29 protein-coding genes and 1 pseudogene (2 of these 30 running past the window's edge) are annotated in these 57,671 nt (G+C 72.3%); 12 read left to right on the top strand and 18 right to left on the bottom strand.

The features are described from left to right. From WMF12_RS16585 to rpsB, 3 genes are all read right to left on the bottom strand, one after another. On the bottom strand, positions 1–936 hold the 5' portion of the coding sequence (locus tag WMF12_RS16585) for a polysaccharide deacetylase family protein (protein WP_437872502.1). The gene continues 9 nt to the left of window position 1, outside the view; the window shows 936 of its 945 coding nt (coding positions 1–936); the start codon lies at positions 934–936; the stop codon falls past the left edge of the window. A 9-nt stretch (positions 937–945) separates the two neighbouring features. Further along, entirely contained in the window at positions 946–1,896 is a 951-nt protein-coding gene (gene tsf / locus WMF12_RS16580; protein WP_437872501.1) for a translation elongation factor Ts, read from the bottom strand. A 271-nt stretch (positions 1,897–2,167) separates the two neighbouring features. Next, positions 2,168–3,004, bottom strand: a complete 837-nt coding sequence (gene rpsB / locus WMF12_RS16575; RefSeq protein WP_437719550.1) for a 30S ribosomal protein S2 — start codon at positions 3,002–3,004, stop codon at positions 2,168–2,170. A 514-nt stretch (positions 3,005–3,518) separates the two neighbouring features. On the opposite strand from rpsB, the gene WMF12_RS16570 reads away from it, so the two are divergent. Both WMF12_RS16570 and WMF12_RS16565 read left to right on the top strand, forming a co-directional pair. Further along, the gene (locus tag WMF12_RS16570) at positions 3,519–5,621 is read left to right on the top strand and encodes an IPT/TIG domain-containing protein (RefSeq protein WP_437872500.1); all 2,103 of its coding nucleotides are present in this window, start codon (positions 3,519–3,521) and stop codon (positions 5,619–5,621) included. Beyond that, positions 5,621–7,675, top strand: a complete 2,055-nt coding sequence (locus WMF12_RS16565) for an IgGFc-binding protein (protein WP_437872499.1) — start codon at positions 5,621–5,623, stop codon at positions 7,673–7,675. The genes WMF12_RS16570 and WMF12_RS16565 overlap by 1 nt, the downstream gene beginning before the upstream one ends. A 10-nt stretch (positions 7,676–7,685) precedes the next feature. On the opposite strand, the gene mutS is transcribed toward WMF12_RS16565, so the two are convergent. From mutS to WMF12_RS16550, 3 genes are all read right to left on the bottom strand, one after another. Continuing rightward, positions 7,686–10,457, bottom strand: coding sequence for a DNA mismatch repair protein MutS (gene mutS, locus WMF12_RS16560; RefSeq protein WP_437872498.1), 2,772 nt, complete (start codon positions 10,455–10,457; stop codon positions 7,686–7,688). A gap of 117 nt (positions 10,458–10,574) precedes the next feature. Beyond that, entirely contained in the window at positions 10,575–13,490 is a 2,916-nt protein-coding gene (locus WMF12_RS16555) for a hypothetical protein (protein WP_437872497.1), read from the bottom strand. Next, entirely contained in the window at positions 13,487–15,211 is a 1,725-nt protein-coding gene (locus WMF12_RS16550) for a hypothetical protein (RefSeq protein ID WP_437872496.1), read from the bottom strand. The genes WMF12_RS16555 and WMF12_RS16550 overlap by 4 nt, the downstream gene beginning before the upstream one ends. 463 nt (positions 15,212–15,674) lie before the next feature. Between WMF12_RS16550 and WMF12_RS16545 the strand changes: the two genes are divergently transcribed. From WMF12_RS16545 to WMF12_RS16525, 5 genes are all read left to right on the top strand, one after another. Next, positions 15,675–17,003 (top strand): PP2C family protein-serine/threonine phosphatase, encoded by a 1,329-nt coding sequence (locus WMF12_RS16545; RefSeq protein ID WP_437872495.1) that lies wholly within the window; start codon positions 15,675–15,677, stop codon positions 17,001–17,003. A gap of 402 nt (positions 17,004–17,405) precedes the next feature. After that, positions 17,406–18,413, top strand: coding sequence for a hypothetical protein (locus tag WMF12_RS16540; RefSeq protein ID WP_437872494.1), 1,008 nt, complete (start codon positions 17,406–17,408; stop codon positions 18,411–18,413). Positions 18,414–18,712: 299 nt separating this feature from the next. Next, positions 18,713–22,774 carry a serine/threonine-protein kinase gene (locus tag WMF12_RS16535; RefSeq protein ID WP_437872493.1) on the top strand — a complete coding sequence of 1,354 codons (4,062 nt, stop codon included), beginning with the start codon at positions 18,713–18,715 and terminating at the stop codon, positions 22,772–22,774. Positions 22,775–22,807: 33 nt separating this feature from the next. Next, positions 22,808–23,545 carry an OmpH family outer membrane protein gene (locus WMF12_RS16530; RefSeq protein ID WP_437718081.1) on the top strand — a complete coding sequence of 246 codons (738 nt, stop codon included), beginning with the start codon at positions 22,808–22,810 and terminating at the stop codon, positions 23,543–23,545. A 121-nt stretch (positions 23,546–23,666) separates the two neighbouring features. Then, positions 23,667–24,848 (top strand): hypothetical protein, encoded by a 1,182-nt coding sequence (locus tag WMF12_RS16525; protein WP_437872490.1) that lies wholly within the window; start codon positions 23,667–23,669, stop codon positions 24,846–24,848. A gap of 30 nt (positions 24,849–24,878) precedes the next feature. On the opposite strand, the gene WMF12_RS16520 is transcribed toward WMF12_RS16525, so the two are convergent. Together WMF12_RS16520 and WMF12_RS16515 are read right to left on the bottom strand one after the other, a co-directional pair. Next, positions 24,879–25,973, bottom strand: a complete 1,095-nt coding sequence (locus tag WMF12_RS16520) for a PEGA domain-containing protein (RefSeq protein ID WP_437872489.1) — start codon at positions 25,971–25,973, stop codon at positions 24,879–24,881. A gap of 42 nt (positions 25,974–26,015) precedes the next feature. Then, positions 26,016–28,118 (bottom strand): HEAT repeat domain-containing protein, encoded by a 2,103-nt coding sequence (locus WMF12_RS16515; RefSeq protein WP_437872488.1) that lies wholly within the window; start codon positions 28,116–28,118, stop codon positions 26,016–26,018. A 64-nt stretch (positions 28,119–28,182) separates the two neighbouring features. Here WMF12_RS16515 and WMF12_RS16510 point away from each other — a divergent pair, with 64 nt between their 5' ends. The 3 genes from WMF12_RS16510 (at position 28,183) to WMF12_RS16500 (ending at position 32,487) form a co-directional block, all read left to right on the top strand. Beyond that, positions 28,183–28,635: a hypothetical protein gene (locus tag WMF12_RS16510; RefSeq protein WP_437872487.1), complete on the top strand. Its 453-nt coding sequence runs from the start codon at positions 28,183–28,185 to the stop codon at positions 28,633–28,635. Positions 28,636–28,701: 66 nt separating this feature from the next. Beyond that, the gene (locus WMF12_RS16505) at positions 28,702–30,324 is read left to right on the top strand and encodes a hypothetical protein (protein WP_437872486.1); all 1,623 of its coding nucleotides are present in this window, start codon (positions 28,702–28,704) and stop codon (positions 30,322–30,324) included. A gap of 432 nt (positions 30,325–30,756) precedes the next feature. Continuing rightward, positions 30,757–32,487 carry a glycoside hydrolase family 43 protein gene (locus tag WMF12_RS16500; RefSeq protein ID WP_437872485.1) on the top strand — a complete coding sequence of 577 codons (1,731 nt, stop codon included), beginning with the start codon at positions 30,757–30,759 and terminating at the stop codon, positions 32,485–32,487. 47 nt (positions 32,488–32,534) lie between these two features. Here WMF12_RS16500 and WMF12_RS16495 read toward each other — a convergent pair whose 3' ends face one another. The 8 genes from WMF12_RS16495 to WMF12_RS16460 all read right to left on the bottom strand — a co-directional run bounded on the left by WMF12_RS16495 (position 32,535) and on the right by WMF12_RS16460 (position 50,473). Continuing rightward, entirely contained in the window at positions 32,535–35,513 is a 2,979-nt protein-coding gene (locus WMF12_RS16495) for a hypothetical protein (RefSeq protein WP_437872484.1), read from the bottom strand. Between the two features lie 2 nt (positions 35,514–35,515). Next, a complete protein-coding gene (locus WMF12_RS16490) occupies positions 35,516–39,760 on the bottom strand; it encodes an RHS repeat-associated core domain-containing protein (RefSeq protein WP_437872483.1) in 4,245 nt (1,414 codons plus the stop codon). Positions 39,761–39,872: 112 nt separating this feature from the next. Continuing rightward, positions 39,873–40,445 carry a hypothetical protein gene (locus tag WMF12_RS16485; RefSeq protein ID WP_437872482.1) on the bottom strand — a complete coding sequence of 191 codons (573 nt, stop codon included), beginning with the start codon at positions 40,443–40,445 and terminating at the stop codon, positions 39,873–39,875. Continuing rightward, positions 40,445–43,210, bottom strand: coding sequence for a type VI secretion system Vgr family protein (locus WMF12_RS16480; protein ID WP_437872481.1), 2,766 nt, complete (start codon positions 43,208–43,210; stop codon positions 40,445–40,447). The genes WMF12_RS16485 and WMF12_RS16480 overlap by 1 nt, the downstream gene beginning before the upstream one ends. Positions 43,211–43,223: 13 nt before the next feature. Continuing rightward, positions 43,224–45,497, bottom strand: a complete 2,274-nt coding sequence (locus tag WMF12_RS16475) for a type VI secretion system Vgr family protein (protein WP_437872480.1) — start codon at positions 45,495–45,497, stop codon at positions 43,224–43,226. Positions 45,498–45,525: 28 nt separating this feature from the next. Next, positions 45,526–47,751 carry a type VI secretion system Vgr family protein gene (locus WMF12_RS16470; protein ID WP_437746597.1) on the bottom strand — a complete coding sequence of 742 codons (2,226 nt, stop codon included), beginning with the start codon at positions 47,749–47,751 and terminating at the stop codon, positions 45,526–45,528. Between the two features lie 389 nt (positions 47,752–48,140). Beyond that, a complete protein-coding gene (locus WMF12_RS16465) occupies positions 48,141–48,944 on the bottom strand; it encodes a hypothetical protein (protein ID WP_437872479.1) in 804 nt (267 codons plus the stop codon). A gap of 530 nt (positions 48,945–49,474) precedes the next feature. Next, positions 49,475–50,473 (bottom strand): SGNH/GDSL hydrolase family protein, encoded by a 999-nt coding sequence (locus tag WMF12_RS16460; RefSeq protein ID WP_437872478.1) that lies wholly within the window; start codon positions 50,471–50,473, stop codon positions 49,475–49,477. 267 nt (positions 50,474–50,740) lie between these two features. Between WMF12_RS16460 and WMF12_RS16455 the strand changes: the two are divergent. Next, a pseudogene (locus WMF12_RS16455) lies at positions 50,741–51,169 on the top strand (DDE-type integrase/transposase/recombinase); the annotation flags it as partial. Beyond that, the gene (locus WMF12_RS16450) at positions 51,166–51,558 is read left to right on the top strand and encodes an AAA family ATPase (RefSeq protein ID WP_437872477.1); all 393 of its coding nucleotides are present in this window, start codon (positions 51,166–51,168) and stop codon (positions 51,556–51,558) included. The pseudogene WMF12_RS16455 and the gene WMF12_RS16450, both read left to right, overlap by 4 nt. Before the next feature lie 48 nt (positions 51,559–51,606). On the opposite strand, the gene WMF12_RS16445 is transcribed toward WMF12_RS16450, so the two are convergent. Together WMF12_RS16445 and WMF12_RS16440 are read right to left on the bottom strand one after the other, a co-directional pair. Beyond that, on the bottom strand, positions 51,607–56,400 hold the full coding sequence (locus tag WMF12_RS16445) for an alpha-2-macroglobulin family protein (protein WP_437872476.1): 4,794 nt from the start codon (positions 56,398–56,400) through the stop codon (positions 51,607–51,609). Positions 56,401–57,492: 1,092 nt separating this feature from the next. After that, on the bottom strand, positions 57,493–57,671 hold the final stretch of the coding sequence (locus WMF12_RS16440) for a beta-ketoacyl synthase N-terminal-like domain-containing protein (protein ID WP_437872475.1). It continues 883 nt past the right edge of the window; only the last 179 of its 1,062 coding nucleotides appear in the window; the start codon falls outside the window, past its right edge — the gene reads right to left on this strand; it ends in the stop codon at positions 57,493–57,495.

Below are 57,671 nucleotides of genomic sequence, written 5' to 3'. Positions count from 1 at the left end.
GAGCCCGCGCTCCCTGCTCGCCTCGTCCAGCCGCACGAAGCTCGCTCCCCTCCGCGCAAGCTCCTCCACGAACGCCCCCAGCGCCTCGAGCCGCCTGCCCAGCGCGACCCGGAGCTCCGGCTGGTACGGCGCCAGTGCCTCGAGGCCGTCGCTCCGGTCGAGGAAGTCCATCCCGTGCAGCTCCAGGTTCACGAGCACCTCCCCGGCGCACGCGCGCGCCAGGAGCCGCGCGCCCGCCGCACCCGCGAGCGCCACGCTCGTCCCGATGACCGGCAGCCGCAACCCCGGCGTCACCTGGATCGGCAGCTCGACGAAGCGCCGGCCGCCACGGCGGTACCACGGCCGCCCCGGCCGGTACGGCCGGCGGGGCGCCGCGAGCACACGCGGGGTGTCCAGGATCGCCGACGACCCCCTGCCCTTCACCCGCTGCACGCCCATCGCGAGCGCCTTCGCGGCGTAGTACGGCGGGCATGGGAACACCGAGGAGTCGAACGCGACCCCCACGGCGTCGAGCGCGTCGAACAGCGCGTCGCTCACGGTGTACCCCGGCGCGCGGAAGCCCGTCGGACGCCGGCCGACCGCCTCCGCGATGGCCTCGGCGCCCAGCAGCACCTCCCGCGCGATCGCGGCGCGCGGGAGCCGCGAGAGGTCGTAGCGGTGCCCGTACGAGTGGTTCTCGACCGCGTGGCCAGCGTCGCTCAGCGCGCGCAAGGCCGCGGCGCTCTCGGGGCGCGCGAGGTCGCAGCCTATCGCGAACAGCGTGACGGGGATGCCGTGGGAAGCAGCGAAATCAGCGATGCGCGGGAGCGCCGTGTCGTAAACAGCGCTCAGCGCGGCCGCCGCCCCGGAGCGATCCGGGACGGCGAGCCCGTGGATGGCGAAGTAGTTCGGGACCTCGTCGAGGTCGATCGAGACGGCGGCGAGGCGCCCCCGCATCGGACCGCGTCAGCTCGCGGCCATCTTCGCCACCTCGGCGGCGAAGTCGTCCTCTTTCTTGGCGATGCCCTCGCCGCGCTCATACCGCACGAAGCGCGTGAGCTTGAGCTCGCCGCCGGCCGCCTTCGACGCCGCCTGGAGGAGCTTCTCGATCGTCTGGCCGGCCTCGCCGCGCGACGCGGCCTCCACCGACTCCTGCTCGAGCAGCGCGACCTCCGAGTACCACTTGTTGAACTTGCCCTCGATGATCTTCGGCCACGCCGCCTCCGGCTTCGGCTTCGGATCCTCGCGCAGCTGCCCCTCGAAGATCTCCTGCTGCTTGGCCTTCAGCTCCGCCGTGACCTCGTCGCGACGGAGGACGAGCGGGCTCATCGCGGCGGCCTGCATCGCCGTCTCCTCGACGAACTTCTGCACCGCAGGGTGCTCCGCCACGGCCTGGCTCGACGCCTCGACCGCCACGAGCACGCCGATCTTGCCGCCGAGGTGCACGTACTCGTGCGCGACGCCGTGCTTGCCCGCCGGGATCGACACGCGATCCCAGCGGCGCACCGCGATCTTCTCGCCGATGCGCGCGGTCAGCTCGGTGGCGGTGTCGGCGATCGACTTGCCGCCGATGGAGAGCTGACCCGCGTCCGCGCCGTCGGGCGCCTTCTCGAGGGCCGCGAGCACGTCGCCGACGAACTGCCGGAACGCGTCGTTGCGGGCGGCGAAGTCGGTCTGGATGTTGACCTCGACCATCGTCGCGCTCCGCCGGTCGGCCGCGACCACCGCGCGGACCTCGCCCTCGGTGGCGGACGCGCCGGCCCGCTTGGCGCTCTTCGCGAGACCCTTCTTCAGGATGATCTCGACCGCCTTCTCCATGTCGCCCTCGGCCTCCGTGAGGGCGCTCTTGCAGTCGCTCATCCCCGCCTGGGTACGCTCACGAAGCTCCTTGATCGCCTGCGCATTGATGCCGGCCATGGCTCTTTCTCCTTCAACCTGGAACCTAGATAGGAAGGGGCCGCGCCGAGCGGCCCCCGTTCACCACACGTCCGACTGCTGTTGCACGAACGGCCCGAGCGAGGGCGGGTCGAACCGCAGAGGCACAGAAGGCGCAGAGGCGTGAAATTTTCATTTCTGTCCCTGCGCCCTCTCTGCTCTCGCGCGGCTGCCACACCGCCCAGGCGAGCGGCGACGTCGTCGTCACCGCGCCGCCCGAGCGCTGGGCCGCTCCGTTGCGGCTCGCGCCGCGCTACGACGCCTGCTGCTGGCGCGGACCGCCGCCGCGGCCGCCGCGGCCGCCCTGGTAGACGTTGATCTCGTCGCGCTGGCCGCGACCGCCGCCCGCCGCCTGCTGCCCGCCCTCACCGTGATCCTTGCGGCGCTGCGCGCCCTCGACGCACGCGTCCGCGACGCGGGCGGTGATCAGCCGGATCGAGCGGATGGCGTCGTCGTTGCCAGGGATGACGAAGTCGACGAGATCCGGGTCGCAGTTCGTGTCCGTGATGGCCACGACCGGGACGTTCAGCTTGCGCGCCTCGCTGATCGCGATCGACTCCTGGTGCGGATCGATCACGAAGATCGCGGCCGGGAGGCCGCCCATCCCCTTGAGGCCGCCCAGGTACTTCTCGAGCCGCTCGCGCTCCTTCTCGAGGCGGACGACCTCCTTCTTGAGCAGCTGCTCGTAGGTGCCGTCCTCCTTCATGCGCTCGAGGGTGCGCAGGCGATCGAGGCCCTGCTTGATCGTCCGGAAGTTCGTCAGGGTGCCGCCGAGCCAGCGGTTCGTGACGAAGTACATGCCCGACCGGCGGGCCTCCTCCTGCACGATGTCCTGCGCCTGGCGCTTCGTGCCGACGAACAGCACGTGGCCCCCGCGGCCGACGGCGTCGGTCAGGAAGTCGTACGCGCGCTTGAAGAGCCGCGTCGTCTGATCGAGATCGATGATGTGGATGCCGTTGCGCGCGCCGTAGATGAACGGCCGCATCTTCGGGTTCCAGCGCTTCGTCTGGTGGCCGAAGTGCACGCCCGCGTCGAGCAGCGAGCGGAGCGGAAGCGGGAAATCCCCCGGCTGGGGGGCGGCGGCCTGCATGGTGTCGGCCGCGGGGACGGATGCGGAGAAGCTGGTATCGGTCACGGCAGTGCCCTTTCGGTTGGTCCGCCGCTCCCCCTCCCGCGACCAACCCCATGCGCGGACAGGAGCGTCCGTGCTGCTGGGGCACCGGGCCGCGGAATGCCGTGGGTGCCAGGAGAGCGTGTGGATTCGGTTCTGCGGCAGCGAAGGCGAGGATTCGGCCTCCGCTGTCCCCCTCGTCACGAGACCGCAAGAAGGGGGGCGGTTTGCTACCCCGAGGCGCCTCGCTTGTCAAGCGATGAAGCCGCCACCTCGGCGTGCACAATTTCCGTGTGTTTGCGCGTGTCTTCGCGCGGTTGTCCGCGCAGCCATCCGCGCAGTTACGCGCGCAGTTACCCGCGCAATTGCCCGCGCAGTTGCCTTCGTTGCGTCAGCTGCGCCGATGGGACCACGCGGCGCGGAGCACGGGAACGCCGGGCCACGCCCCCTGGCGCGCCGTGGCCCGGCACCCGCGATGGCGTACACTCGCCTCGTGCGAACCGCATCACGAGGCTTTCTTACCGCACGCTTCGCTTCGGTCTGCGCAGGGCTCGCGATCGTCTCCGCCTGCATCGCCTCGGCGCCGGAGGGCATCCGCCGGCAGACCGACGGCGATGGCGGCGATTTCGGCGTGGACCCGCAGACAACGTCGACGTCATCGTCCGCCGGCGCAGGGCTGCCCGGCGGCGATCCGCACGCGCTGCTCGGCGCGGACCCGACGCACGGGCCGTTCAACGGAGGCCAGCGCGTCCTGCTCCACGGCAACGGCTTCAGCTCCCAGGTCCGCGTCTGGTTCGGCGACGTCGAGGTCGATCCGTCCGCGATCGTGCCCATCGATCCCAGCCGGGTCCAGGTGGCGGCGCCGCCGGGCGCGGCGGGCCCGGTGGAGCTCGCCGTGCAGAACGGCGATGACACGTCGACCCGGCGAACGCTGCCGGGCGGCTACGTGTACGACGCGCTCTATGCGTCCCCGTCGAGCGGGCCGATCTCCGGCGGGACGACCATCGAGCTCGTCGGCCAGGGCACGCGCTGGAACGAGACGACGGTCGCGAAGATCGATCAGAAGCCGTGCACGTCGCTCGCCGTCCAGGAGCCGACGCGGCTCCTGTGCACGGTGCCCCAGGGCACGCCGGGCGCGAAGACGATCTCGGTGACGACCGGCGGCGAGAGGATCCTCGTGCTGGACGGCTACACCTACGAGGACAGCGAGAACGGCTACAAGGGCGGGCTCAGCGGCGCGCCGCTCGCCGGACGGCTGAAGGTGCTCGTCTACAACAACTTCACGGGTGATCCGATCCCGGGAGCGAGCGTCGTCGTCGGCACCGACACGACCTCCCCGATCGAGGTCGACGCGTCCGGCGTCGCGGTGATCGAGGACGCGTCGCTCGATTCGCCGCGCACCGTCACCGTGGCCGCGACGTGCCATAGCCCGATCTCGTTCGTCGACGTGCCGGTCGACACGGTGACCGTCTACCTGGATCCGGTGCTCACCCCCGCGTGCGGCGCGTCCGGCGATCCACCCCCGCCGGTCGGCGGCAAGGTCGGCAGCGCGGGCGCGATCGAGGGCGAGCTCGTCTGGGACACGTCGCTGGATCCCGGGAGCGTCGCGTGGGGCAACATCCCGAGCCCGCGCCGCGAAACCGAGCGAAAGGCGGCGTACCTGTTCACGACGGGCGCCGATCCTCTCGCGACCTTCAGGCTGCCGTCCGAGTTCCAGGCGCTCACGCCGGAGACGTCGGGCGAGCTCGGGCACGGGTTCACGATGTACGTCGCGCCCGGCAACCGCACGATCTACGCGCTGGCGGGCCTCGAGGATCGCTCGACGACCCCGCCGCGGTTCACCGCATACGCCATGGGCGTGGTCCGCGGGATCCCCGTGCTCCCGAACGAGTGGACGAGGGAGGTGTTCGTGCGGATCAATCAGCCGCTCGACCACGCCCTCTCGATGGACGTCAGGGCGCCGGCGAAGGGGCCGAAGGGGCCGGATCGGATCCAGGCGAACGTGTCGCTGATGATCGGCAACGACGGGTTCGCGACGCTCCCGATCGGCGCACAGAGCCCGCTGATCCCGTTCGACGGGGGGCTGACGTTCGTGGGCGTGCCGCCGCTCGCCCGCGACCTGCTCGGCGCGAGCTACCACTCGTCCGCGCGCGCGGTGACCGGCCAGGCCGGGCTCGCGCCGCTGTCCGTCGTCGGGCGGGTCCTCTCGACCAGCACGAGCGAGCCCGTGCGCATCGGCGACTTCGTGGGGGTGCCGACGCTCGAGGCGCCCGCGCAGAACAGCGCCTGGGATGGGTCCCACCTCGCGACCTCGTTCGGCGAGGGCGCGCCCGCCGATCTCAGCGTCTACGACATCGCGAGCGGAAACGGCCTCATCCGGTGGACGGTGGCCGTGCCGGCAGGGTCGCACGCCGTCGAGGTGCCGGACCTCCGGCAGCTCGGGCTCGAGCACGGCGCGCTGCCGCCGGGGCCGCTCACGATCGGGGTGTACGGGGCGCGGATCGACGGCTTCGATTACGGCAAGCTCGTCTACCGGCAGCTCAAGCCGGCAGGGATGGCGGCCTACTCCCTCGACAGCTTCAACGCGCACCTGTGATGAGCGCCCCGCCCCACCCGACGCGAGCGCGCAGGCCGACGCGCGCACGGAAGCCAGGACGCCGCGCCCGATCGCGGCACGCTGCAGCCGCCGCCCTCGTCGCCGTCGCCGCGGGGCTCGGGCTCGCGCCGAGCTGCTTCGACAGCGGCACGCGGTGGGGTGAGCGGCCGGAGGAGCCGCCGCTCTGCACGGCCGGCGACGTGCGCTGCGGGGCGGAGCTCGCGCGCTGCGAGGAGACCGGCGCAGGGCTGGCCTGGGTGACGCTCGACGACTGCGCCGCTCAAGGGCGCGTGTGCGCGTCGCCCGAGCTCGGCTGCCGGCCATGCGTGCCCGCTGCGCGCTCGTGCCGCGAGCAGGACGTCGTCGTCTGCGACGCGGACGGCAGCTTCGGCCGCGTGATCGACACGTGCGACACGGAGGCCGGCGAGGCGTGCCGGAGCGGGAGCTGCCAGCAGCTCTGCGCCGTCGCGGAGCTCGAGCGGAGCAACGTGGGGTGCGAGTACTGGGCGGTCGATCTGGACAACGCGCGGATCGACGCGACCGGAAACGCGGCGGCGCAGCAGTTCGCGGTGGTGGTCTCGAACCCGCAGCCGGACGTGCCGAACGAGATCCACATCTTCCAGGACGACGGCGCGCCGGGCGACGAGCCCGCCCCGGTGGAGATCGCGAGCGCGCTCATCGCGCCGCTCTATCTCCAGGTGTTCAAGCTCGGGCCGCGCGAGGTCGATGGCAGCCCGGAGGGCGAGTACAACACGGGCACGCACACGGCGCTCACGCGGCACGCGTACAAGATCAAGTCGAAGTTCCCCATCGTCGCCTACCAGTTCAACCCGCTGGAGAACGCCAACGTGTTCTCCAACGACGCCTCGCTGCTGAAGCCGCGCGAGGCGCTGACGTACAGCCCGGGCGCGATGGCGACGGCGTACGTCGTCACGGGGTGGCCGCAGACCATCGCGGTCACGGACGATCCGGACACGAACTTCGATCCGCAGAACCCGATCGACCTTCGGGCGTTCCTGACCATCGTCGGGACGCGCGAAGGGACGACCGTGCAGGTGACGACGACGGCGAGGGTCGTCGGGGGCGGGCCCGTCCCGGAGACGCCGGAGGGCGGGTCGATCGAGGTCAAGCTCGGCGCGTTCGACGTGCTCAACCTGGAGAGCGGCGGGTTCAACGCGGACTTCACCGGATCGATCGTGAAGGCCGATCAGCCGATCGCGGTCTTCACCGGAAGCGAGGCCTCGGACGCGCCGCACTTCGACGTGCTCGCGGATCGCCGCTGCTGCGCCGACCACCTGGAGGATCAGCTCGATCCGACCCGGACCGCCGGCAAGCGGTTCGCGGTGCCGCACACGCCGAGCCGGTCGCTGACCGTCAAGGAGGCCGGCGCGCGGATCGAGGCCGTGCCCGAGCCGGAGTACGTCAGGATCGTGGCGGCCAGCGGCAAGGGCGCCGTGATCGAGACGACCCTGCCGCCGCCGGACGATCGGATCACGCTGTCGGCGCTGGGCGACTTCCGCGAGGTGACGGCGTGGGGCGACTTCATGATCGAGAGCTCCGAGCCGGTCATCGTGTCGCAGATCATGGCCAGCCAGAACGCGACGGGGGTCAAGCAGGGGCTGCCAGGCGGAGACCCGAGCCTCATCATCCTGCCGCCCATCGAGCAGTTCCGGCCGGACTACGTGTTCCTGACGCCGGACAAGTACGCGTTCGACTTCATCTCGGTGGTCGCGCCGCGGTCGGCCGTCGTGCGGCTCGACGACGCGACGCTCGGGCCGGACGAGTGCGAGATCGCGCCTGCGGACGGGCTCACGGAGGAGCAGCGCGGGGGCGGCGCGCCGTCGTTCGTCGTCTACCGCTGCCAGCTGAGCTTCGCGGCGATCGATCCGGCGCGGCAGGCGCCGGACAACGTGCTGCCCGGGATGCAGCGCGACGGCGTGCACTGGCTCACGGCCTCCGCGCCCGTGGGGCTGCTCGTGACGGGGTTCGACTCGTTCGTGAGCTACGGGTACGCGGGGGGCACCGAGCTCCGCGAGATCGCGCCGCCGGACTGAGCCGCCGCGGTCAGCCGCCGCCGAGGAGCCCCTTCAGCTTGGCCACGAGCCGCAGCGCGTCGAGCGGCGCGAGCCGATCGACGTCCACGGCGCGCAGGGTCTCGATGACGGCCGACTGCTCCGGCGGCACCGCGGCCTGCGCGGGGGCGAACAGGTCGAGCTGCGCGGCGCCGCCGCGCGTGCGGCCGCGGAGGGAGGCGTGCTTGCCGCCCGGCAGCGCGGCGCCCGACTCCAGCGTCGCGAGGATCGCGCGGGCGCGCGCGAGCACCCCCTCGGGGACCCCCGCGAGCCGCGCGACCGCCACGCCGTAGCTGCGGCTCGCGGGGCCCGCCTCGAGCTTGTGGAGGAAGATCACGTCGTCGCCGTGCTCGCGCGCGGCGACCGAGTAGTTCGCGATGCCCGGCGCGCGCGCCGAGAGCTCCGTCAGCTCGTGGTAGTGCGTCGCGAACAGGGCGCGGCAGCCGATCGCGTCGAACAGGTGCTCCGCCACGGCCCACGCGATCGCGAGGCCGTCGTACGTGCTCGTGCCGCGGCCGATCTCGTCGAGGATCACCAGCGATCTCCGCGTCGCGTCGCGGAGGATCTCGGCGGTCTCCCGCATCTCCACCATGAACGTGCTCTCGCCGCGCGCGACGTTGTCGCTCGCGCCCACCCGCGAGAGGATCCGATCGACGAGGCCGATCTCCGCCTCGCGCGCCGGGACGTAGCTGCCCATCTGCGCGAGGACCACGATCAGCGCCACCTGGCGCATGAGCGTCGATTTGCCCGCCATGTTGGGGCCCGTGATCAGCCAGAGCCGCTCGCCCGAGAGATCGAGGCGGGTGTCGTTCGGCACGAAGTGCCCCGCGGCCGCGTAGCGCTCGACCACCGGGTGGCGGCCGTCGCGGATCGCGAGCGCCTCGCCCGCCGTGACGTGCGGCCTCACGTAGTCGTTGCGGTGGGCGACGTCGGCGAGGGCGGCGGCGACGTCCCACGCCGCGAGCTTGCGCGCGAGCGCGCGGAGGCGGCCCTCGCTCTTCGCGACGAGGGCCCGCAGCCGGTCGAAGAGCGCGGTCTCCCGCTCCAGCGCGCGCGCCCCGGCGTGCTCGATCTTGTCGGCGAGCTCGTCGAGCTCGTCGCTCGTGTAGCGCTCGCCGGTCGCGACGGTCTGCTTGCGGCGGAAGGTGTCCGGGACCTTGGCGATGTGCGCGCGCGTCACCTCGATGTACCAGCCGAAGACGCGCGTGTACTTGACCCGGAGCGAGGGCGCGCCCGTCTGCGTGCGCAGCTTCGCCTCGAGCGCGAGGATGAGCTCCGTCGCGTTCTTCTCCACGCCGCGCGCGTCGTCGAGCTCCTTGTCGTACCCCTCGCGGAAGATGCCGCCCTCGCGCGTGTTCGGGGGCGGCCGCTCGATCAACGCGGCGGTGAGCTCGGCGCACACGTCGGCGACGACATCCAGCGCCGCCGCCTCGGCGAGGAGCGGCTCGGAGCTCGATCCGGCCGCAGCGCCCTCCTCGCCCCGCGCAGCGGCGCCGTCCTTGCCCCGCGCAGCGGCGCCGTCGTCGCTCCGCGCCGCCGCCTTGCCGAGGTCGGGGATCGACCGGACCGCGGCGATCGCCGCCGGGGCCGCCGTGAGGCCGTCGCGCAGGAGGCCGAGGTCGCGCGGCGTGGCCTCGCCGAGGAGCGCGCGGACGCTGAGGCGCTCGAGGTCGCCGACGCCGCCGAGCGCTTGCCGCAGCTCGCCGCGGGCGCGCGGGTGCGAGACGAAGAGCTCCACCTCGTCGAGGCGCCGGCGGATGCCGGCCAGGTCGGCGAGCGGCGAGAGCAGGCGGCGGCGCAAGAGCCGGGCGCCGCCCGGGGTGACCGTGCAGTCGATGACGTCGAGCAGGGTGCCGCGGCGGCCGCCGTCCGCGGCGCGCACGAGCTCCAGGTGCGCCTGGGCCGTCTCGTCGATGCGCAGCGTGCCCGAGGTGTCGTGCGGGGCGATGCGGCGCACCGGGATGCGCGCGCCGGGGCTGCAGCGGCGCGCGAAGCGCAGCGCCCGGGCCGCGGCGCGCACCGCCGGGAGCGGGTGCTCGGCCAGGGCCGCCGCCGAGATCGGCTCGATCGCAGCGTCGTCGAGGATCGACGCGACCTGCGCGCTGTCGAGCTCTTCGTCGTCGCGCAGCGCCGCGCGGCAGGCGAGCGAGGCCGCGGCCGCGCGGACGTCCGGGAGGTCCCGGGCGATGAGCGCCTCGCGCGGATCCGCCCGGGCGAGCTCCGCGAGCAGCGTCGCGGCGTCCGGGACCGAGGTGGCCGAGAGCTCGCCGGTGGAGAGATCCAGCAGCGAGAGGCCGTAGGGCCCCCCCGCTCCGAGGGCGTCGCCGCGGGGCACGCCGCCGCCGTCGACCGCCGCCAGGTAGTGGTTGGCGCGCGCGTCGAGCTGCTCGGTCTCGGTGACGAGCCCCGGCGTGACGACGCGCACGACCTGCCGCGGCACGAGCCCCTTGATCTTCGACGGATCCCCACACTGCTCGCAGATCGCCACCTTGTGGCCGAGCGCGAGCAGCCGCGCGATGTACCCGTGCGCCGCGTGGTGCGGGACGCCGGCCATCGGGGATTCGTCGGGCTCGCCCTTGTTGCGGCTCGTGAGCGTCAGGTTCAGCGCGCGCGACACGAGGACCGCGTCGTCGTTGAACATCTCGTAGAAGTCGCCCATCCGGAAGAAGAGGATGGCGTCGGGGTGGAGCGCCTTCGCATCCTCGTATTGGCGCATCACCGGGGTCAGCTTCTTCCTGGCCGCAGGCTGCTCGGACGGCTGCATCGCCGGCGTCTTAGTCTCGACCGCCGGTGAGGTCTACGCGGGATTCGCGCGTTTGTTCCGCTGTTTTCGTGGAAATATCGGCGCCGAAACCGCAATGCCGCGGGGCCGGCAGGTGGCTCAGCGGTACCGGCGCGCCACGGCGACGTCGCGTGAGCTCAGCAGGAACAGGCCCTGGACCGAGCCGTCGGTGACGGCGAGCTGGCCCGTGGCCGGAACGAGCTGGATGGACTGCGGCTGGAGCTCCGGTGTGTCGCTGATGTCCGCGAGGTCCAGGGCGAGCGGCGTGAACGCCCCCTGGGTGGTGAAGCGGAACTGCATGTCCTGCTCGGGCACGCCGCCCGTGACCGCGAACCGGAACATCGGGTTGATGAACGCCCCCACATCACCGTCGGTGACGCGCCCGTCGCGCGGCGTATGGACGACGCGCCCGTTGAACCGCGAGAGGCGCGTGTCGCACGAGTTGCGGCAATAGCCGCCCGCAGGATCGGCGATCACGTGGTGCAGGAAGCCGGCGCCGTTGCTCCGGACGACCCACTGGCCTCCGGCGCGGATGCCGAGCTGCACCGAGCCGGCGAAGCAGCACGCCGCGAACTCGACCTCATTCCTGGGCTCGAGCTCGAGGTGGTCCTCGTAGGCCTCGACGATGCGGAGCGCCGGGCGCGACGTGATGACGCTGCCGTACTTCGCGTTGCAGGTGTCGAACGAGCAGACGGCCGAGTCGACGCTCTTCCAGTAGGTGGCATCTTCGTCCGGAAGCTCGGACGTGATCTGCGCGAAGTCGGCGAGCTGCCCGGCGCGGGTCCCGTCCTCGTCCTCCGGGACGCCCGCGGCCTTCAGCTGCGCCTTCACGCTGGTCAGGCTCTGCACGCCGCGGCGGCAAAAGCGGGCGTCGGTGCCCCTCAGGTGGAGGTTCTCGTCGAAGGCCACGGAGGCCCGGGTGATCGACGTGAGCACCCCCTCGTACGTCACGTTCCACGTCTCGTTGGCGATGTGCACCCGCGGGTCCTCGAGGTTCATCGTCAGCGCGTGCTGCGGCCCGCCGGACCTCAGCACGAGCCCCTGCTCGTCGAGCTCGCTTTCAGCGCTGTCGCTCGACGCGATCGCCTCGCGCTGCACCCCCACCGCGAGCGCGAGGTCAGGCGCGGCCCCCTCGGACGGGAACGTGGCGCGCATCTTCGGGCTCTCCCCGGAGAGCGGCACGACCGCGCCGCTGCGGTCGTAGAGGATCGGCAGGCCCTGCACGCCGGGCTCGAGCTGGCCGGAGCCGTCGCTCGCCACGATGTAGGTCTCCGAGCGGACAGCGTGCGGGAGGACGACGTTGCAGGACGCCTCGCCGCTCGTCTCGAGCAGCGGGCTGCTCGGCGAAGCGTCCGCGTCGCAGCCCGCGCGGACGCTCTGGCGCTCGGGTCCGCGGCAGGCCGCGTCGAGGTCGTCGATGTCGACGATCGCGACCTGCCCGTTCGTGAGCGCCATGTACGCGAACGTGCCCCGGAGCTTCAGCGGGCCGGCGCCGGAGTCGCGATCGGTCGACGTGCGGTACAGCGTCTCGAGGTCGCACGACGTGACGCTGCTGTCGCACGTCCTGAGCTCCGGGAGGGGGCTGCACCGGATCCCCCTCGGCACCACGCCCGTCGCCGGGAGGCTCCTCGGGACCTCGCGCTGCACGATCGCGAGATCGCGGACAGGCGCCGGCAGGCGGATGCGGTCGGGCGGCTGGAACGGGTTCCAGTCCGGATTCTCGCGGGAGAGCGGCGACCGGCCGGACGCGTCGTCGCTGACGTCGTCGCTGACGTCGAAGACCATCACGCTGCCGTCGCCGGCGTCGACCGCGTAGAGGTAGCGGTTGAACTCGGGGGGCGACGCCTGGCTCACCGCGAGGCGCCTCGTCGTGACGACGCGCCCTGGGTCGAGCGTCGACGCGGGCAGCAGCGAGGGCAGCTCGCGCGGCTCGCAGGGCGTCGGGAGGTCGACGACGTGGATCACCGGCGCGTCGAGATCGGCGATGAACAGCCGGTCGCCGGAGAGCGCGAGCCCCGCGGGCCGGGCCTTGTCGAAGGCTTGCTCCGGGCTGGCCGCGACCGCCGGCTGAGAGCACGACACCTCGTCGGGCGACGCCTCCTCGGGCGGCGGCTCGTCGGGCGGCACGGCCGGCGGGAGCGAGACCTGGAGAGGGACCCACCGCTCCACCTCGCACGCCTTGAAGCCGCCGTCCTTGTAGTCCTCGTGCTCGAGGAGCTTCTGCGCGTCGATCACGACGAAGCCGCCAAGATCGGGCAGGGTCACGAGGAGCTTCTGCCGGCCGCCGCCCTCCATGGCGAGGCTCCCGTTCGAGGTGGCGCAGACATCGTCCACGAACGCGCCGGGGTCGCCAGGCTTGGTCGGCTCGACGTCGTACGGGGGGGGGCCGGCGTCACACGAGCTCCGCACGTTGCCGTTGGTATCCGGCGGGTCGGCGAGGAGCACCATCTCGCCCGGCGCCGAGGGGAGCGAGCAGGCCGGCCAGGAGCTGAGCGACGGGACCGGGCAGCCGTCGCGCGGCAGCACCTTCGCCGACGGAAGCGCGTAGATCCCCGCGCGCCCCGGCTCGGCGACGGCGACGAACGACGCGGTCCCGCCCGGCGTCGCGACGATGTCGACCGGCTGCGCGCCGACCGGGAGGAAGCTCGGGGCGGGCGTGCCCGTGTCCCGATCGACGATCAGCGAGGACTCGGTCGTCAGGTCGACGAGCGCGACCTCGCCGTGCGTGGTCTGCGTGACGAGGCCGTAGAGGTGCGGGAGCGTGGCCCTGCCCCCGTTCTTGGCGTCGACCTCGTAGTCGGTGGACGACTCGACGGTGCCGTACGAGCAGTCCGTGATCGGCAGCGAGCGCATCACGCCCGGCTTGTCGGGATCCGGCCGGTCGATGGCGAGGCAGACGAAGGCGCTGCGGCCGGACTGCGCCAGGGCCTCGACGGGGACCGGCGTGGCCTCCGCGGCGCACCCGGCGAGCGCCAGGGCGGAGGTGGAGGCGAGGAGCGCGAGGCGCGGCTTCATTGGGACTCCCGGGGCGGGACGGGCGTGCCCACCGTGAGGATCATCGTTCCGAACGTGTTCGCCTTGCGCATGTCGAGGTTGACAACGCCGAGGTAGGAGTCGGTGAAATGCGCAATGTACATGAGGGAATAGGTGTCGCAGCCGGCGCTGCCCTGCTCGCATTCGCAGCGCTCCTTCTCGTCGCCGCACGTGGAACCCGTGTCGAACGCGAGCGCCTGCGGTCCACGCCCGGTCTTGATGGGGGGGTCGACGCGGCGCGCTTCGGGGTCGTAGGAGAACGCGAGCCCCGTGTCGAACGCGAGCGCGAAGACCCTGCGGCGAGGCACGCCTTCCAGGTCGATCACCTCGCCGATCTCGATCCGAGACGGGTAGGCCCCGAGCGGGACGGCGTCGCGGATCGCGATCGTGTCGAACACCGAGGCCCGCTTCGCCGCGGGGACGTCCGAGTCCTTCTTGACCAGCGTCGTCGTCAGCTCGCCGATGAGCAGCGAGTTCGGACCGCGATGCGCCACGTACACCGGGATCGGGATCTCCACGCACCGCTCGAGGCACTCGACCACGTCTGCGTCATCCGCGCAGCCGTCCTCGCACGCCTGCCGCTCGTTCGCGTCGAACGCGATCCCGCGGGAGTCGGTGCCGCTCGCGAGCGCGGTGATCGGCGTCGGGGTCGACTCGTGCAGGCGCGGCGCCCCGCCTGAAGCGGCGTCCTGATAGCGGAGCAGGCCGAGCTCCGGCGCCGCGAGGTACGTGACCGCGAACGCGGGCTGGTCGTCGATCGCCCACCCGCTCTGCTGCAGCGCCCCGAGCACGCTCGGGCGCGGCACGGCCGCGAGCTCCGTCGGCCCGAAGGCGAGATCCGTGAGGACGTGCGCGAGCTGCGGCCGCTCGTTCGCTTCCCAGCGGTTCACGATGACGCTCGCGGCGTTCTCCGTCTGGTGCGAGACGACGATGCTCGTCCCGCCCGGGCCGGCGGCGATCCCGAACGGCTCCAGCGGCAGCTTGCGCCGGATGAGCTCCTGGCCCGGGTCTTCCCCGATGCGGTGATCTCTGCTGCAGCGCCCGCCCGCCGCGCTCGCGCCGCAGTCCAGCTGGAAGCAGGCGTCGCCCTCGCAGCGCTGCGCGCCGGCGTCGTCGGACCGATCGTCGGCGACGTCGAAGAAGGTCACCGAGGGGTCGCCGCGCACGGGCACGAACAGGCGCGCCTGCCGCTCCGCGCCGGGGTCGGCGCCCTCGCCGCTGAGCGGCCTGTGCACGAGGAGGAGGTTGGACGCGAACGCGCCGATCACGGCCGAGCTCCGGACGACCTCGTCGTCGCCCTCGAGGGCGGAGATATCGAGCGGCCCGCACGGCCCCGGGTAGAGCGACGGCGCAGCGTTTGTCGCCAGCCCCACGTTATTGCACGCACCGCGCACGCTGGCGTCCTGCCCGCCGGGAGCGAGCTCCGACTGGAGCGTGAGCGCCCGCTTGCGCAGCCGCTGGAGATCCAGCGCCTGGACCGTGCCGCCGTTGTACTGGAGATCGAAGTCCGAGTTCGCGACGTAGAGGACCCGTCCCCCGGGAGACGCCGCCAGGCCCGTCGGGTAATAGAACCCCTCGACCGGCGGCGGGAGGCCCTCGCCCTCGACGAAGCAGCCCACGACCCCGAGCCCGCCCACGATCGAGACCGCGAGGCCCACGCCAACGATGCGAGGTGTCTGGAGAAGTGTGTGGGCGAGCTTCATGCGGGCGCGGAGACTAGTCAGCACCAGCAGCACTGGCAACCCGCTCCGCTCGGTGGGTTCGTTTGCGGCGGACGCACGCCGGGCGCGCGGCTCGCAGCGGGCCTCCTGGCGAGCGAGCGGCAGCCGCCGCTGTGAAGGCCCTCGTTTCTCGCGCGCACCTGCCGCAGCGCAGCAACATCCGCACGGCCTGCCCCGGGTGAGCGCGCACAGCCCGCCAGGCGCAGCTTCTTCCTGGCGAGGCGCGCTGCTCTAGGCGAGGCGCTCTGCAGCGGTCGCCCGTCACGGGGTGGCGAGCCCTGCGGCGGGGTGAGGTGGCGCTCCCTGCGCCGGGTGGTGCCCAAGGTGCGCCCCTGCGGCGTGAGCTCCGCAGGTCAAGGTCGACCAGGATCGATCGCCGTCTTCCGTCCCCCTGCACGTTGATCTCGGAGACGCGGCGCGCCTTTGCTACGTTGGTCGCCGGGACATGGCCGATCTCGCAGCCGCCCTTGTCATGGGAATCGCCCTTCTTGGGCTGATCTATTGGTATTTTCGCTCAAACAACGGCGACCGGGCCCGTCCTCGCGCGGCGACGACGCCGACGCAGGGGGGCCCAGGAGCCCAAGCCCTCGACGAGGGGGAGGGAGATCTCGAAGATTCAACGACGAGGCCAGGCGCAGCAGGGCTGCGGGGCGGGACGCCCGCGAGCGAGAGCGCCCACGCGAAGACCGCAGGAGGTCACGGCCGCACCGAGCGGGTCTCGAGCGCCGACTGGAAGCGTTCGAACGGCCCATCGCGCTGCGACGACGACGCGTTCGACGACGATGACGACGACCTCACGCTGATCACGCTGGCGCCGCCAGAGGTGCTGCAGAGCACGATCAAACGCGCGAGCGTCCCGTCGTACGGCGGCGACGACGACGATGACGACGATGACGACGGGCACGAGCGCGAGGAGCCGTCCGCCGTCCCCATCATCTACGACGACGAGGCCGCCGTCGACGAGCCGACCAGCTCGTCGCCGCTCCTGCTCATCAGCGCCGTCGGCCAGACCGATCCCGGTCAGAAGCGCAAGAAGAACGAGGACTGCTACCTCTGCCTGGACGAGCACTACCTGTTCGCCGTGGCGGACGGCATGGGCGGCCACGCGGGCGGCGACGTCGCCAGCCGCCTCGCGGTCGACACGATCGCGCACGCGTTCAAGGATCAGTCGTTCGTGGACAGCGACGCGGAGAGCCCCTACCCCGACGTCCCTCGTCGCGGCAGCGAGCTCGCGGTCGCGATCCAGCAAGCGAACCAGGCGATCTACGAGCGGGCCCACGCCGAGCGGAGCCTCACGGGCATGGGCACGACCCTCGTCAGCGCGCGGTTCTCGCCCAACAAGCAGCGCCTCTACATCGGCCACGTGGGCGACAGCCGCTGTTATCGCCTGCGCGACAACGAGCTGACGCAGCTCACCACCGATCACACGATGGGCGCCGCGGGGATCACCGGGCCGATGGCGAACCACCTGAGCCGGGCGATCGGAATCTCCCCCGCAGTCAAGGTCGATCTGATCATCGCCCGGCCCCACCCCGGAGACGTCTACCTCCTCTGCTCCGACGGCCTGTCGAAGATGGTGACCCACGAGGCGATCCGCGACATCCTGCTCGCCGAGCCCGATCCCGAGAAGGCGTCGCAGGCGCTCATCGAGAAGGCGAACGCGGGCGGCGGGCGGGACAACATCACCGTCATCCTCGTCCGCGTCAGCGATCCCAAGGACCTCGCGCGGCTCGCCTCGCGCGCCAGCGCCAGCGCCGGCGTCAGCGCTGGTTGACCGCTCGCCGTCCCCTTCCCTCCTCCCTCCCCCTCCAACGAGATCGATCGCGCACGGCGCTGACCGAGAGGTCCGCGCGGCCGGCGGAGCATGCCCGCCGCGCGCAGGCCATTGCAGACAACGTGTCTGCATTGCCACGAACCCCGACGGATTCTCATGCTCCGCGCCGGTCAGCTGCCTGCGTGCATACGGACGAGTGGTCACGCTCGTCACGGATCCGGATCCCGCTCTCGCGCAATCGTGATTTCGCGGCCATTACCATTCACGAGCTTCGATTATCACGTCAATTGACGCCAGCCGGGATCGCGAAGAGAGACGACGTGAGCTCTTGACGTGCTTTGCCTCGAGAGCGCTTCATGGCGGCCACGGATGGCTCGTCCAGCGGAGCCGCTGACCGGGGATATGGCACGCTCCTTTCTCTGCATGATCGTCTTCGCCTCTCTGCTGCTCAGCGCGCCATCGCGCGCGGCGGAGCCGGCACGCCGCGCGCTGCGGCTGCGCTACAGCGAGGATGCGCAAGCGGCCTCGTGCCCTGGAGAGCGCGCGCTGCGCGAGCGGATCCGGCTGCGCGTCGGGTACGACCCTTTCCGCGAGGACGCGACCGAGGAGGTCGACGTCGCGATCAGGCCTCACGGCGCCCACGTCGTCGCGACGACGACCTACCGGAACGCCGACGGGCGGGTCTCCGGCCGAGGCTTTGACCTCTCGCACGGAGACGGCGCCTGCGAGCAGCTCACCCATACCGTCGCGGTCGCGATCTCCTTCACGCTGACGCCGTTCGCGAGCGACAAGCGAGCGCCCGCCGCGCCGCCTCGCCCGGAGATCGCGCCGGCGCGCCCGGAGCCCGCGAGCAGGCCCGGCGAGCCGTGGAGCTCGGCGCGGGTCGGCATCGGCGCCATAGCGGGGCTCGGGGTGCCCGAGGGGCTGTTCGGCGGCGCCTCCTTGCTCGTCAGGGTTCGCTGGTCACAGAGCCTCTCCTTCTCGCTGGAGAGCCGGGGCACGTTCGTCGTCTCGAAGCCGAGCGCGCTCGAACACGGCGAGGTGTCGAGTCCGTACGCCCCGAGCCCCGGCGGGAGCACGAAAGCGCGATCGCCGTACCCGCGCACGCACACGAGCGGCGTCTTCGCTCCGTGCCTTCACACGGTCGACCTGCTCGTCACATGCGCTCTCGTCGAGATCGGCGTCGCGCAGGTCGGCGATCGAGCCGCCCCCGCCACCGACGTGTCCCTGCTGTTCATGGCGCTCGGGCTCCGCGGCGGGATCGAGCTCGCGCTCAACGACACGCTCTCGTTCTATACCCACGCCGAGGTCCTCGCCGCGCTCGGGCTCGTCGACCACCCGCTCGCCGGCGCGCTGAGACCTCCGCGTCCGAGCGCTTCCCTCGGCGCCGGGCTACTCGCGGGGTTCTGAGCGCACGGAGGCCCCGCGCGGGCAGGATGATGGTGCGGACGGCGCGGCGGCTGGCTGGAATTTTCGAGCGCCGTGCCCCGATCGCGCCGCTCGTGGCGGCGCTACGCTGCGGAGCAGCACGACGATGGCGCGCGATTCGGGCTTCGGCCCAGGTCGCCCGCCGGCGCTGCGCGCCGCGCAGAGCGCCTTCTCGCTGGCATGAAGACGCGAGGTTCGCGTAGCCTATCCGGACGGTGCTCCCGGAGTTCACCGACCCGACCGACCGCTTCATGATCGAAGCCCGCAGCCGAAGCGGCGGCATGGGTGATATTTTCAAGGGCACGGATCAGACCACCGGCGCCCCGGTCGCGCTCAAGATCCTGCGCGCCGCCGCGTCGCACCAGGAGCGCGCCCGCTTCGCGCGCGAGATCTCGATCCTCGCCGATCTGCGGCACCCCAACATCGTTCAGTACGTCGCGCACGGCACCTGGCTCGACGGGCGCCTCTTCTTCGCGATGGAGTGGCTGGACGGCGAGGATCTAGGGCAGCGCCAGCGGCGCGCTCCGCTCGGCCTGCGCGACTCGGTGGAGGTCGTCCGGCGCAGCGCCGCCGCGATGGCCGCCATCCACGCCCGCGGCGTCGTGCACCGCGACCTCAAGCTCTCCAACATCTTCCTCGTCCGCGGCAAGGGCACCGCGATCAAGCTGATCGACTTCGGCGTCGTGAAGCTCCCGGTCCCGGACGACTGCCCCACCGAGCGCGGCACGATCATCGGCACCCCGCATTTCATGGCGCCCGAGCAGGCGCGCGGCGAGGCGGTCGACGCGCGGGCCGACGTGTACTCGCTGGGCGCCGTCCTGTTCCGCCTGGTCACGGGCAGGAACGTGTTCGAGACCGAGAACGCGATCGCGCTGCTCAGCCGCCTCGTGGTCGAGGACCCCCCGCGCTCGCAGCAGATCCGCTTCGACGTGCCCGAGGCCCTCGACGAGGTGCTCGCGCGCGCCATCGCCCGCGATCGCGAGCAGCGGTACGAGAACGGCGGCGAGCTGGCGCGCGCGCTCGCGCGGGTCGGGGAGCTGAACAACGATCCCCCCGCGACCGACAGGTCCGCCTCGATCGTCCGGCGCGCGGCCGCGCAGGAGATGATGCCGAGGCCCGCCGGGCCGGGCGACGAGCGGCCGCAGGTGCGGCTCGCCAACAGCGAGCGGCGCGTGGTCGCCTGCGCGCTCTTCGAGCTGGGCGCCGGCCCGCTCCGCCCCGCGGTGGACGCCGCGCTCCGCGAGGTCCTCGGCGACGACCCGCGGTTCGAGCCGCTCCCCGACGGGAGGCTCGCCGCGGCGCTCGGGGTGGAGCGCTCGCGGGGCGACGAGGCGGCGCGCGCCGCGCGGGCGGCGCTGACCGTGGCCCGATCGACGCCGGGCGCGCGGGCCTCGGTCGCGGTCGGGCACGCCGTCCGCGGCAGGGCGAGCCTCGCCGGCGAGGCGCTCGATCGCGCTGCGCAGCAGCTGGAGTACGCGGCGCCCGGCGCGGTCCGGATCGACGCCCACGCGATCGCCGCGCTGGAGGGGCGGTTCGTGGTCCAGGAGGACGCGCGCGGCGGCGTGCTCGTCCACGAGGACGCGGCCGGCTTCGACGCGCGCAAGCTCGCCGGGCTTTCCACGGCGATCATCGGGCGCGAGCACGAGCTCGCAAGGCTCCAGGGCATCTTCAGCGCGATCGCCGAGGACGGCGCGCCTCGCGCGGCGCTCGTGACGGGCCCCGCCGGCATCGGCAAGAGCCGCGTCCGCGCCGAGCTGATCCAGCACCTCGAGACGGCGCCGCACGCGCCGATCATCCTGCTCTGCCGCGGCGACGCGATGAGCCAGGGCGCTGGCCTCACGACGCTGGGCCGCGCCCTGCGCGCGCTCATGGGCATCCGCGACGGCGAGCGCCTCGAGGACCAGGTGCAGAAGGTGAGCGCCCACGTGGCGATGCGCCTGGCCCGCCCGCTCCGCTTCCTCGCAGGCTTCATCGGGGAGCTCGCCGGCGTGCCCTTCCCCGACGAGGGCAACGAGCCGCTGCGCGCGGCCCGCGAGAGCCCGCAGCTCATGGAATCGCGCACGCGGATGGCGGTGGAGGCGTTCTTCCGCTCGAAGTCCGAGACCACGCCGCAGATCCTGGTCATCGAGGACATGCACTGGGCCGACAGCACCACGGTCGAGCTCGTCGACTGGCTGCTCGGCTGCGCCGATCTCCGCTTCGGGGTCTTCGCCTTCGCGCGGCCCGAGCTCTCCGCCCGGTTCCCGTCGCTGTGGGAGCACCGCGACGTGACCCGCGTGACGCTCCCGCCGCTGTCCCCAGAGGCCGCGGATCGGCTCGCGGCGAGCGCCCTCCCGCAGGCCGACCCGGCCACGCGCGGCGCCATCGTCCAGCGCGCCGGCGGCTACGGCCTCTTCCTGGAGGAGCTCATCCGGTCCGCCGCGGAGGGGCGCGACGGCGTGCCGCTCCGCGTGCAGGCCCTGGTGCAGGCCCGCGTCGACCGCATGTCGAGCGGGGTGCGCGGGGCGCTGCGCGCCGCGTCCGTCTTCGGCCAGGTCTTCTGGACGGCGGGCGTCGCGGCGCTGCTCGAGCGCGCCGTGGGCGCGGAGCTCGCCGAGCTGGAGGCGGGCGAGATGATCGCGCGCCAGCTGGAGCCGCGGGTCCCGGGGCAGGTGCAGTGGACGTTCCGGCAGGCGGTCGTGCGCGACGCGGCGTACGCGTCGATCCTCGAGGAAGACCGCGCCGCGCTCCACCTCGCCGCGGCCGCCTGGCTCGAGTCCGCGGGCGTCGATCCGGGGCTGATCGCGCGCCACGCCGAGGCGGGCGGCGACAAGGCGCGGGCGGCGCTGCTCTACGCGCGCGCGACGCGGGACCCGGCGGCGAGCGGCGCGGAGCTCGACGAGGCGCTCGAGCTCGCGACGCGCGGGCTCGCCTGCGGGGCCGAGGGGACCACGCGCGCCGCGCTCCTGGTCCGCCGGGCGGAGCTCCTCGAGCTCCTCGGCCGCCTCGACGAGGCGCTCGACGCCGCGGAGCAGGCGTCGCGCCTCGCGCTGCCCGGCTCGGATCTGTGGGGCGAGGCGCAGGTCGTCGCGGTGACCTGCATGATCGAGGCGGGCCAGGGCGCCGAGGGCGACGCGCGCGCCGCGTCCGCGCTCTCTCCGCAGTTCGCGGCGGCGCTCTCGCCGTCGATCCGCGCGAAGCTCCTCGCGTCGCGCGTCCGCGCCCTGGCGGCGCTGGGCCGGCCCGCCGAGGCGCTCCGCGCCGCGCACGCGGCGATGGAGGCCGCGCGCGGGAGCGGCTCGACCGACGCGCTCCTCCACGCCCGGGAGGCCCACCTGGCCGCGCTGATGCACGCCGGCGATCTGGCCGCCGCGGCCTCTCTGGGCGCGTCGCTCGTCGCGGACGCCGACGGGGCCGGCGACGCCGTCATCGCGGCAAGGGCCCGCCTGAACACCGGCTCGGCGCTGAACCAGCTCGGCCTGTTCGAGGAGGCGCAGGCGCTGCTCGAGCGCGCGCTGCTCGACGCGCGGAGCCGGAAGCTCCGGGCGATCGAGGGGTTCGCGCTCCACAACCTCGGGATGTCGTACGCGCGGCTCGGCAACATCGAGGAGGGCGTCGCGCTCGAGCGCCAGGCGAGCGGGATCGCCGACGCGTGCCAGATCTCCCGCCTCAGGTTCGCCGGCCGGCTGTACGAGGCGCTCTTCCTCGTCTGGCGCGGCGCCCCCGGCGACCACGCGACCGCCCACGCCGTCGCGCGCTGGCTCTGCGAGGAGGCGGCGCACCACGCGGCCGCGCTGCAGGCGATGGCGAGCTTCGCGATGGCGCGCGTCCAGCTGGCGCGCCGCGAGCTCAGGGCCGCGGTCGACGCGGCGCGCGAGGCGTCGCGCCACCTCGCGGGTGGGCCCATCGAGGAGTGGAGCGACGCGATTCGCGTCACGCTCGTCGAGGCCCTCCTCGCGATCGGGGACGAGCGCGAGGCGAACGCCGCGCTCGACGCCGCGTTCTCCGCCCTGGCCGCGCGCGTCGAGGCCCTGCGTGATCCCCGCCAGCGCGACGCGTTCCTTCGGGGGAACGACGACGTCGGGCGTCTGATCGCCCTCGCTCGAGAGCGCCTCGGCCGGTCGCTGCCCTCGACGTCGCGGCCGCCGCACGCGGCGGACCCGTCCGCCCAGCGGGCCGCCGGGGCGCCGTCACGGAGCAAGGTCGCGAAGACCGCCGGCGCCTTGGGACGGAAGGAGCGCGCCGAGGCGCCGAGCAACAACGATCCGGCAGCGCACCGCAGCGCGAGCCCTGCGCAGAGCAAGGACGCGCACCCGGAGGGCGCGGCGGCGGCAGCGCACGAGAAGGGCGCGCCACGTTCTTGACGTTGGGTGGCCGGGTAGCTAAGGCCATCCGCGATGCGAAACAACGCTCCTGAGCGGCTCGTCGCGCGCTGTTCCACGTTCTCCACCCCTGCGCGTCCGGCCGGCGCGAGCCAGGGTGCTGCGCTGGCAGCCCGCCCGACCTCGGGCCGGTGGCTCACGGCGCGCGTTCTGCCGCTGCTCGCGGCCGCGGCGCTCGGCAGCGCGGCGCTGCTGTCGCCCGCGCCCGCGTCCGCGCAGTCGAAGATCGCCGTCGTCGACGTGCGCCGCGCCATGCTGGAGACCGAGGAAGGGCTCCGCGTCCAGGCGACGCTCAAGAAGCTGTTCGACAGCCGCCAGGTGGAGCTCGACACGAAGCGCCGCGCGCTCGACGACGAGCGGGACAAGCTCGACAAGGAGGCCCAGGCGGGCAAGACGCCGAAGGACGTCCTCCAGCGCAGGTTCGAGACCTGGCAGCGCCAGGCAGCCGAGTTCCAGGCGACGACGCTCGACGCCCAGCGCGAGATGCAGCGCAAGGAGAGCGAGCTCACGACGCCGATGCTGCAGAAGGTGCTCGGCCTCCTCCGGCGCCTCGCGGCGCAGGAGGGTTACGACCTCATCCTCGACAAGTCGGCCGTTCCCTACTACCGCGCCGATCTCGAGCTCACCGATCGCGCGATCCAGATGTACAACAGCGGGCAGGCCGGCGAGGCGCCGCCCGCGAAGGGCGCGCCCCCGGCCAAGGGCGCGCCGCCCGCCGCCCCGGCGAAGCCGGCCGCGCCCGCCAAGAAGTAGCCGCGCAGCGTACGTCGCTCGAGGGGCGCTCGTGGCTCACGCCGCGCGGCGCGATATCCTCTGGGCGGGGGCACGGAGCGCGAACGGGCGCTGCGCGGCCACCTGGCACGGAGGTGGTTCGGTGGGCTCTTTTCTCGTCGGCCGGGGAGCGCGCCTCACGGCCTGCATCGGGCTCGGCGCCGCAGGCGCCCTGGCCGCTCCCGCCGCCTGCCTGTACCCCGAGTACACCTTCGATGAGCCCGAGCCTTCCGGCGGCACCGGGGCCATCAGCAGCTCCAGCGGGGACGGGGCGGAGGACTGCGCGAACGGCGCCGACGACGACGGCGACGGCCAGATCGACTGCGCCGATCCCGCGTGCGGCGACTTCGTGTGCACGGCGGCCGTGCCGGAGGGCTGGAGCGGCTACTTCGCGCTGTTCGACGGTGAGCCCGCGATGGACCCGGGCTGCCCACCCGAGTTCGCCGCGGGGCCGCCGTTCGTCGGAAACCGAGGCCTGTCCGCGCCGCCGGCGAGCTGCACGTGCTCGTGCGGTCCCGCGGAGGGGCAAGCCTGCGACCCGGTGGACGGGATCACGATCACCGTCGCGGACGCGCCTTGCGGGTCGGAGCCGCACTGCCTCTTCCCGCTCGCGACGCCCGGCTGGGCGGCCCAGGTGTGCAGGGGCCCCGACGGAGTCTTCAGCGACAGGCTGACCTGCGGGCCGAGCAGCAACGCGGAGTGCTCGGCGACCACCGGCGCACCGTGCGCCGTGTCGGTCAGCGTGAGCCCGCTCGCGGCCTCCGGCGGCGAGTGCGCGCCGAGCGCCGTGCAGGTGCAGAGGCCGGACCCGCGGTGGACACGCCTCGGCCGCGCGTGCGCCGCGGCCGAGCCGCTCGGCCGCGGCTGCAACCTCGGCCAGGTCTGCGCGCCGAAGCCGGCCGCGCCGTTCGAGGGCGGCCTCTGCATCGCCAGGGACGGCGACGCCGCCTGCCCGCCGGGCCCCTACACGGAGCGGCGCGTCTTCTTCACCGACATCGAGGACAGCCGCGGCTGCGACGACGACTGCGCGTGCGGCGCGCCGTCGGGCGGGACGTGCCCGACGACCGTCGCCCTCTACTCCGACGTGCAGCTGCACACCTGCGCGACGCAGGTGACGGAGCTGCCTGCGGGCAGCTGCGTGGACCTCGAGGACAACCCTTCCGTCGTGGGCCGCAAGGTGACGTCGCTCGGCGCGCCCACCGGCGGCGCGTGCCGGCCGAGCGGCGGCACGCCCAGCGGAGAGGCCCGCGGCGCGAGCCCGCGGACGTTCTGCTGCCGCACCTGATGCGCCCGCCGGCCCGGAGGGCGCCCCGCCTCAGAAGCTGCCGGCGACGCTGAGGCCCGCAAGGTCGGCGCCAGGCGCCTGCGGCAGGACCTCCGCGCGGCGGACGCCCGCGCGGGCGCGCCGCCCGGCCGCGGCAGCGGCTGCGCGGGCGCTCGCGTCCGGCTCGGCCGCGGCCGCGCTGCCGCTCATCGCGAGCAGCGTGATCCCCGCGGCGACGCCGACGACACCGAGCCCGATCGCCGCCTCGGCGACGCCCGTGTAGAGCCGGCCTCGATCGGCGACGGGCCTGGCGGAAGGAGGGCAACTCCTGTCGCCGCCGCACAGCGCGTCGAGATCGCTCAGCGTGCCGGCGCGGAGGCCGAGGAAGACCCCACCCACGGCGCCGCTCGCGATCCCGGCGCCGAGCACGGCGAGGCCCGGCACCTTCGACGGACGCGTCGCCGGCAGGCGCGCCAGCGCGGCCCTCGGCGGCACCTCCGCGGACGCGCGTCCCGGCGACGCGCTCGCCGGCCGCGGCGCCGCCGGCGGCTCGGCGATCGCGATCTCCACGGTCTTCACGTCCCGCTCCGCGAGCGTGACGGTCTCCCGCGCCGCCTCGCGATCGCCGACCCAGGCCGAGACCACGTGGGGCCCTGGATCGACCGGGATGTCGGCGCTGATCTCCGAGGCGCCGAGCGCGGCGCCGTCGAGCAGGATCGTGGCGGTGAGCGCCCCCGCGCCCCGGCGGATCGCGAGCCTCGGGATGCGCGCCTCGAGGTCCTCGATCCGCGCGCCGACGTTCGCGCTGACGTCGTTCGCCCGGGGGTCGCCGTCGGCCGCGGCCGCGGCGATGCGGTAGTTGCCGAGCGCCGAGACGAGCTTGCCGAGCCGCGCCTCGCACTCCGCGATGTTGAACAGCACCTGCGGCGTCCGCCGCACGCTCGCGACCGCATGGAACTTCGCGAGCGCCGCGGCGCAGTGGTTCGCCGCGCTGAGCGCGACCCCCTCCTGGAAGAGCGCCCGCGCCTCCGCGAGCTCCTCCTTGGACTGGGCCCGCGCCGAGGGCGGCGCGATCAGCGCGGCGCCGAGCGCCGAGGCCGAGATGACCTGCCGCCAGCTGATCCTCCGAAGTCCGCGTCGCTCCATGCATCCCCCCTCGCGAGCACCGCGCTCCTCTTCGCGCTCGGTTTACCCTACGCGCCGGCGGGGCCGCGTCCAGCGGCCCGGGGCGCCGGAGGCGCGCGCCGCGATCGGCCGCCAGGCCTGGATCGCCTCCTCCTGCGCCACCACGAAGTCGTGCGGATCGAAGCGCACGAAGTGCCCGGTGCGGAGGATCAGCTCGCGCTGGAGCAGCCGGCGCTCGCCCGGGGTGACCCGCCCCGTGTCCAGCTCGTCGAGCACGACGTCGGGTGTGTAGGGGCGCCCGCGGCGGTAGCGCGCGCTCATGTCCCAGCCCTGGCAGCGCTCGCGCCAGAAGGCCCGCCAGCGCGCGGCGTCCACCGTGGGCTGCTCCGCCATCTCCGGCGCCGGCGCCTCGGGCAGGTCGTTGGGATCGCTGACCAGCTGCGCGAGCTTGAGGTCGCGAGGCTCGCCCACGTCGGGCTCGGGCGGATCGGCGACGAAGATCTCCTCGTCCTCCACCGCGACCTCCTCCCACATCCCCGCGCCGGTGATCCGCTCCAGCGCGTAGGCCGCGGCGAGCTTCACGTCCCCGTCCACGTCGCGCTCGAGCAGGTCGATGAGCAGCGGCACCGCGGCGGCCGCGCCGGCCCAGCCCACGGCGAAGATCAGGCCGCGCCGCGGCGCCTCGGCGACGCGCGAGGCGAGCAGCCGCGCGTCGGCGTCGTCGCCCGCGAGCGCGAGCAGGAGCGCCGCGGCGTCCGCGCCGTCGGCCTCCTCCAGCGCGCCGCGCAGCGCGAGCGGGGCGTGCGGGTGATCCGAGAGCGCCATGGCCGTCCAGGCGGCCTCGCGGAGCGCCGGGTCCGGCGCCGCGAGGGCCCGCTGGATCAGCTCGGGCAAGCGGGGGCTCGGCGTGCAGCCGAGGTGGTGGAGCGCGCACGCCGCCACGGGGGCCTCGTCGTCCGACGCCGCCGCGACGAGCTCGTCCTCGGTCGCGAAGCCGCGGTAGGCGAGGACGTCGATCGCCATCGCGCGGACCAGCGGCTCGGGCTCGCGGAGCAGGCTGCGGAGCGCGAGCGGCAGGAGCTCGTGCGGGACCAGCTTCAAGGCAGCGCCGAGCGCGTCGATGAACGCCCTGTCCTTGCCGCTCCGGAGCAGCGCGAGCTCGGCCGCGGCGAGCGCGTCGCGGCCGGCGAAGCAGCCGAGCACCATCGCGCTCGCGAACGCGACGCTCGCGTCCTTCACGGGCGCGTCGGCCACGAGCCGCGGCACGTGCTCGAGCGCCGGCGCCCCGATCGCCGCGATCACGTCGATGGCCGCGAGCATGCGCCGCTCGAGGATCAGCGCCCCGCGGAAGGGATCGCCGAGCAGCGGCGCCCGCTGCATGCCGACCATCGCGACCTCCTCGAAGCACTCGCGGGCGCGGGCGCGGAGGAAGGCGAGATCGTCGATCGCGTCGCCGATCTCGGGCGCGAAGCCCGGCGGCACGGGGCGCGCAGCTCCCTCGTCCGGGCGCGCCGCGGGCGGCCGCACCTCCGCGGCCGCGGGGAGCGCGCCGGGCGCGGGCGCCTGCTGCTTCAGCGCCTCGACGGCGGCCTTGAGCTCCTCGAACGTCCGCGGCCGCGGGATCGGCGGCGGGGGCTTTGCGACGAGCTCGGCGGGGGGCGGCTCCGGGACCTTGATGAGCGGCGCGAGCGACGCCCGCTGGACCGCGTGCAGCCGCGGCCGGTCGCGGCTCGCCAGGATCGGCGGCAGATCGAGCGGCGGCGCCGGCGGCACGAGGGCGAGCCGCGCCGCGGCTTGCTCGAGCCAGCCGCGCGCGCTCCGGAGCAGCTCGTCCACCGCAGCGAAGCCCGCGTCGAGCCCGATCGCCTGCTCGATCTGAGCGGCGACGTTGTCGGTTTCCGCCAGGGCGGCACGCACCGCGCCGAGGGGTTCGGCGCGGCCGTCGAAGGCGTCGTAGATCGCGCCGAGGGCCCGCTCCAGGGCGCGCGCGGGCCCGGTCAGGTCGGTCACCGGTTCGACGTCGTGCTCCAGCGACAGCGCTGCGCGGCGGAGCGCGGCGTGCGCGTTCTCGAGCTTGTCGTGGGCGAGCACGTCCGTGCCGGCGGGCGCGGAGGGCTGCCCCTCCTGACCGCCGGGCGCGACGAAGGGCAGGTATGAGAAGGACACGCGCCATGAATACACCTGCGCCAAGGAGGCCCCAAGACGCGCGCTGAGGTAGCCTGCCCGGACGATGAAGGATCCTCCGCAGAGCGTGCAGAACGTCGACGATGTCGAGGTGTACGCGACGCTGGCCGCCCAGCTCGCAGACCCGAGCGCCGACCGCGCGGCGCTCCTCGCGGCGCACGGGCTCGACGAGGCCGGCTGGGAGGCGCTCGACGACGCCTGGCAGGCGCGGCTCTCCGAGGCGGACGACGACGACGGCGAGGAGGTGGGCGTGCCGCCGCTCGTCGTCGCCTTCGCCGAGACGTTCGCGCGGGTGCAGCGCGCCCGAGCGAAGAGCGAGCTGTCGTTCGAGCGCTTCCTCGAGGCCGCGCGCGGGTTGAAGCGGGGCACCGACATGGCGACGGTGCTGAGCCGCCTGGACCTGACGCTCGAGGACTACCTGAGCGCGCAGCAGCGATGGACCGCGGCGATGCTCGAGGACGACGCGCTCATGGCGCGGTTTCAGCGGGCGATGAGGTAACCGGGACGGCCGCGGGGCGACATCGGCCGGCCGCCGCAGCGCGCCGCCCGACGGTGACGAGGGGGTATGTTCGTGGACATGGTGGAGCGCGACGAGGAGGTCCGATCGATCCGGCTCGAGGAGCTCGCCGCCGTGGCCGGGGCCCTCGAGGCGGGCCTGCCGCGCGACGAGGTGCTCGCGGACGCGGGGCTCTCGGCCGCGGCGTGGGAGGCGGAGCGGGAGCGGTGGATGTCCAGGCTCGCCGCGCAGGCCGCGCGCGGGCAGCTGCGATCGAGCCGCCGGTACCTGGAGCTCGTCGCCGCGCAGAAGCGCCGCGCCGAGGAGAAGGCGCGTGGCGCGCGCAGGAAGCTGGAAGGGCCGATGCCGGTCGCGCCTGCTGCGCGCATCGCCCCGCTGCAGGGGGCGCCTCGGGATGGGGCGACGCCGCCGCCTGCCGCGGGCGTGAGCGACGAGGGGGCTGCGCGATCTCCCTGGGCCAGGCTGAACGCAGCCGCGCCGCCGGCCGGGGTCGTGCAGCCTTCGCCGTTACCGCCGGCCGGGGTCGTGCAGCCGTCGCCGTTGCCGCCGGCCGTGCCGTTGCCGTCGCTGCTGCCGGCGGTGCCGTCGTCACTGCCCATGCCGAGCCTGGAGCGGCCGTCCACGGCACCGCGAGCCCGCATGACGCTCCTCGGCACGACGTCTCTTCCGAGCCGGGATGCGCTGCCGTTCCGCCAAGACGTGTCGAACGCGCCCGCGGTCGAGGGTGCAGCGACGTCACCGGCAGACAGCCCGGAGATGGAGACGACGAGCATCGGCACGGTCGGCGCGCTGGCGGCCAACAGAGCCTTGCCCTTCTCCGGCACGGCCCCTCTACCTCCGCTCGATGCCGCTCTGCCCTTCTCCGGCACGGCCCCTCTACCTCCGCTCGACGCCGCTCTGCCCTTCTCTCGCCCGGCCCCTTTGCCTCCGGCCGACAACGCCTTGCCCTTCTCTCGCCCGGCCTCCTCGCCGCCGGCCGCCAATCCCTTGCCCTTCTCTCGCCCGGCCTCCTCGCCGCCGGCCGCCAATCCCTTGCCCTTCTCTCGCCCGGCCTCCTCGCCGCCGGCCGCCGATCCCTTGCCCTTCTCTCAACCGGCCTCCTCGCCGCCGGCCACCAATCCCCTGCCCTTCACGCGGCCGGCCCCCTCGCCTCCCGCCGGCAACGCCCTACCCTTCTCGCGACCGGCCTCCGCGCCGCCGGCCGATAACGCCTTGCCGTTCTCGCGACCGACCCCCTCGCCGCCCGCCGACAACGCGCTGCCCTTCGCTCGTCCGAGCCAATCGCCCGCGCCATCGCGGCCCGCCAGGGGAGAGATCGCTCCGCAGCCGCCCCAGATCCCGACGGGGAGCTGGGCCCTGCCCTTCCTTCAGCCGAGCGCCGTCGAGCCGTCCGCAGGCCCCTCGCCCGCGGAGCCCGCCGCGCAAGCGCACGCCGGCGTGGATGACGAGGAGACGATGCGCCGCGTGGAGCGGATCTCCCTCGCGCGGTACGCGCGCCTGTGCGCCGACCTGCGCGACCATCCGAATCACATCCCGCAGATCCAGAGCCACTATGGGTTGACCCCACAGAGCTGGATCGCGCTCCACAGGAGTTGGCACGAGCGCTTCGAGTCCGATCCGGCGCTCAAGGCGCAGTGGCAAGCGCTCGTCGACCAGAGCGCCCAGAGCTGAGGACACCAGCGCTCGCGTCGGGCGCCGTTCAGCGCTGGCGTCGAGAGGTGTCGGGGCTCGCCGCGCGCGGGTCCATTTTGATTGACATCGACCATGTGAACGCTCACAGTGCGCTCCAGGGGCATCCTTTTGCTTCGCCCTGGACAGCCTGCGCTCGTGACCTCGCCTGCTGCACTTCGGGGGCGAAGCGGCGCCATCGGCGGAGCCTCTTCCGCTCCCTCGACGGGAGCGAGACTCGCGGACAGCGGAACGGCGGCAGACGGCGCCGCCACCACCGATGGAGACGGCGGCGACGTCTACCACTCGATCGACACAGCGAACCGCGACGCCAGAGGGACGGTCTTCAGCGCGCCCGGCTCGACCATGAAGGAATCGGCCTCGGCCGCCCGAGCGGCCGTGATCAACGGCTCTGGAACAACAGGTAAGGTGAACATGCGTCGCTCACGTACATTGGCGAGAACGGCTTGTTGCGGGATCGCGCTCGCCTCGGTCGGGCTCGTCGCGAGCCCCTCCGCGCTGGCCGATTACCCCATCGCCTCCCACCGCTACCTCGCCGACCCGGCCTCGCTGGTGCACGACGGGCGTGTCTACCTCTACTGCTCGAACGACGACGACAACGTCAAAGCGGACGGCTCGGACGACGGCTACAAGATGGCCTCGATCGTGGCCGTCTCGAGCAGCGACATGAAGAACTGGACCGATCACGGGGAAGTGCTGCGCGTGCCCCGTGACGTCTCCTGGGCGAACAACTCCTGGGCCCCGGCGATGGTTGAGCGCAACGGCACCATCTACATGTACTTCGGCAACAATGGGAACGGTATCGGCGTTGCCTCGAGCGACAGCCCGACCGGACCGTTCAGGGACCCGAAGGGCAGCGCCCTGGTGACCTCGAGCACGCCCGGCGCCTCGGGCCCGAACATGTGGCTCTTCGATCCGGGCGTCTTCGTCGACGACGACGGCCAAGCGTACCTCTACTTCGGCGGCAACGGCGAGCAGAACGCGCGCATCATCAAGCTGAACGACGACATGGTGAGCGTCTCGGGCTCGGCCATCGCGCTCACGGTCCCGTACTTCTTCGAGGCCTCCTGGATGCACAAGCGCGACGGCCTCTACTACCTGTCGTACTCGACGAACCCCGACAGCGGCCTGCGGATCGACTACCTCACGAGCACGAGCCCCACGTCCGGCTTCACCCACCGTGGCACGGCGGGGCCCCAGCCGCCGAAGAACAACAACAACAATCACGCGGCGATCTTCGAGTTTGGCGGCTCCTGGTACCACGCCTACCACAATCGCGCTGTCGCCACCGATGCTGGAGAGCCCACGGGCTATCGCCGGAACATCGCGCTCGAGCCGCTGACCTACAAGGACGACGGCTCCATCGTGCCGGTGACCTACACGACGGACGGGGTCAAACAGATCGGGAACCTCGACCCCTACGCCCGCGTCGAGGCCGAGACCTTCAACGCGCAGAGCGGCCTCGAGACCGAGCCCTGCGAGGAGGGCGGGATGAACCTCTCGTTCATCAACGGCGGAGACTGGGTGCGCCTCCGCGGGGTCGACTTCGGCGACGGGGCGGCGAGCTTCCGTGCGCGCGTCGCGAGCGGCGCGGAGGGAGGCAGCATCGAGCTCCGCCTGGATGCGCGCGACGGCACGCTCGTGGGCACCTGCGCGGTCGCGGCGACGGGGGGCTGGCAGACGTGGAGCGATGCGTCGTGTGAGGTCGACGGCGCAACCGGCGTGCACGATCTCTATCTGGTCTTCACCGGCGGCGGGTCGAACCTCTTCAACATGAACTTCTGGCAATTCTCGCCCGTCGGGGGCGGGGGCGCCGGCGGGGGTGGCACGGGTGGAAGCGCGAGCGGCGGTGGCGACGGCAGCGTCAGTGGCGTCGGCGGCGGCGTCAGCGCCGGCTCCGGCTCCGGAGGAGCGCCCTCGACGGGCACGGCCACGGGTGGAGGGTCCCCCAGCTCAACGTCGGCCGCCCAGGCGTCGTCGGGAGGCACCTCCGGCGAGCAGTCGACCGAGCCAGCCGGTTGTAGCTGTCGCGCGGCGAGCCGCGCGCCGTCCGGAGGTGCCCTCGCGCTGACAGCGCTGCTCGCGGCGTCCCTGGGGCTCCGGCAGCGCGGCCGGAGGGGGCGTCGTCCGGGAGTGACGAGCTGAATCGGTAACCCAGGCGGCGATGGCCACATCGCCGCGGACGCGTGGGGTCAGCCCTCTTCGGGTCCGGGCCCGATCTCCGAAAACCAGTCGTCGAGGCCGGCGAGCGTCCTCGCCCAGGCCACGAGCGCGGCTTCGCCCCCCAGGCGCAGGAGGAGCGTGTCCAGGCACGCGCCGTTGTCATAACTCCGATCGTACGTGAAGAGAGGCGTGATCTCGGCGATCGTGGGGCGCCACGCCTCGGGTGAGGCGCGGTCTCGCCACACGTCGCACAGGCTCTCTTCTGACATCCAGGGGAACATGCTGCAGAGCGTGTCGTCCGACTCCTCGGGGGGCTCGCGGAGCACCTCCTTCACCGTGTCGGCGACGGCGGCGGACAACCTCTCCCTCGCTTCCGGGGAGAGCGACGGGAACACGGCTGCCCATGCGGACAGCCTGTTCGACGCTCGGGCAGCGCCGCGCACGAGCTCCGCGAAGCGTGCCGCGTGCTCCTCGCCCTTCAGCGCCTTCCCTACCATCTCGAGCATTCCAGACGCTTCCTCGTCGTCCAGGTCCGGGCGCACGAGGCGCTCCACATCGGAAAACGAGCCCAGCGCGAGCGCGATCTCCAACTCGGCCTGATGTCGGTCGTCGTCCCCCTCCATCGCGGCGCAAAAGCTGGTCGCGAGGTCCCTGTCCCCGAGCGCCACTGCACGGAGGGAGAGCGCCACGAGCGCGTCGTCAATCTGAGAGCCCATGCACGGCAACACCTTCTGGTGAATGTAGCGCAGCTCCTCCAGCGTCGCCGATTCCGCCCAGTTCTCGATGGCGCGGCCCTCGCCGCGAAAGGCCTCTGGCGGCTCCGAGAAGAACATGCGTGCCAGCTCGGCTCGGACGTCCGCCGTGACGAAGGAGACGAGCTCGGAGGCGACGTAGTTGCGGTCGGAGACGTCCGTCCGCTCTTTCACCTCCGCAAGGGGAGCATCCTGCACCTCGGCCGCGAGCCACGGAGGCAGCTGCCCGCAGCGGAGCGGCCCGAGCGAATCCGCGGATCCTCGCGATTCGCCTTGCCAGCGACGGACGAGCGCTCGGGCCTCGTCGGGAACACATCGGTTCCATTCACTCTCGGGAATATGAAAGAGAAAGCGCTGCGCCGTGAGCGGAAATCGTTCGGAGGCAAGCAGCCATCCCATGGCTCGTTGAACGATCGCGCTCGCTCCCGCCGAGGTCCCCAGGAGCCGCTCCGTCAAGACTTCAAGGCGATCTCCGAGCTCCGGCAAGGCGGAGATCTGCGCGTCCACGTCTTCGAGTCGCTCGGCGCGGCGCTCGTCGGGGTAGAGCGGCGCCAGCAGGGCAGCCCAGAACGCACGGCGCTCTGGATGGAGCCCGGCGAGGCGCCTGGCCGCCAGCAGCAGAACCTCCTCCCGCGCGGGGAAGCGCAGCCGCTCGGCGATCCGCCGGAGCGCACCGATCACGAGCGCTTTCACGACACGACGTGATTTCAGCCCGCCCAATACGAAGCGTCTGCGGTCTAGCTGGTATGCCGACGGGGTCTCGGTCGCGCCGGCGGCCTCGAGCCCTCCGACGGCGCGGTCTGCTTCGTGCAGCAATGGCGTTGGCCATGCCACATCCGCCTCGGACACGGCGGGCCGGACCGCCCGCCACAGCCGCAGCCTGTCTTTCTCGTTCAGCGGCTTGGCGAGCTCGATGCCTGCGTCCGGCCGAAAGATCCCCTCGTGGATGGCACCGGCGACCACGTCCGGGAGCGCATGCACGAGCAAACTGATGATCTGCTCGAAGATCGTTCGCAACCGCAGCGCCTGCACCATACAACGGCCGCGCTCGGCTTCCGACGTCGCTTCGCCGAACGCCGCGTGGCTTCGCCGCCACGCGGCGACGACGAGCGCACGAAAGCCGAACGCACCGCCATCCAGGGGTTCCCAGGCGGCGCGCATCGGCTCGGCGATCACGCGATCGATCTCTCCCGCCGTGGCATCATGTCGCAAGAAGTGCATCGCCCCGTATCGAATGACGTACTCTGATCGAGCGCCAAGGGCGATGCTCCCTTCGGAACAGCTATCGAGAGTCGCCCGAACATGTGCCGTCAAGAGCGCCCGGCCACGGGCGTCGCCCAGGCCGCTCAAGCGCAGAGCAAGCTCTTTCCCGAGAGCTCGATGATGGAAAGCCGCGCCATGCGTTGTGTGACAGATCCATGGTTCGAGCTTCCGCAACGTGGCAGACACTCGGGTCTCGGCGTGATCGCCTCCCACGATCTGGACCAGCTCTGCCTCCGCTATCGGCCCACTAGCAGCGCTCAAGACGCACACGGTATCTGCGTCAACGTCACCAGGCGACGCCGTGATGGATCGCTCCGGCGGCGTCTCCAGGACGACATCAGACCAATCGTTCAACCAATGAAGGGCCTCACCCCATCGGGCGGCCGTGACACCGGGGTCGTTGTCCGCAGACACCCACACCCGGACGTTCCCGGGCAGCCCCGCTGACCATCCGATGCGCGACCATACCGCCGGATCATCATTCTCGTGGGCACCGTCGAGGACGAGCAGCAGCGGCACCTCGGGGTTCTCGTCACCGTCGAGGATCGGTCGGATGTCATCGGCCACGCGCGGAGCGAGCGCGCGCTCGGACGCCTTCCTGGAAGTCAACGCTCCGAGCCGCGCATGCAGCGCGGCGACCCATATCGAGGGATCCGCCATGCCGCCGTGGACCGAAATCGGGATGAACGCCACGCGGGCCAGCCCTCGCCGCGTGAGATGAAGACAGAACGCACCGAGCAAAGCGCTCGCGCCAGAGCCCGGAAGAGCTCTGATCAAGGCCCTATCGCCTGGGCGGGAGCTCGCCCAGAGCGCTTCCAGCGCTGACCACGGGCGCTGCTCGGGCGAGTCGGGAGCACGCGGCTCGCCGTGACGCCAGGCCGCCACCGCCGGAGAGGCGAGAAGGGCCCGCGTGGCCTGCCAGACCCCGTCCGGCGCGCGCTCCAGCCCGTCGAGCAAGCCCGAAATCGCAGCTTCTTCGCCGATGTCTGCCATCTCTACTTCCCGGTCGGGTCGGTGTTGTCGTCCTCGGGCGGCACGAACTTCGGCTCCGGCGGCGGCGGCGGCTTGTCCGGTCGCCTGTAATTGCCTTGCTCGTCCTGGAATGCGTTCGGATCGCGCGAGTTCTTCTGCTGCGAGCCGTCCGGGTTCAGCTTGGGGACAACGTTGGTCGCGGATGGATTCTCCCGCGCCACGTTCTTCCCCGGATCATTCCTGTCCGGATCGTAGACGCCGTCCGTCTTGTGATCCCACTTCTTCCCATTGTACATGACGCCGCCCTTGGCGTCACCCGTGGTGAGCCCAGCTCTCTTCTTGGCCTCGTCGGACACATCCTTGTTCGGATCAGCATTGATATTATCCGGATGGATGCCCAGCTCGCGGAAGACCTGCGCGCAGAACGGGCAAGGCTTCTCCGAGGAATTCTTGGGTTTCCCTTTCTTCGAGTGCGCCTCGATCTTCGCGCCGCGACGGTACTCCTCGCGCAGCTCGTTCCGGACGCGGGCGTTCCGCTCGGCCTCGGACATCTTCGCCCACTTCTCGCAGTCCTTGCCGTTCGCATCCTTGCTAAGGCGCTGCCGGATGTCCTTTGCCTGCTGGTTCAACCCGTCGATCTCGGCGCACCTGCCCGCCTTGCTGGACGCGTTCGGCTTGACCTTGTTGTCGGCGTCCAGGTTTCGAGGATCGCTGTCGGGCTTGTTGGGGTCCTTGAATTTCTCGCGAGAGTTCGATACGGCGTCCCTCAGCGCCGGGTCGAGGTCGTCGTCGCTCTGGACGGTCGAGCTCTTCCCCTGGATGTCCGGCAGCGGATTGCCGTTCGCGTCCTTCCGCCCCGTGGTGGTCGAGAACATCAACCCCGTGGGGTCGACCATCTTCGTGGGCCGATTGCCGGCATAAGAGAACCCGTTCTGCCCTCCGAGCAGCCCGACCGGGTCGACGCTGATGTACCGTCCTACGGCGGGGTCGTAGTAGCGATAACGGTTGTACGCGAGGCCCGTCTCGTCATCGTAGTACTGCCCGAGGAACCGCAGCGGCGTCTCCGTGCGCGCGCCTTCCCGCGGGCGCGCGGCGCCCCACACCGTGCGGTCGAGCTCGCAAGCGACATTCCCGGCGGCGTCGAGCAGGCGTTCCGGTCTGCCGACAGGGTCGTTCAGGTAGTAGTACCACTCGGCCGACACCGCGTCGCCGCCGCTCCTGGCGTCCTTCTGCGCCCACGGCGCCGACGTCTCCTCGTCGGTGCAGTACGTCCTCTCCTGGGTGACCCGCTCGCCCTCCGGGCCCCACTCGCGCTTGATCTCATGAACGAGCGTGTCCCCGTCCCAGATGAACCGCGTCGTGGACAGCGTGTCCATGCGCCCGCCTTCGTCTCTCCTGAGCACGCGCTTCTCGAGGCGCCGGGCAAAGGGGTCGTAGGCATGCTCGATCCGGACGCCGTCGGGACGCACCACCGCGCTGAGGAGACCCGCGCCGTTCCATTCGTAGCTCGTCGTGGCTTCCTGACCGCTCGGCATGACCACGCGGCGCTTGATCAACCTCCCGTCGCCATCCCACACGTACGACACGAGGCCGCGCCGGAGCAGCACGTTGCCGCGCCCGTACTCGCGCTCCGGCGCGCCGCTGCCGAGCTCGCGCACGTTCCCCTCGGCGTCGTACCGGAAGTGCTCGCCCTGCCCGTGGACGTCGGTGCGCGCCAGCACCTGCCCGCGCGGATCGTGCTCCCATCGCTCGGCGCCCGAGCGATCGTCGTCGATCGCGGCCACATCACCCTGCGGCGTGTAGTGAACCGCTTGTCGAAGGGTGAGGTCATGGGGGAGCGCCCCGATCCAGTCGGGCTGACCTGCGGCCACCACAGGGCCTGCGACCCCGCGAGACACGGTGCGCTGGACCATGCGGTCGAGCCCGTCATAGACGACATCCACACGCCCGCCGCCGGGCAAATAGCGAGCGGTCTCTCGCCCGAGCGCGTCGCGGACGACGCCGAGCTCTTCGCTGCCATCGAGCGTCACCCGCAGCGCGCGGCCGGCGACGTCGCGCACCCAGGTCTGGCGGTGTCCGCGGGAGGTCTTTCGCTCGACGGCATTGCCCATCAAGTCATGTTTCGTCTCCACCGAGAACGTCTCGCCGCCGCTCACCTGCCGCTCACACGTCACCCAGCCCAGGAGATTGCGCTCGAAATAAATGTCGCCTGAGGGGCCGTGCGCCGCGATGATGTAGTCCAGCTCGTCGTACTCGAACGTCTCGACGCCGCCGTCGGGGTACTGGTGCTCCACGACGCGGCCGACGAGATCGTACACGTACCCGGTCTTCTCTCCGAGGCCGTTCTCGAACTGCACGACACGCCCCATCGCGTCGTAACGATAGCGAAGGGTGCGACCGTCGAAGGTGACCTCCTCCGAGACGAGCCTGGCGGCGTTCAGCCGGATGCGGTGCACCTCTCCATGGCTGTTGTGCACCTCGACGAGGCGCCCTTCGCGGTTGTATCGATATTTGCTGATCCGCCCGTCGGGCTCCCGCGTCTCGACGATCCGGTTGTACCCCGCATAGCGGTGCGTGGTGGTGTGGCCGCTCGGGTGCCAGATCGACGTGCAGTTTCCCGACGGATCGTACTCGTAGCGCGTCACGCCGCCGTCCGGCGTTCGCTCGGATCGGAGGCGGCCGGCGTCGTCGTAGGCGTACGTGACCATCGCCCCCGACGCGTCGCGCATGCTCTGGCGGCGGCCCCAGTAGTCGTACGTGTACTGCGTCACCGCGCCCGTGGGGTCGGTCCGCTCGATGAGGTTTCCGTGATCGTCGTACCTGTACAGCGTCTGCCCGCCGTTCGGCGCGACGGTCCGCGTGGTGAGCCCGCGGCGATCGAAGTGCACCTCGAAGGTGGCGCCGATGGCGTCGCGCCACACGAGCCCGCCCGTGAGGCGCCCCGTCTCGATGACGCCCCCTGCAGGATCGACCGCCCTGCGGATGTGCCCGTCGGCGTCCCGCTCGAACGTGGTCACGCGGCCGAGAGCATCCGTGATCCGGAGCTCCCGCCCGCGGGCGTCCCGCTCCCAGCGGGTCGTCGCCCCCGTCGCGTCGGTGAACGACAGCAGGTTTCCCAACGCGTCGTACGTGCGGCAGAAGACGCCGGCGGCCGTGACCGCCTTGTCGACGCTCCCGAAGTCGTTTCCGAAGAAGCGCTCGACCGAGATCGAGTCGGCCGCCTCCACGTAGTTGTCAGGCCCGTACTCGAGCTTCGTGTGAAAGATGCCCTTGGCGGCCGTGGTCCCGTCGGCGAGCACCGCCGGGACGTCGGCGGCGAGGCTCTCGTCCTCGCGCCCCGGGAACGCACCCCAGGTCTCGATGCACCGCGCCTCCCCGTCATAGCGGAAGGTGAAGCAAAGGCCCGTCGGGTGCTCCTGGCACGTCAGGAGATGGTCCGTATACGTGTACCTGGTCGCCGCGCCCATCGCGTCCTCTGCGAGCACCAGGTCCCCCGCGTCGTCGTAACGATACCGCGCGAACGGGACGAGCTGGCCCCGGTGCGCCGCGTTCTTCACCTCGAACGACGCGATGCGCCCTTCCCTCGTGGAGCGGACCTCAACCTTGCGACCGACCGAGTCGACGATCTGCGCCAGGACACCTTCCTTGTAGAAGAACGAGATGCGGTTGTCGTGAGAGTCGGTCTCGGCCGACAGGAGGTACCGGTCTTGCCAGGCGTGCTCGAAGACGAGCCACCGGCCGTCGCCCCGATCCAGCACGAAGCCGGTCTGGCCGCGGACGAGCAGCCACCCGGAGGGGCCCACCGCCGACTCGCCGACGCGCATGGGCGTGAAGTCGACGTACATGCCGTTCCCGGTCCAGAGCCTCGTCCGGCCGCGGTGCACCTCCACCTCCCACGCGTACGAGTGGTACCAGCCACGCCCGAGCCCGACGTCGCGGTCGCGCGCGGCGCTCGTGTAGCTGCGGGTCAGCGTCAGCGGCAGCGGGCCCGGCAAGTGCACGTCGGTGACGGGGATCGTGAAGACACGGCCTGTCACGATGTCGACAGGGTCTCCCTTGGAGCCCTTGCCGCTCCCCTTCTTGCCGTGATGGTTGGGGCACGCCCCGCCGTTCTGGCCGGAGCCGCAGGCGCCTTTGCCGCCCCCCGACGCGTTGTCGCCCCCGTTCTTGCCGTTCGCGCCTTGCTTGTCCTTGCCCGCGCCGCCTCCGCGGCCGTCGGCCCCGCCGCCGTCACCGCCGCCGCCGAGAACGAAGACTCCGGGATTCATCCCCGGGATGGCCGGGATGTTGGGGACAGGTGCCGTTCGCATTGCTGTTTCTACGCTCCCTGAGTGAAAGCTATGACGGCCGAGCCTTCCAGCGGACACGCGGTGCGTGCCGTCAATTCAACCGCAAGAGCCTCCCGACGATCCGGAACAGCCCCCGCGACGCGGCGCTGATGCGGCTGCCCACGACCTCGATGTCGCCGTCCTGGCGAATGCGGACCGCGCCTCGGCCGGAGCGGAGCAGCAGCTCCTGCTCCGCCTCGATGGCGACGGTAGTCGCCTTGAGGTGGAGCGTATGCGGCCGCTGCGTCGTCAGGGCCGCGACGATCAGCGGGGGCTCGCCCTCGCCGAGCTCGACGAGCACGGCGTCGCCGCGGGCGCGGGCGTCGGCGATCACCTCGGGATCGACGTCGGGCGCGATCTGGGCGTCGACAGGCCCCTCGGCGCCACGGACGTGGATCGACGCCTTCCGCCCCGTGATCGAGGCGACGCGCGCGGTCCGCATGGCGGCACCGAGCGGCCGCGCCTTCTGCGCCGGAAGGGGCGCCGCGGCCGGCTCGGCGAGCACGTCGTCCAGGGTCACGCGCGGCGACTCGGACGCCTCCTCCGCCGTGGCCCCGGCGTCCGGCTCCTCCAGCGAAAGCGAGGCGGAAGCCGCCCGCGAGCCACCGTCGAACGGAGTCGCCATCAGACCTCCGAGACCTTCTTCGGCAGCTGGATCTTCGGCGCCAGGATGGTCACGAGCGGGGACGTGATGGTGACGCCGGCGCCGTCGATCACCACCTCGCTGGCGCCGCACTTGAAGACGATGGCGCCCTTCGCCTCCACCTTGTGGAAGGCCCCGATGAACGTCGCAGGCCCGACGGCCTGCACGACGTGCGACCCCTTGAGCTTGTCGACGACCGCGCCGCCCACCATCGCGGTGCGCGAGCCGGTGACCGTCTCGCTCTCGCCCCCATTGCTGAGGACGACAAGGCCCGTCGCCTTCTCGCTCTTCGAGCCCGTGACGCTCTCGGCGTAGCTGCCGAACGCCACCTGCACCGTCGCGGCGCCGACGTCGATCGTCTTCTTGCCCGTGACGTTGTTGTCGATGTCCTGGATCGCGCCCAGGACCTTCATCGAGCCCACGTCCTCCTTGTGGGTGCCCGTGACCTTGGCGGTCGTGTGCCCGGGCCCCTTCTCGCGATCGGTCGCGTCGACGCCATCGACGGCGCCGTCCGGCCCGCCGACGTTGGCCGTCGACCCACCGCCGCCGCCGCCCCCATCCATGCCGAGGGCCGAGGCGAGCGCCTCCGGCTTCACGAAGACCTTCCCGGCGAGGCTGCTCTGCGCCACGTTCGACGCGATCGAGGCGAGCATGTTGGGCGCTGCGGCGCCCGGCGCGCCGCCGGCAGCGCCGCCGCCGCCCCCGCCGCCGCCCATCGAGGCCGCGAGCTGGCTCGCGCCGGGGATGCCCGACGCGCCCGCGATCATTCCGGGCATGCGGCTCATGTCCCCGCCGGCGACGGCCTTCATCGCGCCCGACACCCCCGCCGCCTTCTGGGTCAGCCCGTTGATCGGCGCCATCACCTGGTTGATGGCGCCGTCGACCTGCCCCTGGACCGCCGCGATCGCGTTGTTGGCCATCACGCTCGCGAACTGCACCGCCGCCTGCGCCGCGAGCGCGAGCATCGCCTCGAGGGGGTTGCCGTCCATCTCGAACTGGTTGCCGCCCACGGTGGTCGTCGCGTTGCCCTTCGCCGTCAGCGCCGACACCGCGTTCACCTCGACGTTGCGGTTGCCTCCGACGCTGATCGTCTGGTTCGCGCCCACCGTGTTCTGCGAGCCCTTCGTGATCTTCGTCGTCTGGTTGCCGCCGACCTCGAGCGACGCGTTGTTCCCGACGACCGACGTCTCGTTGTTGCCGATGTTCCGCTTGGCGTTGTTCGCCGCGACCGTCTTCATGTCGCGCTGGGCGTGCACCATGATCTCCTCGGAGCCCGCCTTGTCCTCGAAGCGGATCTCGTTGGCTCCGCCGCCGCCCGGCGTGCTCGAGGTCTGGATCGCCGTGCGGGTCTTGCCCTCCGGCAGCGCGTACGGCGGCATGTAGACGCCGTTGTAGAGGCGCCCGGTCACGATCGGCCGATCGGGGTTCCCCTCGAGGAACTCGACGATCACCTCCCAGCCGATGCGCGGGAGCATCATCGAGCCGGAGGTCTGGAGCTGCGCGACCCGCATCCAGCACGACGCCTTGTCGTCGATCACGTCGCTGCGATCCCAGTGGAACTTCACCTTGCAGCGGCCGAACTCATCGGTGTGGATCGCCTCGGTCTGGGAGCCGGCGGGCGCCACCACCGTCGCGGTCTGCGGCCCCTCGATGAGGGGGATCGGCGTGATGCGCCGCGGCCTGTACTTCACGGAAGCCGGCACGAGGCGCGCCCGCGCCCTGGAGCGCGGCGTCGCGCGCTCGCCGCCGAGCGCGTCGTCCTCCTCGTGGACGTAGGTGTGCTTCACCGCGAAGAGGAAGTACTCGCCGTCGAGCTCGCCGGCGTCCGTGATCGTGAGCTTCTGGCCGACCGCGAGGCGCGAACAGACGGTGTCGATCTCGATCGTGTGCCGCTCGACCTGCTCTTCCTCCAGCCGGATCTGCGCGAGCCGCTGCCCCTCGCTCGGCTCGAAGTAGCCGCCCGGGTAGTCGTAGCGCTCCAGCGCGTCGTTCTCGCCCGACGCCGCGGTCGCGGTGAGATCGAGCTTCGGCCGCTTGAAGTCGAAATCGCGGAGGACGAACTTGCCGGAGCGCACCCGCTCGAGCTCGCGGATCGCGTAGATCGCGTCGCGCTCGTCGGCCGCGCTGAGCCCGGTGCGCCGGCGGAACGGCAGCGCGGGGTCGCCCGGGATCGGCCCGGCGACGGTGCTGTCGTCGTCGAAGACGAGGAGCTCGCCGTCGGCGTCCACCTCGACGAAGCTGTAGATGCCCTCGTGCTCCATGAGCCGCGAGATGAACGCGAGCGCGCTCTCCTGGTACTGCACGCAGTACTCGCGCTTCGGGCAGTCGCCGCTCAGCCGCCACGCGACCTTGGTGACCCCGTGATCCTCGAGGACCTTCGCCACGATCTCCTTGGCGCTCATGTCCTGGAAGATCCGCGAGTCGACGCTGCGCGCGAGGAGCGCGAGCGAGGAGACGACGCGGACGGCGTAGCGGACGCCCAGCAGCCCCTCGATGCCGAGCTCGGTGGTGCCGATCGAGGTCGCGGCCTCCACCGTGCCCGCGATGACGCGCGGCACCTCCCCGGGCACGCCGAAGGAGAGCGCCGCGGGCTTGCCGATCATCGCCTCGAGCTCCTGGAACGTGTGGAGGTACACCTCGACGTCGAGGACGAGCGGCCTGCCGGCCTCGTGGGTCGACTCGAAGCGGAGCACCCGGGCCGCGGGGACCTCGTCGATCGTGAAGTGCGCAATCATCTCGCGTGCCACGTTCGCCTCCTCCTCAGTTGTCGAGCACCAGCGCGGCGGTGTCGGAGACGTCGCCGTCGAGCTTCGCGGAGACGCCGATGATCGCGACGCTCGCGGGCGTCAGCGAGAGGATCGACGCGCCCATGACCAGCGTGAGCGCGCCGGTCGCCTCGAAGACGGCGTTGTTCGCCTTGACGAGCTGCGCGCCCCCCGCGAGCTCGGTGTACGTGCCGAGCGAGCTCTCCACGCGGTTCCCGTTCGCCACGTTGACGATCGCGCCGCCGACCTTCACGTTCATCGATCCGCCGACCTGCACGCCGCGGCCCGACTTGACCGCGATCACCTTCGCGCCGGTGGCCGTCTCGCTCCGATCGCCCTGGACCGTCACGGAGCGGTGCCCCAGCGCGAGCTCGACGAGCGCCGCGCCGACCTCGTGGTTGAAGCCGGCCAGGGTCTGATCCGTGACCGAGCCGACCACGAGATCGATCTGGTTGCCGGACACCGTGAGCGAGCTGTTGCCGGTGACGTCGCGCTTGTGATCTCCGCCGATCTTCATGTCGCGGTTCCCGCCGATCGAGAGCGAGTGATCGCCGCCCATGTCGTCGACGTGGAAGGTCTCGATCTTCATCGACTGGTTGCCGGAGACCGAGAGCGTCTGGTTCGACCCGATGCTGGTCGTCATGCTGTCCGTGACGTTCGTCGTCTGGTCCGCGCCGATCTTCTTCTTGTGGTTGTTGCCGATCGACTCGGTCGCGTTGTTCTTCACCTCGGTGGACATGTCCTTCGAGGCGTTGATGAACATCTCCTCGCCGCCCTTCGTGTCCGACATCCGGAGCTCGTTGGTGCTGCCCCCGCCCGGCGTCGTCGCGGTCTGGAGGGAGCTCTTCCCCGCCTCCTTCGGGAGCGCGTAGGGCGGCGGCGTGAGCGCGTTGTACATGCGGCCCATCACGAACGGCCGGTCCGCGTCGCCCTCGACGTGGCGCACGGTGACTTCCCACCCGACGCGCGGCAGCAGCATCGATCCGCCCGTCGGCACCTGGCTCGTGCGGATCCAGCGGCTCGAGGTGTCGTCCTTCTTTCCGGAGCGATCCCAGTGGAAGGAGACCTTCACCTGCCCGCTCGCGTCGGTGTGGATCTCCTGCCCCGAGGGCCCGGTGGTCATCGCGGTCTGCGTGCCCGGGATCACCTGCTCGCGGGCGCGCCGCGGGGGCCGGTAGCGCGTGCTCCCGGTCGGCACGCCCCAGAACTCGCAGCTCGACCGGAGGTCGCGCGCGCCGTCCTCCGCGCCCGCGCGGCCGGAGAGCTCGAAGTTCCGCGGCCGGCTGCCGGCGATGCGCGCGCGGACCACGAGGTACTCCTGGTTGAGCGGGTCGTAGGGGTGGCCGTCGACCGAGAAGCGCCGGCCCGGGAGCAGCGCGAGCGAGCCGCTCTCGCCGTGCACGACGTCGCGCTCCGCCTGCACCGAGTCGAGCAGCACCTTGGCGAGCCGCTCCGCGACGCTCGCGTCGGCGGTGCGCGCCGGGTGCTCGTAGATCTCGAGCACGTGCTCCCCGGGATCGCTCCCCTCGGCCGACGCCTCCGGCTTCGTCGAGGGCTTCTCCGGGTCGTAGTCGCGGACGAACACCTTGTCGCTCCGCACGGAGACCTCCCGCGAGAGGCGGACGACGCGATCCGCGAAGCCCTCGACGCCGAAGTCCTGGAAGAACGGCAGCGACGTCGCGCCCTCGATGTCCTCGAGGCCGGTCGGCGAGTCGCCGAAGACGACGACGTCCTCGTCGTCCTTCATGTGGATCGCGAAGTAGATCCCCTCCTCGGCGAGGAGGCGGTGCACGAAATCGAGGTCCCGCTCGCGGTACTGGACCGTGTAGACCCGCGTCGGGTGGGGCTCGGTCACGCGCCAGTCCTGCTGGGCCGCGGGCACGCCCGCGCCCTCGAGGACCTCCTTCACGATGTCGACCGCGCTCTTGTCCTGGAAGATCCGGCAGTCGGAGCGCTGCCCGAGGTTCCAGAGCGCCGGCGCGACCTCGATCCTCAGCGTGGGCACGTCGTCGGGATCGGGCACGAGCTCGGCGAGGACGATGGTCCCGGCGAAAGAGCGCGTCTGCGTGTCGTCGCTGCGCGACAGCGTGAACACCGCGCGCTTGCCGAGGACCTCCTTCGGCCTCGGCAGCGCCGCCTCGTCGTCGAGCAGCTCGCACTCGAGGCGGGTGAGCTCCGAGAGCTGCTCCGTGAGCTCGAAGCGCAGCACCCGGTAGATCTTGCCCTCCACGCTGAGGGAGGGGATCGCGAGGACATGATGATCAGCCACTCTTCACCTCACCAGGGCGCATGGGCCCTCACGATCCGAGCTTCATCGACGCGCCCATCTTGACGACGAGCGCGCCCTTGACCGCGATCTTCGACCCCTTGATCACGACGGGTCCGCCGCCGAGCTTGAGCTCGCTGCCGCCGCCCTTGAAGACGCCGACGGCGCCGAGGAGGGTGATGAGCGGCGCCTGCACCACGAGATCACCGTCCAGCTTCTGGTAATGGAGGCCGCCGACCATGTTGGTGACGCCGAGCGCCACGTGGGAGAGCGAGCCCTTCGTGAGGTGGAGCTCCGCCGCCAGCGAGGTCTGGTCCTTGTTGGCCGTGATCTGCTCGCCGTGGCTGCCGTTGATGATCTGCGCCTTCACGGCGCCCACCGTCTCCGTCATCCCGCCGAGGACGTTGTCGTTGATCGAGCCCAGGCTGCCGGAGAGCTGCAGCGCGCCGACCTTGCGGCTCATGTCCCCGGTGATGGAGTGCCTGACGCCGTTCGAGATCGTGATCTGGTTGCCGCTCACCGTGTAGGAGCGGTTGCCGGTGACCTTCTCGACGTAGTTGCTGATCGCGTTGGTCGTGTCGTTGCCGCCGATCGAGATGCTCTGGTTGCCGGTGATCTTGTGCGAGAGCACCGCGCCGACGTCGAGCGATTGGTTGCCGGCGACGGAGGTCGAGTCGTCGACCTTCACCGAGCGGGAGCCGTTCACGCTGATGTGCTGCTCCTCGTTGACCGTGACCTCCTCGACCTTGTCGTTCTTGATGGTGACGTTGAGGTCCTTCTGGGCGTGGATGCCGAACCCCTGGCTCCCCGCGGTGTCGGACATGCCGATCTGGTTGTGGCCGCCCGCGCCGGGCGACGACATGCTCTTCAGCGTGCCGGACGCCTTGGCGGCGGGGAGCGCGTCGGGCGGCGTCTTCTCCGCGTTGTAGGTGCGCCCGAGCACGAGCGGCCGGTCCGGGTCGCCGTCGAGGAACGCGACCGAGACCTCCCAGCCGACGCGGGGGAGGATCATCGAGCCGCCCATCGCGATCTGCGAGACGCGCAGCCAGCAGCTCGAGGTGTGGTCCTGCTGGCCCTGCCGGTCCCAGAAGAAGCGGACCTTGATGCGGCCGTACTTGTCGACGTGGAGCGCCTGCTCCTGGGTGCTCGACCCCGTGACGACCGCCGTCTGGATGCCGCGGATGCGCGGCCGCCGCGCGCGGCGCTCGGCCGCGAAGGGCGCGCCCTTGGGGACGCCGCGGAAGTGGTTCTCGACGTCGTAGTTCGTCACGCCGCCGGTGAGCGTCTGGTTGCCGCGCGAGACGAGGCGGGTGACCACGAACTCGCCGTTCAGGCACGGCTCGGCGGCGCCCTCGACGGCGAACGGCTCGCCCACCTTGAGCCCGGCCGCGCGGCTCTCGCCCTCGCACACGTCGGCGTCGGCGGAGAGCTCGCGCATGCGGGCCTCGGCGCGGCGGCCGCCCACGCTCCCCTTCGTGAAGCCGGCGGGGTACTCGAAGTAGGGCGCCGCGATGGCCTCCTTGCGGGGCAGCGCGGACTCCGGCTTCACGTCGGGCTTCTCGAAATCGTGGTCCCGGAGGTGGACGAGGCTCGTGCGCAGCGCGCGCGTCCTCGTGAGCTTGGAGAGCGGCAGGCTCCCGGGCAGGCCGCCCTGCGCCATGCGGAAGTTCACCGGCAGCCCCTCCTCCACCTCGAAGGCGGCGGGGTCGTCGGTGATGATCATCGTGTGCCCGGCGGCCTCGTGCCGGAAGTAGTAGAAGAGGCCGTTGTCCTCGAGGAGCCGCGAGACGAAGTTGAGGTGCGACTCGCGGTACTGGACGATGAACTCGCGCGGCTCGTACTCCTTCGCGATCCGCCACTCGACCTTGTCGCCGAAGCCGGCGTCCTCGAAGACCGACTGCGCGACCTGGACGATCGTCTTCTCCTGGAAGATGCGGCACCCCTCGCGGTGCGCGAGCGCGGCCAGCGCGGGCCGCAGGCGGACGTCGAACTGGCGGCTCTCGCCCACGATGTGCGCGAAGCCGGCGCGGTCCACGATGCCGTCGTACAGCCGCTCCTGGCCCGACGTGTCGACGACGCGCAGGCAGAGGCGGCTGCGCAGGCAGTCCTCGACCCGGAACGACGTGTCCAGCGTCGCGAAGCGCACCTCGACCGTGTAGGGCGTGGAGATCGCCTCGACGGCCTCGAAGCGGGTCACGGCGACGTCCGCGGGGAGCTTGTCGCCCTCCAGGGAGAAGGTGGCGAAGGTAGCGGCCATTGGGGGCATGGTAGGCGATCGGCGGACGGCGCCAAGCCCCGGCGCCGGAACCCGACGCGGCGGGAGCGGCGTGGGGGCCGGCTCGTGCGGATCTTCGGGCGGTGGGCGCAGCTCGGGTCCAGGTCGCTGGAGGCGCCCGCGCGGCAGGCCGGAGCGCGGCGGAGGATCTGGACGCGAGCGAGGACGGCGCGGCCCGTCTCACGCGACGGCGGACCCGCGCCCGGCAGGCAGCTGTCCATCGAGAGGATGAACTGTCAGAAGCGTGGACAGCACTGGATTGCTGGTCAGATCTGCGAGCGTGGGAGACCAGCGGATTGCGTCGTCCGCATTGTGGACGGGCCGCTCCTTCCGAAGCGACCTTGGCCCTTGCGCACGCTATGCGCTGACCGTCAATCGCGGGTGCGGTAGCGGGCGAGATCTTCGGCCGTAGCCTCGCCGGTGTAGAAGCCGTTCGTCACCCACACCGCGCGCAGCCCCGACTCCTTGACGAGCCCGCGGAAGAGCGGCACGTCGCTGGTGCTCGGCGCGGGCACGCCGAGGGCGGGCTTGCCATCAAGAGTACGCACGGTGTGGTTGTGGAGGACGACCCAATACTCCCAGCCGGCGGCCACGTCGCGGCGGACCTCGTCGAAGCCATAGAACGCCTTGGGCGGGAACATCGAGTCGCTCGCCCCGAAGTAAATCCTGAGCTGGGGCCGGCCGCCGACCTCGCGGCGCAGGATTGACGCGATGAACTCGGTGGGCTGAGTGAGCTCCGAATAGCGCGCGTCCTGGGCCGCGAACAGGGCTGCCTCGAGGCAGCGGATAGGCCGGACGCGACCGGCGTCGCCGTACATCAGCGCGGCGTTCTCGTCCTCGCGGCGCCATAGCTCGCGCTCGGCGTCGTCGCGCGGCTGGGGTGGATCGGCGACCGGACGCTCGAGGTCACCGCCGGCCGCCGCGATCGCCTCACGATACGCCAGGTACCCGGGCGCGCTCGGCAGCACCTCCTCGAACAGCACCGGAGCGGCCGGCACCTCCCATACCTGCAACACCGCGTTGCCCTCGCGACGCACCACCGTCGGCGCGCCGGGCAGCACGCACCTCGGCGGCGGTGCCTCGGCGGTGCCCACGACGGCGCCGGGCGAGGGCTGCTGGGGGCCGCCGCAGGCGGCGAGGACGAGCAGCTGGAAGAGCGTACATTGTGGGCGCACGGCCAGGATCGTGGCACGGAAGGGGGCCGCGTGCCGCCAGCGCGCGGGGCGATCCCGGGGGCGCTTCAAGGTGAAGGCTTCGTCGAACGCTTCGCCTTCAATGGCGCCGTCTCACATAGGATGGGACGCGCACCGAGCGGAAATGCCTTGAAACCAAGGCTTCGTGCGATCGAATCGTCAGGGCGAAGTGTCAGCGCACCCCGCGGCTGAGCTCCGCCGGGGTCGAGGTCGAGGTGCGAAGCTGCACGTGCCGGGGCGCTCGCAGCTCGCTCGCCGGCTCAATTGAGCCCGGAACCAGCCGAAATCATCGTGGGGGGGTAAGGGGGGGCGTGTGCCTTCGCGGCGCGCTGAGCGAGCCCAATTGTAATTGACGTCGCATTCGCCGGCGGAACGCCGCTCGCGCGTCGCCGTCGGCTCACTCGTGCCCCGTGGGCGCGAAATCAAGGCCAAGATTACCTACCCCCTGGTCGAGCCTGCACATGCCGCGCCGGGCGTCAGGCTCCGCGCGCCTCCCTTGAGCGACCGCGCCGTCAGAGCAGAGGCTGCAACGCCGCGTACCACTGCCCGCCCAGCAGCACGTAGCCCTGGAGGTTGGGGTGCCACTGATCTTCGAGTAACGTGGTCTTGTTCGGATTGAAGGGCGTGTACATGTCGACGGAGATGATGTGTCGGCCTGCGTCCGCGCGGGCCTTCACCACCGCCGGGATGGCGTCGTCGTAGGTCTTGATGCGCGCGCTGAGCGCGGTGTCGTCGCCCTTGCTCGCGTCGCCGCGCGACGGGACGGGCGCGGCCACCACGATGAGAACATTGGGGAGCTGCGCGTAGATGCTGTCAATCAACTCGCCCAGACGTTTGGGGGCGTTGGGCATGTCGTAATTGTCGATTGCGTCGTTGGTTCCAATCATCAAGAGCACGATGTCGGGCTTGTATTGCGGCATGACGGTCGACACCAGCGTCGAGATGCCGCTCCTTCCGCCGGCTGGGGCGATCGTCCAGCCGCTGTGGCCCTCGTGGTTGTGCGGGAACGCCACGCCGCCAACGGTGTTCGGTCCGTTCGATCCCGAACCGACGAACGTGATGTTCTTGCCCGCCGCGTGCGCGAGCCGGAACAGCTCGACGCGATAGCCGCCCGGCGTGTCCCCGTTGTATCCGTCGGTGATAGAGTCGCCGAACGGCATGATCTTGCACGCCGTACCGTCGGTCGGGCAGGGCCGATAGGTCGAGCCCGCGCCGCCGCCGGCGCCACCCTGCGCGCCCGAGTCGCCGCCGCTACCGCCGGCCGCCGCGCCGCCGCCATCCCCGCCACCGCCGCTACCGCCGGCCGCCGCGCCGCCGCCATCCCCGCCACCGTCCGTTCCCGCGAGCGATCCACCGGTGCCGGCCGCAGAGGTCGTTCCGCCGGTGCCCGCGGCAGCGCCGTCCGTGCCGCCGCCGTCGCTCGTTCCGCCTGCGCCGCCGCCGGGGCCCGCTCCGCCGGTGCCCGCGCTGCCGCCGCTGCAGCCGAGAGCGATGACGACGAGCCCGGCCACGAGCGGCCAAGATGTGATCGGCTTCATTCCGGAGGATGGTAACGTCGAAGGCTACGGCATTGTCAACTGAAACGACGGCAGTCGGAATCGACGATCGGGCAGCCTATGGCAATCTCACGGCGCGACGACGGTCGCCCATCCGGTGCCCGGCATCGAGAACTGCAGCTTCCCTCTCCCAACGGACGCATTAGAGATCACCTACCTGATGCGGGCCGTGCGTCTTGCGGGGCACGTTGGTCAGGAAGAAGCAGTGTAACCGTTCACGGGCATGCGGGCCTGCTCGGCCAGACCCCGGCGAAGGTCTACGCGGCCCGCCCCACCGCCGAGGGCGGCGTCGACGAAAAGGCGCTGCGCGTCGCGCTCACCGAGCGCACCCGACGCCGCGTCTCGGGCGACAATATCGTCTCTGTCGACGGCGTCGCCTGGCAGCTCGATCAAGGCTACCTCGCTGGCCAGATCGTCTCCGTCGCTCGGTGCTTCGTCGCCCCCGACGAGCCGCAGTGGGTCGAGCATGAGGGCAAGCGCCTGGTGCTGCATCCGGTCGACCCGCAGCGCAACGCGCGGCGCAAGCGGCTGCCGTGCGGCGGGTCTGCGGCGAACAAGCCGACACGCCCCGTGGACTTCAATCCGGCGCGGACACTCGGCCGCTCGATGGGCACTGGCGCCGACACGAGCGAGCGCGGAGGTGAGACGTGAGCGAGTCCTACGTCCGCTTCTTCACCCTCTCCGCCGCACCCTTCTCCAAGGAGATCCAGGACGGCGACCTGTGGCTGCCGCCCTCCAACGAGCAGCTCGTCGAGGAGGTGTGCGAGGCCGTGCACGAGCACGCCCAAGTGCTGCTGGTCGGCGAGCCCGGCGCCGGCAAGACGTGCGTGCTGCGGGCAGTGCGTCATCGGCTGCCGCAGGCAGGCTTCCGGCTGACCTACTGCCACAACGCCACGCTGGGTCGCCGCGACTTCTATCGCCAGCTCTGCCATGCACTCGGCCTCAACCCTGCTGCGACCGCGGCGGCCGTCTTCTACGCTGTCAGCGCGCATATCGAGACCCTCGGCCGCCAGGCATCGAACACCACTTCTGCCGTGTGAGCCTGCGCCGGCGCAGGCGGAGCGTGACCCGGTATCCAGCAGCGCCGATCACTCGATCACGATCGGCCGCGCCGGGACCACCGCGCGCGGCAGCTCCTCCTGCGCCACGCGGGCCTGCGCCTCGGGCGCCGTCACCTTCCCTGCGAGCGCGAAGCGCACCGGGATCTCCACCAGCGTCGCAAGCCGGCTCGCCTCCACAGAAGCCCGCAGCGCGAGTACGCCGTTCACCTGCCGCACGCCCGCGACCGGCTCGGCCAGCGACACCCCTGGCGGAAGCGGGATGCGCACGTCGACCTCGATCGGGCGGCCCAGCGTGTGGCGCAGCGAGACCGCGAGCTTCCCCGTCGTTCCCGCGCGCGGGCGCTTCGGCCAGGAGACTTCCACCTGCACGGGGCTCGCCGCCGCGGCCGGCGGCCGGCTCCAGCGCCGGAGCGCCGGGCGCTCCAGGCGCGCCACGACCGCGGACCCCGCGACCTCGACCGCCGCCTCCGTCGCGCCCGCGTCGAGCGGCACCACGAGCCGCCCCGACGGCCCCACCTCCACGTCGCGGCGCGCGCCGCCCGACGTGACCGTGACCCGTGCGGCCCCTCGGCCCTCGCCCCCGTGGGCCAGGAGCGCGCGCACCACCGCGCGCGTGCTGGCCGGCGCGCCGTAGCCGCCGCGCACGTCCCGCTGCACGCCCACCCAGCCGAGGAGCCTCGCGGGCGGCGCCGCGCTCCGGCCGAGCCCGGCGGCGCGGAGGAGCGCCGCGTAGACCACGGCGCGCGCGCTCCGATCCTCGGCCTGGCCCGGCGGCAAGGTGACGCCGCCGGTCGGGAGCAGCGCCACCCAGGCGCGCAGCCGGTCCGCCACGTTCGCGGCCAGCGCCGCCCGGTGTGGCCGCTCCGCGAGCGCGAGCAGGACCCGGGCGAGCGCCACGCGATCGCCGCTCTGGATCACCTCGTCCAGCGTCCTCGTCACGAGCGCGTCCCAGCATGCGTTCACCGCGCCCCCCGCCGGCGAGGGCTCGACCTCGAGCGCGTCGAGCGCCGCCGCGGGCTGCAGGGGCTCGGGCGGGCAGCGCGCGTCGATCTTCGGCAGCTCCTCCGCCACGGACGCGGGCGCGAAGGTGCGCGCCCGGAGCGCCGGAGGCCAGGAGGCCAGGTCCTTCTTGCTGTCCTTGTACGCGAGCAGCCGGCCCACGGCGCGGCGGCCGATGTCCTCCGCGCGCGCGGCGAGCGGCGCGCCCTCGCCCCCGCGCGCCGCGGCCCAGCGGCGCACGAGCGCCGCGACCTCCACCGCGTCCGCCATCGCCCCTGCGGACGAGAGCCGGTCGGGATCCATCGCCTCGAGCGCCGCGGTGAGCGCGCCCGCGAGGCCGCGCTCGACGACGAGCCGCGGGCGGCCGGTGGGCTGGTAGCGCTGCGCGTCCGCCGCGACGCGCAGCGTGGCCGTGGCGCCCCCCTCGACGATCTGGGCGATGTTCAGGTCGGTGGGCTCGCCCGCGGGGCGCACGTCCCACGCGTGCACGAGCGTGTCGCCCGGGGTCCCCTGCGCCTTCAGGGCGACCGCGAGCTCCGCCCGCCCCGCGCGCAGCGCCCGCACCCGCGCGCGCACCGGGGCCGCGCCCCCCGCGGGCACGTCGACCGCCACCGCCCGGCGCCGTGGGTCCGCGAGCGCGGCCACGCCGCGCGCCGTGAGCTCCACGATCGCGCGGAGCGGCCTCGGCGAGCGGTTCCGGACCGAGATCTCGACGTCGACCTCGTCGCCCTCGACCCACGCGGCGCCCGCCTCCACGCGCGCCGAGAGCGGCTGCGCGGTGGGCACGTCGAGCGTGGCGGTGGCCGGCGTGGCGCCGTCCGGCACGCCCACGAAGACGAGCCGGAAGGTCGTCTCGACGTCGCCGAGCGGGACGCGCATCCGCAGCCGACCGTCCTTGTCCGTGCGCCGGGGCGGCGACCAGAAGAACACGCCCCGCGGCGCGCCGGACGAGGTGCGGTGGGATCCGCCCAGCTTGCCGTGGCCTTGACCGAACCCGGCGCCGCCCGCGCCAACGCCGGAGAGGCCGAGGCCACCCAGACCGATCCCCTCGCCCAGCGACGTGCCCGTGAACTCCTCCAGGAGGCTCTCCCACGCCGACACCGTGGCGTCGCCGACCTCCATGTCGAACTTCGCGTCGACAAGGCGATCCTCGCCGACCGCCCTGGCGTACGGCGTGCCCGAGCGCAGCACGCGCTCGAACGGATCGCGCACGTCGTCGCCCGTGCCGATCCGGCCGTCGGGCCCGGGCGCGTGCAGGGCGAAGCCGCGCCGCACCGTGAGGAACGGCGCGGGCGGCGCGGTCGTCGGGGTGAACTGGATCGTTCCGCCCCAGGGATCGAGCAGGAGCGACTCCTCGAGCTGCGCGTCGCGCACCAGGCGGCGGAGCAGCGCGTTCGGATCGCGGAGCGCCGGCTCGTCCGGGTCGAGCAGGCGCTCGCGCCGGAACGCGCGCGCCGCGGCGAGGATGCGGAAGAGCTTGAGGCGGGTGACGCGGCGAGCGACGTGATCGAACGTGACCTGCGGGTCCACCGCCAGGAGGTCCGCGAGCGAGAGCGGCTCGCCGCCGGGCGTCTCGGGGGGCGCATCCATGGCGGCGGTGACCAGGGTCATCAGCTCGGGGTTCCACGCATAGGCGCCGCCCGGCCCGCGGCGGCGCACGTCGCGCAGCCGCTCCGGATCGCTGGTGGCCTCGAAGACCGCCCCCTCGAGCGAGCGAAGCACCTGGCCGAACGCCTCGTCGAGCGCCGCCCGCGCGGAGCCGGCCGGATCGTTCACCGGCGCGATCGCCTCGCGCGCCCTCGCGCTGAGCTCCGCGCGCCGGAGCGGCTCGAGCGCTGGATCGCCCTGCAGGAAGGCGCCACAGCGCTCGGGCTCGACCATGCCCTGGCAGAGCCGCGCGCGCGTGTCGAGCGCCGCGAGGCCGCCGACGCTGCCCCCGCCGTGCAGATCCACGACGACGGCCGCGACGGTCCCGGGCAGGCCGCGGCCGCCCCCGTCGGTGAGCGCGAGGTCCACGTCGACGGCGCCGCGCGGGGCCGCGCGGCCGCCCGTGATGCGGGCCTCGAGCCGAGGGAGGACGCGCGGCGTGACGAGCACCGCGCCGCCGGCCTGCCGCGCGGCGGCGCCCGGCCGGGGAGCGGCGGCGCTGAGCGTCCAGACGCCGGCCGCGCCCTCGGGCAGGCCGAGCGCGCCGCCCTCCGGGCCGCCGGCGATCCAGGCGCTCGCCGCGCGGGCCGAGTTGCCTGCCTGGACGATCACGCTCCAGCCGGCGCCGTCCGCTGCGCTGCCGCCCTCCGGCCGCCCGCCAGCGCGCGGGCCCGCGCCGCCGGCGTCGATCACGCGGAGCGGGAGCGCGTCGCCGGCGCGGGCGAGGAGCCGCTCGGGCCGGAGCAGCGCCGAGGCGTCGCGATCGACCGAGACGCACAGCGCGAACGGCTCGCGCCGCGACGCGAGCGCCGGGAGCTCGCCTGATGGCCGCACGCGCACCGCCGCCGCGACGCCGCCAGCGCACGGCCCGACGTTGCGGAAGGCCCCGAGCTCGACGGGCGCGTCCCAGGTCACCTCGGCCTCGCCGTACGCGTCGGTGGTCACGGCGGCCTGGAGCCCGTCGCCCTCGACGGTGAAGGTGCCCTGCACCGGCTTCCGCCGCGCATCGCGGACGCGCAGGAGCATGCGCTGAGCGACGCCCGGAACGATCGCGCCCGCCTCGGGGAGCAGCGTCGCCTCCGAGGTGGGGCTCTCCACGGAGACGGTGGCCTCGCGCTCGAGCGCGTGCCCCTCGAACGTCGCGCGCGCGACGACGCGCAGCGTGGTCCCCGCGCCCTGCACCACGGTGGTGGGCGCCACGGCCGCGCCGCGGACCTCGCCGGCCGCGTCGGTGCGCGCGGGCGTGGTGAGCTTCTCCCACGCGGCCCTGTCCTCGGGCGGGCTCGTGCCCTTCGGCCCGATCCAGGTCCGCACCGGCAGCCCGGCCACGGGCTGGCCGGCGCCATCGCGGATCCGGATCACGTAGCTTGCGCGATCCCCGGCGCGCAGATCCTGCTCGGACCACTCGGCCAGCATCTGCGGGGCGCCGGGCGTCTCTTCGCGCGGCGAGAGGGAGATCTCCGCGGCGTTCGACGAGGCCCCCGCCGCGCTCCGCGCGCGGGCGCGGAGGATCCAGCGCCAGCCGGGCGCGTCGATCCAGGGGACGGGCACGCGCGTCATGGCGACGCCGGCCGCGTCGGTCGTGACCACGGCCGTGTGCCGGGCGACGCCGCCCTCGAGCAGGCTGACCTCCACGGGGACCCGCGGGGCCGGCTGCCCCGAGGCCTGGCTCTGCACCGTGATCCACGCCGACATCGCGCTGCCCGGCACCACGCGCGTGTCAGGGACGTGCAGGTCGACCTGGAGCGGCGCCAGTCGGTGCACGGTGAGCGTCCGCGTCCGCTGCCGGTCTCCGGCGCGCACGCCGAGCAGCAGCCGGAGCTCGCGCTCGGGCCCCTCCGGGATCGGGACGTCGAGGTGAGCGCGCCCCTTCGCGTCGGTGGTGACCCGCACGGGCGGCGGGACGGCGCTGACCTTGCCGAGGTGCTCGGGATCCCAGGTCGCCTCCACGGTGACCGCCTCGAGCGGCCGGAGCGTGACCGCGGTGGGGAAGCCGAGCGCGAGGACCTGCACCGGAAGGGTGGCGCCGGGCGCGCCGCGGTCGGGCGCGTGAAGGAAGAGGTCGAGGCCGCGGGCGACCGCATCGCGGCCATCCGTGGCCGCGTCGGAGGTCGCGGCGGCGCCGAGGGAGGCGACGAGGAGGAGGCCGGCGAGCGGAAGGGAAGGCCTGGGCATGGTGCCTTTCGACACCGCCAAGGGGAGCAGGTTCCTGCGCTGCACGGCGCCGCGCGGGGTGGCCGGCGCGGCGCGCGATCGGGCCAAGGTGCCGGCCGGCGACGGGCTCCGGCGAAAGGTGTCGACCACCTGCGGGTTGAGTTTCAATTCTCCGGGGAGGGAGTCGACAGGTAGTGGGGCAATTACCCCACTTTTGCGGGCGCAAACGACCCCGCTATTTTGCGGTCGGGTCGGTGAGCGGATCCCCGAGCAACGACAACTACTCTCACACAGGGGGCTTTCGTGCTCTCGCGGCGAGCCGCGCGAACGCCGCGCGGCGTCGATCCGCGCCTCATGCCCATGCTAAGCAAGAGGCATGAACGCATCGACCATCGCGCTCGTGCTCCTGCTCGTCGCCTTCGCGCCCGGGTGCCGCGACGAACCCAAGGGAGTGTCCTACGGTCCGCCATGCACGAAAGAGCTGGCGCAAACCCTCCAGTGGTGCGCCCCCGGAAAGGATCTATCGCCCTGCGAACACGTGCCGGCAGAGCTGGGAGAAGCCTGCCAGGCTGGGTGTGTCCTGCAGATGTGCGGGGATACCGCCCCGGAATCGATAGACAGCCGGGCGCGCTCCACGTCGTGCTCCGATAATCGCGGTCCCCTCTACTGGCGGAACTTCTTCGCAGCTGCGAACGCGTGCGAGAAGCAGCACGGTCGAGCTCAGCCTGCCAGGGGTAACTGCACAACAGCGGAGGTCGAAACGCAATGCGCCGAGCTCGCTGGTACCCATTGGGCGGACAGCTGGCCCGGTCGCTACCGGTAGGCCTGGTGTCGACTTATCGTGCCGACAACCTACGGCTGCATCTCAATTCTCCGAGGCGGCGTCGACAGGTGGCGGGAGAATTTTCCGCGCCGGAATGATGAAACCGCCAAGTCGCCATAAGACGCGAAGAAATCCTCTTAAATCTTGGCGTCTTATGGCGACTTGGCGGTTCAAGTGACCCCACCTTCAGCCAAAGTACCCCACCACCGCCGCATCCCTCGTGGGCGCCACAGTTCGGCGGTCGTCCCGTTCGGTGGCTGCACCTGGACATGGTCCGCCGTGTTGCGCCGTCACCCCGGCGCCACGACCACCATCGCCGCGCGCTCCCCGCCGTCGCTCCCGGCGAGGGAGACCGCACACGGGTGCGGCGCGAAGCCCCGCGCGAACGCCTCCGACGCGATCGCGAGGTGCAGCGGCATGGCCGCGGCGCCGAGCGCGCCGATCCGCTGGGCGGGGCACTCCAGCTGCT

The sequence above is a fragment of the Sorangium sp. So ce363 genome, from assembly GCF_051520435.1.
Taxonomy (GTDB): Bacteria; Myxococcota_A; Polyangia; order Polyangiales; family Polyangiaceae; genus Sorangium; species Sorangium cellulosum_B.
Note: the sequence above shows the minus strand (reverse complement) of the source record. Positions and strands in the feature narration are given on the sequence as shown.

Coding starts and splice junctions, on each gene's coding strand:
- tsf (WP_437872501.1), bottom strand. CDS start 1,896: ATGGCCGGCATCAATGCGCAGGCGATCAAGGAGCTTCGTGAGCGTACC.
- rpsB (WP_437719550.1), bottom strand. CDS start 3,004: ATGCAGGCCGCCGCCCCCCAGCCGGGGGATTTCCCGCTTCCGCTCCGC.
- WMF12_RS16565 (WP_437872499.1), top strand. CDS start 5,621: ATGAGCGCCCCGCCCCACCCGACGCGAGCGCGCAGGCCGACGCGCGCA.
- mutS (WP_437872498.1), bottom strand. CDS start 10,457: ATGCAGCCGTCCGAGCAGCCTGCGGCCAGGAAGAAGCTGACCCCGGTG.
- WMF12_RS16555 (WP_437872497.1), bottom strand. CDS start 13,490: ATGAAGCCGCGCCTCGCGCTCCTCGCCTCCACCTCCGCCCTGGCGCTC.
- WMF12_RS16550 (WP_437872496.1), bottom strand. CDS start 15,211: ATGAAGCTCGCCCACACACTTCTCCAGACACCTCGCATCGTTGGCGTG.
- WMF12_RS16545 (WP_437872495.1), top strand. CDS start 15,675: ATGGCCGATCTCGCAGCCGCCCTTGTCATGGGAATCGCCCTTCTTGGG.
- WMF12_RS16540 (WP_437872494.1), top strand. CDS start 17,406: ATGGCACGCTCCTTTCTCTGCATGATCGTCTTCGCCTCTCTGCTGCTC.
- WMF12_RS16535 (WP_437872493.1), top strand. CDS start 18,713: ATGGGTGATATTTTCAAGGGCACGGATCAGACCACCGGCGCCCCGGTC.
- WMF12_RS16530 (WP_437718081.1), top strand. CDS start 22,808: ATGCGAAACAACGCTCCTGAGCGGCTCGTCGCGCGCTGTTCCACGTTC.
- WMF12_RS16520 (WP_437872489.1), bottom strand. CDS start 25,973: ATGGAGCGACGCGGACTTCGGAGGATCAGCTGGCGGCAGGTCATCTCG.
- WMF12_RS16510 (WP_437872487.1), top strand. CDS start 28,183: ATGAAGGATCCTCCGCAGAGCGTGCAGAACGTCGACGATGTCGAGGTG.
- WMF12_RS16505 (WP_437872486.1), top strand. CDS start 28,702: ATGTTCGTGGACATGGTGGAGCGCGACGAGGAGGTCCGATCGATCCGG.
- WMF12_RS16500 (WP_437872485.1), top strand. CDS start 30,757: ATGCGTCGCTCACGTACATTGGCGAGAACGGCTTGTTGCGGGATCGCG.
- WMF12_RS16495 (WP_437872484.1), bottom strand. CDS start 35,513: ATGGCAGACATCGGCGAAGAAGCTGCGATTTCGGGCTTGCTCGACGGG.
- WMF12_RS16490 (WP_437872483.1), bottom strand. CDS start 39,760: ATGAATCCCGGAGTCTTCGTTCTCGGCGGCGGCGGTGACGGCGGCGGG.
- WMF12_RS16485 (WP_437872482.1), bottom strand. CDS start 40,445: ATGGCGACTCCGTTCGACGGTGGCTCGCGGGCGGCTTCCGCCTCGCTT.
- WMF12_RS16470 (WP_437746597.1), bottom strand. CDS start 47,751: ATGGCCGCTACCTTCGCCACCTTCTCCCTGGAGGGCGACAAGCTCCCC.
- WMF12_RS16445 (WP_437872476.1), bottom strand. CDS start 56,400: ATGCCCAGGCCTTCCCTTCCGCTCGCCGGCCTCCTCCTCGTCGCCTCC.